Origin of the sequence: Bacteroides finegoldii DSM 17565, assembly GCF_000156195.1 — a bacterium.
GTDB classification, from domain to species: domain Bacteria; phylum Bacteroidota; class Bacteroidia; order Bacteroidales; family Bacteroidaceae; genus Bacteroides; species Bacteroides finegoldii.
This window is the reverse complement of the sequence record NZ_GG688326.1, coordinates 57,672-104,347: the sequence shown is the minus strand read 5'-3', so window position 1 is coordinate 104,347 and position 46,676 is coordinate 57,672. Positions and strand designations below refer to the sequence as shown.

Below are 46,676 nucleotides of genomic sequence, written 5' to 3'. Positions count from 1 at the left end.
GGACTCAACGTCAAGGCGATTCGCTAGTTCCTGACGAATTGCACTGACGATTTTAGGATTGGTTAGTGGATGAAGCGGATCAATCTGGACACCACAAAACAACTGGTAATGAATATTACCGTTTAAATGCTCAATCAGTTGTGCATCGGAAAAGTTGGTATAGGACTTCAAGACCATCAAGGCTATTTTACCTTCGGGAGAAAAATAACTTTTACGACCCAAAGCAGAGGACTTCAAATGCATTTGTCGGGCCAGTTCCGAGAAAGGGAATAGAGAATGGAGTCGACCTAATTCACTCGTTGCAAAACTTTGACGATATTTTTTAAGCATATCGAACTCGGTAAAACCCAAACAAGGTTCGATTTCTGAGATTTTTTGTATCTTTACCATGTGTTTTTATTTTAGATTACCCCCGTTTTGGCCGTCAAACCGTTTTTTGGGGGGAATGCTTAAAGATACAAAAAAGGCAACTAATTCGCAATGAAGTAGTTGCCTTAAATTTTATTATTTTAGGAATATCCCTAAATAAGTAAAGATATGAAGGAATTATCTGCAACTCTTTTTTTCGTACTCTTCCTAGGTGGTGTAATTCGTGTCTTAATTCATCATCAAGCTCATATATGGCTTTAACGGCTGAAGTATTCTATTGGTTAATTCGCTAATATTCATTTGTATATGTGCACCGGGCAGTCGCTCGGTATTATACATACACTTTCCTTTGCACAGGTAATAATAGCCGTTGTTTACAGACAATTGTTTGTCCGATAATTCCAGCTGCATTTCATCTTCAGGAAAAGCCGCGGCATAGATTTGCAGCACTTCTTTGGCATTGATGATACGTGCCATGCCTAGCGGATGTTGAGACTGTTTATCTTCAGGAGGCAGTAGTTGAACCATGCGCTTGCAGCCGGTGTGCTGCCTGATCGCATACAATAAACTATATTCCACATCTTTATCATCAGCGCAAAGCTCATTGATAATGATATGTTTGTCTCCTTTATATATAATGGTTATTCCTTTGATTTCGTTTTCCTGTCTGGCTACAAATAAATAACCTCCACTAATGGCAAGATCGGTCATAATAACCTGAAAGTCTTCCGATGTGTGCTGAATACAGCAAGCCCGTTCGGAAAGTTTCTTATTCAAATAGGAATAGACCTCCTCCTGAAATTCTGAAACAACACTGACCGCTATCTCTTTAGAAGGGATAAACTCGGGCAAAACGATCTCTTTAGTTGAATACTTGAATACCGAGGCATATCCCATGCGGGCATAATAGTCGAACAACCAGGGCTCTGCCGGTATCAATGTACTGAAATGTACTCCATTCCGCAGCATCCGGGCGAAAGACTGTGATAAAAGCTCGCGCATGACCCCTTTGCTTCGGAAATCGGGATGCGTACAGGCTCCTGAAATATAGGAGGTTTGTACAGTCTCTCCACCAAAAGTCATCGGATAAGGAAGCATTTGAAGGGCAGAGATTACCTCATCACCACTTTTGATGGCAACATTCACCTCTGTTTTATAGCGCAGTCTGAAGTACATTTCAACGAATTCTTCACTATCGTCAAAACAGATTTTCCACAATGCTTTTACTTGCTCCTTTATCATCATATTTATAATGGATTTACCATTTTACCATATTCATGGGATGCTCTTTGAGGCAAGCCATATATTTTTCCAGAATCGTTGCCGGCTGGTAAGACAGTTTGGCTTTGCGTAAACCCTCAATACCTAAATCCTCTTCCCGGTTGATATAGGTATATTGTTCGGGAATCCGGTTGGCAAATTCATAATTAATCATGGCATACGCACCTTCAATGCTGGTATCCGCTTTTTCTACATGCACGCCGAACGTTTCATGATTGATAGGCATACCGAATGTAAATGCGACAATTTTACCGTTCACATGTAAGATACCTCCCGTCAGTCCGAGTGCCTCGAAGTTGTGGAGAGCATAAATCAGGGCGCGACGTTCGTTGCCTGTCCCCTCCTGTTGGTCACAATTATTCACTTTACACCACTCTGCTTCCAGATCCAGACATTCCTGAATACGGTCCGGGGTAATCGGTGTGTATTCGTAATCCGGATAAGTGTTGCGGAACCGGTTGATATGATTTCTTTTCGCCTGGAATTTCTTCCCTTTCAGCGTAGAAAGATCACTTCTCAAATAAATATAATCCGCATAGTCGCGGTCTTCTGTGAAAGTGAACTGTTCCGGAAGGATGGCTTCGAGATCAGCGCGCATATTGCTGCACACTCCCAGCATACAGAAATGCTGGTTCTCTTTGCGGGCATCTTCTATCAGTTTCCACAATACTGCTTTCAAATCTCCTGTACCTACGGGCATCATATAAGCAAGTTGTTCTCCCGCCCAGAACTTGAATACCAGAAAGTTGTCGACCACTGCGAATTGAGTGTCGTATAAGAATCTCCAGCTGCAAAGATTGGAGAATGAAAGATCGCAATTGCGGCGATCACTTTTCATCGTGAATGAGGTGATTGTGTCTTTGTCTGCTAATGTGATATCTTTAAATGGAATCATAAAATTGCTTTTTGCGTTTAACTCTTTATATAACGGAAAATCAAGAGATTTTGTTTTTACAAGACACCTAATAATCGAAGGATCGTAGGTGTGAGTAGTGCAGTGAAGATTCCATTCAGAGTCAGGCCCAGGCTGGCGTATGCTCCATATTTGCTGCTGATATCCATTGCAGTGGAGGTTCCGACAGCATGGGCCGCTGTTCCCATGGAGAGACCTTGTGCAATAGGGCTGCCTACGTGCATGATTTTCATGGTCTTAAAGCCACAGATAGCTCCCAATAGACCTACTGCCACTACAACTGCCGCCGTCAGTGACGGAATACCACCGATGGCTTTGGTTACTTCCATCGCAATCGGAGTAGTAACCGATTTCGGAGCCAGTGACAGGATTACCTCTTGTGAGGCTCCCATAAATTTCGCAATCAGTACAACTGAAATAACTCCGACAATGCAGCCTGCCAGTTGAGACAGAAGGATAGGCAATAACTGCTTTTTTATCATCTCCAATTGAAGATATAAAGGTACGCCTAAAGCAACAACAGCCGGGCGGAGCCAGAACTCGATCAGATGTCCTCCTTTATTATAGGTCTCGTATGAGATATTTGTCATTTTAAGGAAGATGATTAATAGGGCGATGGTCAGCAATATAGGATTTAATAATACCAGTCCTGTTTTCTTCTGAAGCAATTTGGCAAAGAAGAAAATCCCGAAGGTGATAGCCAACAGGAAGAAATTATTCTCTAAGAAGCTCATTTGGTCTTATGTGTTAAGTTGATTTTACGGACAATCTGATGTACCCATCCTGTTACGACAAGTACAAGTGCGGTACTGACAATGGTAGCTATCACAATCGGCCAGAATTCAGCCGTGATTACATCGAAGTACAACATGAGCGCCACGCCGGGCGGAACGAAAAAGAATCCTAAGTTAGCAACCAGAAAGTCGGACAATCCCTGTACCCAGTGCAGTTTAATCCAACCTAATTTCAAAAAGAGGGTGAGTAGCAGCATTCCGATAATGCTGGAAGGAAGTTTGATTCCTGTAAAGTAAACGATTAGCTCACCCAAAGCCAAACAGCCAAATAAGATGGCACACTGACGTATCATATACTAATAACCTATTGATTTTGTTTGAAAACGCTGCAAAGGTATGAAAAATAGGAGTACAGTGTTAAATATTATAATATTTTAGATGTGGAGGAGAAAAATGGACTAAATTGTAATGTGGATATTACAAAATTGACTACTTTTGCACCGCAAATAACAAATTGTAAGCAGGTTTTATAATAATATTCAATATATCTATGCTCAATTTAATCAACCAAATCGTTGCGCGTGCAAAAGCAGACCGCCAACGTATTGTTCTTCCTGAAGGAACTGAAGAACGCACATTGAAAGCTGCCAATCAGATTTTGACAGACGAAGTTGCTGACCTTATTTTGCTGGGTAAACCAGCTGAAATCAATGAGCTTGCTGCAAAATGGGGCTTGGGAAATATCAGCAAGGCTACTATCATCGATCCTGAAACTTCTCCGAAACATGAAGAGTATGCACAGTTGCTGTGTGAGTTGCGCAAGAAGAAAGGGATGACTATCGAAGAGGCTCGTAATTTGACAAACGATCCTTTGTTTTATGGTTGTTTAATGATTAAGAGCGGTGATGCTGACGGTCAGCTGGCAGGTGCCCGCAACACTACCGGTAATGTATTGCGTCCAGCTTTGCAGATTATCAAGACTGCTCCGGGAATCACTTGTGTATCAGGTGCAATGTTGTTGCTGACACATGCTCCGGAATGCGGAAAGAACGGTATTTTGGTAATGGGTGACGTAGCGGTAACTCCGGTTCCGGATGCTAACCAATTGGCTCAGATTGCTATTTGCACAGCACAGACTGCTAAGGCTGTTGCTGGTATCGAAACTCCGAAAGTTGCTATGTTGAGCTTCTCTACCAAAGGATCTGCTAAACATGAGGTGGTGGACAAAGTGGTAGAGGCTACAAAGATTGCCAAAGAAATGGCTCCGACTCTTGACTTGGACGGAGAAATGCAAGCTGATGCAGCTCTTGTTCCTGAAGTAGGTGCAAGCAAAGCTCCAGGTTCACAAGTTGCCGGACAAGCAAATGTATTGGTTGTGCCGAGTCTGGAAGTTGGTAATATCTCCTACAAATTAGTTCAACGTCTGGGACACGCTGACGCAATCGGCCCGATCCTTCAAGGTATCGCCCGTCCGGTGAATGACTTGTCTCGCGGTTGTTCTATCGAAGATGTATATCGTATGATTGCTATTACAGCTAATCAGGCTATCGCAGCAAAAGCTAACCATTAATCACTAACCCGTCAAACACTGAATACATGAAGATTCTAGTATTGAACTGCGGAAGTTCATCTATTAAATATAAATTGTTCGATATGACCACTAAAGAGGTGATTGCTCAAGGTGGTATCGAGAAAATCGGTCTGAAAGGATCATTCCTTAAACTGACTCTGCCGAATGGAGAAAAGAAAATCCTGGAAAAGGATATTCCGGAACATACAGTAGGAGTAGAGTTTATTTTGAATACATTGATTAATCCTGAATATGGGGCAATCAAGTCTTTGGAAGAAATCAATGCGGTAGGTCATCGTATGGTGCACGGAGGCGAACGTTTCAGTGAGTCTGTATTGCTGAACAAAGAAGTATTGGAAGCTTTTACCGCTTGCAATGACTTGGCTCCGCTTCACAATCCTGCCAACTTGAAAGGTGTGAATGCCGTTTCCGCTATTCTTCCTGATATTCCTCAGGTAGGTGTATTTGATACAGCGTTCCATCAGACTATGCCTGACTATGCATATATGTATGCTATTCCTTATGAATTGTATGAAAAGTATGCAGTACGCCGTTATGGTTTCCACGGAACTTCCCACCGTTATGTTTCAAAGCGTGTATGCGAGTACTTGGGCATAACTCCGGAAGGAAAGAAGATCATTACTTGTCATATTGGTAATGGTGGTTCTATCGCTGCTATCAAGGATGGCAAGTGTATGGATACTACGATGGGTTTAACCCCGTTGGAAGGCTTGATGATGGGTACTCGTAGCGGTGATATCGATGCCGGTGCAGTAACTTTTATCATGGAAAAAGAAGGCTTGAATACAACCGGTGTTTCCAATTTGCTGAACAAAAAGAGCGGTGTACTGGGAGTTTCAGGTGTGTCAAGCGATATGCGTGAATTGGATGCGGCTTGTAAAGCCGGCAATCCGAAAGCAATTCTTGCTGAAAAAATGTACTACTATCGTATTAAGAAATACATCGGTGCTTACGCTGCTGCATTGGGTGGTGTGGATATCGTATTGTTTACAGGTGGTGTCGGTGAGAACCAGTCACTGTGTCGCGAGGAAGTATGCAAGGGATTGGAATTTATGGGTATCGAGATCGATAAGTCTGTCAATGATAAGATTCATGGTGACGAAGCTGTAATCTCAACTCCTGCTTCTAAAGTGAAAGTTGTAGTAATTCCGACAGATGAAGAGTTATTGATCGCTTCTGATACAATGGATATCCTGAAGAAATAAGTTCATAAAATCCGGATATAGAAAAAGGCGGCTCGGTGACGAAGCTGCCTTTTTTATTAGCTATTTTTCATGGTTCTCGTTTTTTTTACCTTACTTTGTATCTTGAAATAGAGCCATAACCGATTGATATGCGTTACTCCGTTATAATTCCCGTTTATAATCGTCCCGACGAGGTGGACGAACTGTTGAAGAGTCTGACTACCCAGCATTTCACAGATTTTGAAGTGATTGTGGTAGAAGACGGTTCATCTGTTTCCTGTAAAGAAATAGTAGACCGATATACGGATAAGTTGGATATAAAATATTTTTTAAAATCTAACTCCGGACCGGGACAGAGCCGTAATTACGGAGCAGAGCGGAGCGAAGGAGAATACCTTATTATATTGGACTCTGATGTCATCCTTCCCGAAGGCTATTTCGATGCGGTAGAGAAGGAGCTTGCCGCTTCTCCTGCCGATGCTTTTGGCGGCCCCGACCGTGCACACGATTCTTTCACTGATATTCAGAAGGCAATCAACTATTCCATGACCTCTTTCTTCACGACCGGAGGCATTCGTGGCGGAAAAAAGAAGATGGACAAATTCTATCCCCGTAGTTTTAATATGGGAGTTCGCCGGGCAGTGTACGAGGCTTTGGGAGGATTTTCTAAAATGCGTTTCGGTGAGGATATTGATTTCAGTATCCGTATATTCAAAGGTGGTTACATCTGCCGTCTTTTTCCTGATGCCTGGGTGTATCACAAACGCCGCACTGATTTGAAGAAGTTCTTCAAGCAAGTGCATAACTCCGGCATTGCCCGTATTAATCTTTATAAGAAATATCCGGATTCTCTGAAACTGGTACATTTGCTTCCGGCGGCATTCACATTGGGAGTAGCACTTCTATTATTAGGAACCCCCTTCTGCCTCTTCAGTTTCATGCCGGTCATTCTCTATGTATTGCTCGTATGCATTGATTCTACTATTCAGAATAAAAGTCTGTCTATTGGCGTTTATTCCATTGCCGCTGCATTTATACAGCTTATAGGCTATGGTACAGGCTTTGGGCGTGCATGGTGGCAGCGTTGTGTCAGAGGAAAAGATGAGTTTGAGGCTTTCCAAAAGAATTTTTATAAGTAACCTACTTTTAATTTGTTTACTACCATTCCTATTTTTACTTAAAAGGAATGTTGCATGACATCCGGGTCTCAATACGTCTGACACCCGGGTCTCATGCTACTCAACACCCGGGTGTCAGGTATGCTGAGACCCGGGTGTCGTACAACTTGTCTCTGCATAGAAAAAAGAAGAAGCCTGCAACCAATTTTTTTTCCATTGCCTCTATCATTAAATTAAATAAGCCTACCTTTACACTCTCAAAACATAGCAAATGGAAAGTGGACACAAACTATCCATCAACCAATGGGCACTGGAGGACCGCCCAAGGGAGAAAATGATGGAAAAAGGAGCAGCAGCATTGAGTGATGCCGAACTACTCGCTATATTAATCGGCTCCGGAAATACGGAAGAGAGTGCTGTTGAACTGATGCGACGCTTGCTTCTGTCTTGTGATAATAACCTTAATTCCTTGGCAAAATGGGAAGTCTGCGACTATTCCCGTTTTAAAGGTATAGGACCGGCGAAGAGCATTACGGTGATGGCTGCATTGGAACTTGGAAAACGAAGGAAGCTGCAGAGTATAAAAGAAAGGCCTCAAATCACCTGTTCAAAAGATATCTATGATATTTTTCAACCTCTGATGTGCGATTTGGAACAAGAAGAATTTTGGGCTCTTTTGTTGAATCAGGCAACGAAACTGATTGATAAAGTGCGCATCAGTACTGGTGGAATAGATGGAACTTACACTGACGTACGTATGATCTTGCGGGAAGCATTGTTACAAAGGGCCACGCAAATAGCTGTTGTGCATAATCATCCATCAGGAAACATTCATCCGAGTCAACCGGATAAAATTTTGACAGAACATATTCGTAAAGCAGCTGATACAATGAACATTCGTTTGATAGACCACGTTATCGTTTGTGAGAGTCAATTCTATAGTTTTGCAGATGAAGGACTGCTCTAAATGAATTTATTCTTATATTTGCATTATTATTAACGGAAAGAACCTATGGAAAAGATTGAAATAGAAGAAAAGATTGTAGCTATGCTAAAAACGGTGTACGACCCGGAAATCCCGGTAAACGTATACGATCTTGGACTGATTTATAAGATAGATGTCTCCGATAATGGAGAAGTAGTACTTGATATGACACTGACCGCCCCTAATTGTCCGGCTGCTGATTTTATCATGGAAGATATTCGTCAGAAAGTAGAATCGGTGGAGGGAGTGACTTCGGCTATCATTAATCTGGTGTTTGAACCGGAGTGGGATAAAGATATGATGAGTGAGGAAGCGAAACTCGAACTAGGCTTTCTCTAGTGATGAGTGACAAGCTGACTATAAGTAACAACTCAAAGCCTATGAAGAACGTTTATTTCCTTTCCGATGCGCATTTGGGGTCCCGCGCCATTGAACATGGTCGCACACAAGAGAGACGCCTGGTGAACTTTCTCGACAGTATAAAACATAAGGCTTCTGCCGTTTATTTGCTGGGAGATATGTTCGATTTCTGGTATGAATTCCGTTTGGTAGTTCCTAAGGGATATACTCGTTTTCTAGGAAAGATCTCCGAACTTACGGACATGGGTGTGGAAGTTCACTACTTTATTGGCAATCATGACATTTGGTGTGGAGATTATCTCACAAAAGAGTGTGGTGTCATTATGCACCGTGAACCGTTGACTACCGAAATCTATGGGAAAGAATTCTATCTGGCTCATGGTGACGGATTGGGTGATCCGGATAAGAAGTTCAAATTACTTCGCCGAATGTTTCATAGTACGACTTTGCAAAGAATGTTTTCTGCTATTCATCCTCGTTGGAGTGTGGATCTGGGTTTGACATGGGCCAAGCATAGCCGACTGAAACGAATTGACGGAAAGGAACCGGATTATATGGGAGAGAATCAGGAACATCTGGTTTTGTATACCAAAGAATATCTGAAGAGCCACCCGAATATCAACTTCTTTATATATGGGCATCGTCATATTGAACTGGATCTCATGTTGAGTGCAACTTCCCGTGTGCTGATTCTCGGGGATTGGATTAATTTCTTCTCGTATGCGGTATTCGATGGAGAGAATCTCTTTCTGGAGGAATACATCGAAGGAGAGACACAGGTGTAATTGATCTTGTTTTGTTTAGACGCAGATTAACGCAAATTATCGCAGATTATTAAGATTATTCCTTCGGGAAATTATTCTTATTTATCTGCGATAATTTGCGTTAATTCTATGTTTAATCTATTCTACTTAAGCTGTTTATTCAGGTCTGAAACTTGTTCCTAAGAAGAAATTGTGTGGTTCGACAGTTATATTACCTGATACTTCGTCACCGGTCATGTAATTGTACTTGATGTTAGAATCTAGAGAATAGTTGGTGGTATCACCTCCAAAATTTCCTACGACTACGAGTTCCTTATCATTGTATTTCAAACTGATGGTGCGGGGTGTGTTCCCTGTCCAATCAGCAGTTTCTACTTTCCATGAGAATGTTGCATTTTGCCCGAACAAATTCGCGTGCGTTTTGCGTAAATCTAGTAGTTTAGCATATACATCATACAAACTTTTGCGTGCAGGTTCATCATAATATTCCCAATGTAACGGCTTCTTTGCTGTTTTTTCATCTTCTTCACCAAGTGTTTCGTCATAACCTAATTCACCGAATTGCCAAATCATTTTAGGACCCGGAACTGTGAAACAGAAGGCAGCGTTGGCGGCAAGCTGGTTCATGCGGGTAGTAAGATCCGTTTTTATTTTCTCGTTTCCATACACTTGGGCTTTATAGGCTACGCGTTCTTCATCATGACTTTCCATGAAACCTACCCATCCGCCAAAATGGATACTGTTTCCGCCACTTTGTATCAAATTGCTAAAGGAACTGCGCTCTGAATACCCCATCCCTGATTGATAGTAGCCTTCATCATGTGTGTTACTTCCTTTACGCCAACACTGTATGCCTGCCAAAGCTAATACGTTTTCTTCTGCCCAATCAGTCCAGTGCTCGCAAATCATTACTGCTTCTGGAGATACGGATTGGATAGCGTTGTAATAATCCCGTAGAATGCTGATACGTGACTCATCGTAACCTGAAACGTCCGTATCTTTATTTCCGTTTTGTGTAAACCCTTTAGTCAAGTCGAAACGGAAACCATCGATATGATATTCGTTAATCAGATATTTTAGATTACGTTTTACAAAGTCTCGTACCAATGGACTTTCGTGGTTGAAGTCGTGGAATACATTGAAAGCATGACGGGCTTCAACATTGAACCATGGGTTATTCTCAGCAGTTCGGTTATTTTTCGAATCCCAATACAGACGGGCAAAAGTGTTGCTACCTGTAGCATGGTTGTAAACAACATCAAAAAGTACTGCGATACCTCTTTTGTGGCATTCGTCAATAAATCTCTTGTACATCTCAGAAGTACCGTAGGCTTTATCAAGTGCAAAATAGAAGGTTGGATTGTACCCCCAACTGTCATTGCCTTCAAACTCCTGTACGGGCATTAGTTCGATGGCGGTAATACCTAACCTTTCCAAATAATCGAGTTTCTGTATCGCTCCCTGTAGATCTCCGGTTTCGGTGAAGTCACGCAAGAGTAACTCATAAATCATCAGATTGTTCTTATCTGCTATTTTGAAATTGTCGTGTGCCCATGAATAGGAATCTTTCTGTATCTTGAATGTTGAAACAACTCCGGCCCCTTTCGTTGGATAGATACGTTGGGACGATGGATAAGTGGATTCCGGAATATAGGAATCGCTGCTTGCATCGAGAATCTTCTCCGTGTATGGATCGGCTATACGTAGTTCTGTATCTTTTTCTCCTTCTACAGAACTCTTCTTTCCCAGATAATATTGGAATGCGTATTCTTTGGTTGGCTCAAGACCGCTTAAAGTAATCCACCAACATCCCGCTGATTCGTCATAATACATTTGAGAGTTTTCATCATTGCTGCGTTTCCAATTATTGAAGTCTCCCATGACATAAGCATAATCGTAATAACGGTTACCGTCTTTGTCTTTCTCATACAGTACCAAAGCTACTGTATGATTGTCGATAATATTGATACCATGTTGCAGTCCGGAAGGCATTGACTCCAGCTTTATCTCACCCGGAGTAAAGCTGTTGTACTTATCATCCTCAATATCGACAAAGGTATCTTCTTCTATTCCTTTTTTGCCATCAGTAGTACGGATAATCAGTCCTAACTGTTCAATTGGAGTTGAACCGCTTCCGAACCAATCGCGTATAGTAGGTGAGAGGGTGATTTTCCATACATTCTCCTTTACACGAACCATTTTACATTTTTCGGTATCTTCTGTCCAGGCAGCCGGTACATACATCCAAGTACCTTCCGAATATACACCGGCATGGAGATAGCACGCTTCTTGATAACCTAATAACGGGCATTCTTTTTCTCCTTCTGCCAACTCTTTACCTTCTGCATAAAAATAGATATCCAAAGCTTCGTCCGCATTGGGTAACTCGTTTGTTTCGGCTTTGGGATTCAGGTTGAAACCGAATTTCAGCAGGCTTATGTCAATGTCATCCTCTACAATAGGTTCTTCCTCTTCTGCTTTTGTCAGGAGGCTCAGTTTGTCGGAGTCTGTCCACTCGTCACTGCATGAGCTTATATAGGGCGCAGTGAATAGCAGTAATAATATATATATCAAATATTTCTTCATAAAGCTTTTCTTTTTTGATGGATGGGTTATTCTTTAATGACTATTACGTAAGGAGTCGGTTCGTTGAAATACCAACGTATCTCGTAATTGCCGGTTTGGCTTACGGTAAATTGGCTTTCGTCGGTAACATCCGTTTCGAAATGTCCTTCGGCATTTTGTGGAGTCACTTCCATGTTCAATATCTGTGAACGTATTTGCCACGTATTTCCGGCTTGCATTTTTACTCCTTTCTTTTGTAAATACCACTTTTTATTACTTTCATCATAAATGATTTCCATTTTGGATGCATCACTGAAAGAATAATTGTTATGTTCACCTAATAACATCCATGACTTTTCTTCATTGCTCATGGTGAGGCGACCGTTGTTTGGATTAAATTCTACGGTGTAGTTGGTATTGTTGTTACCGCCGTAAGAAGTGATATTTTTGCTGTCGTTACCTAGAGTCAAGATTCCACTATTGATTGGAGCTCCCCAATTTCTACCATTCCAATTGGGTTGGTCTGTGATTTTCCACCCTTCATAAAGATTTTTTGCAATAATGTGTCCTTTGTACGAACCACTTTCTGTTTTATATAGCTTTTGAGTTTGATCGTGTTTCCAAGCACAGTATTCTCCTACTAGATAGAATACTTCCGGTGTATTCTCGCTATTATCATAAGTCACCGTTACAGTTTTTGCTTCTGATAATACTCCCGTCTCAGTATTACCGAAATAAGCTCTTACCCGAAACTCTACCTTCTGTTCTGCACTAAGCGTTACTGCATTATGTGCCATTTTCAGGTATTTGATGGCCTTGCTTAGGACTGCATTGTTTATATCTAGGTTTGTACTGGTCAAACCGCTTTCCAATATTGCTCTTTGTGAGAATTCTGCGTCTTTTATATCCATTTCCACTTGGTATTTAGCTCCTTCTACAGCTTCCCATGCTAGAGAATAAGAAGTGCCGGAAGTTAAATCCATATTTTCCGGAACAGTAGTGAATGTCGGAGTTGCTACATACGGAGTGATGCTGATAGTCAGAGGTTCGGAAGCCAGCGCTTTGATATATCCGCTCTTAGTAGCTGAAACAGAGAGGTTGATTTCAGTTTTTCCTACTTCCTTACTATATTTTGCCAATAGACTGACAAGTGCATCATTCAGATCTTGGTGAGTCAGATTGTATGAGGTTTCTTGAGTAGTCTTGACAGTCACTTTCTTGCTCCAATTATATTCCGTGTTTGTTTTGGGCAGATTTATTTCTATTGCATAGCTGATACTTGCATTATCACCCAAATAAGCCTGTTGCCACGTTAAGGGTAATGCCGTTTCTTCTTTCTTACCGGCCGCTAAAACTAGTTCGCTAATGTCTGTTGATGTGATGACCGCTGCTTTGTAGCCTGTATTTTCATTGTCGTATGGAGTGACAGTGGAAGAAACGATATTTGAAACAAGAGGAGTTTTCGCCTCTGAAATGACAGAGGTTACACGAAATTCCAGATGAACGGTTTCTATGGTGTATATTCCTGCTTCATCAGCATAATTCTTGAACAGAGACAGTACATAGTCATTCAACTCTTTATTCGTAAATGAAACAGTCGAGTTATTCCCTACCAACGAAGATAAGATTACTTTTTTATCTCCGAAGTTGTTTTCGCCTTTTATATCCATCTCCAGATTGTTCGTGATCGATGCATTATATCCCATTTGGGGTGCACTCCACTTGAACGTCAGTGCAACTTCATTTTGTTGCAGCGGGTTGATGGTATACGTTTCCGGTAAAGCCTCCAATACAGCAGGCTGAGCCTGTCCGTCGCTATAATAGGCTTTGTCTAAGTCACTTTCACAGGCTTGTAATAAACAAACTGCGATCAGTATACCTATATATCCGTATATTGTTTTCATGTACATTCTGATTTTTAGATTAATAACCTTCGTTTTGTTGTAAATTACCATTAACGCTGATATCGCTTACAGGTATGGGGAAAAGATTGTAGCGCTTGTCTACACCTACTCCGGTGATGACTCCTCCTTTTTCTGCCCACGTATAAGTATTCGAGGTAAACAGTCCGTAACGGATTAAATCGGTACGGCGGGTGGCTTCCCAATAAAGTTCACGACAACGTTCGTTTAAGATATTTCCAAAGTTTACGTTGGCAGTGCTTCCATTGATGGATGCGGAAGCCTTCAACCAAGCTGCATCCACTTGGCTATAACCGGTTTTGGCACGTTTGCGCAAGTCCTGTATGTATGTCACAGCTTGGGATTCGCTTCCTCCTTCTCCACCACGGGCTACGGATTCCGCATACATCAGATATACATCAGCCAGACGGAATAGTGGAAAGTCTGTGTCAGGGAATACGGAATTCTTTCCCGGAGTACCGTCACTGTTCAGGTTCGTGAATTTAAATACCGACCAACCTTCTGTGGTAAATGTACCGATAGATGAGGTTTTGATATCCAATGAACGTCCTGTGCTATAGAAGATGGCGCGGTTGTCGTGTGAATTTAAATTGTCGGCGGTCCAGGCTGATTCTTCCGCTTCATATTCGAACGCACGTATCAGATTTCCTGTAGAGCGGAAGCCATCCCATCCACCGTTGCATCCGTAGTTGACAACAGTGCCTTCGCTACTTGAACGCGAGCCGACAATGATAGCTCCTATTCCATAGGACTGAGTAGTGTTGCCGTCAGCCAATACCGGGAAAATGATTTCTTTTCTGGCATTGGTATTTTCTCCGTTGTCCGCCATAAAAAGTTCGGCATAATTGTCTGCCAATGAATAGTCATTACTGCCTAGAATATATTTGCAATAAGTGATACAGTCAGTATAACGGGGTGTTCCTGTATAAACTTCGGCATTGAGATACATACGTGCCAATAGGAACTCAACGGTATGTTGATCGGCACGTCCGTATTCGTCTGTCTGTTCGGGAAGGAGACTACGAATAGCAGTAAGTTCCTTTTCTAGCCAGTTGAATAGGTCTTTGCGATTGATTTGCTCCGGTAGCGTCGAGGTTGTTTCTTCTGTGACAAAAGGTGGATTGGCAAAAGCATCCATCAGCACGTAGTAGGCTAAAGCACGGCAGAAACGTGCTTCGGCACGATAACGTTCCCGGTCTACTTCGTCGGGGGCATTGTTCAGTTGTTTCAGAAAATCATTTGCAATACTTACGATGTACATAGAACGGTGGTAAAGCCCTTCCATTGATTCCACCTTAGCTGTATTCCAGGATAATCCGTTAACTTGCGGTACCCAGCTATCCGACCAGGCGCATTTTACTTCGTCTGTAGTACTTTCTTGCAGTGTCCACCAACAACGCAGGAGTACTGTGTTACCGGCATTCAAATCACTCAAATCCGAAGAACCTGCGTCTTTTTGTCCGGAGAGGGCCCATACCGAATAGATCTTTTTCAATCCCTGTGTGTAACTTTCGGGAGTAGAATAGGCGTCTTCGGCCGTCATGACATTCGGATCGAGAGGCATCACGTCTAAATCACCTATACATCCGCCGAATAAAATGAGGGCGGAAACCAATATGATCGATTTTATAGAATAGAATTTCATAATGCTGACAGATTAAAAGTTAAGATTAATTCCGAGAGAGAACGTGCGTGGACGCGGCCATAGACTTTGATCAATGGCGTTGCACTCAGGATCGAGTCCGGAATACTTGGTGATAGTAAACACATTCTGCACCGATGCGCTGATACGGCCGGATAACTTGCTGGTGAACAAATTCTTGAAGGTGTATCCCAAAGTAATGTTATCCATCTTCAGGAAAGAAGCATTTTCCAAAAAGAGATCGCTTGCTTTTTGCTCGGTAGAACTGGTGAGAGTGAATCCGGTGCTTTCTACTGCCGATTTATAATAATTGGTGATAAATCCTTGATTGGAGAAAGCATTCAGTGAACCGTTGTCCGCTGCACTGGCGTTGTAGACATAGTTCCCGATACTGGCACGGAGATTGAAGCCCAGATCCCAATTTTTATATGTAAACTGCGAACTCAGTCCCATGTATACGTCCGCCATCGGACTCTTTTTAGTCATATACCGGTCGTCATTCGTAATCTGCCCGTCGTTATTGCGGTCTACCACTGCGTTTTGTACCGGTTTTCCATTCTCGTCGTATACCTGTTGGAAGAGCCAGTAAGTGGAGGGGGCATAACCTACCTGGTGCTTTTGTAGTACTGTGCCACTACCGTATGAAGCAGAACCGGCATTGATTCCTTCATAATCCGGATTGTAGGTAGCGGTCAATTTAGTAATTTTGCTGGTGTTCCAAGTCACGTTATAGCCTAATTCCCAAGAGAAATCTTTAGTCTGTATAGCTACGGCATTGATATTGAATTCCAAACCTTCGTTTTTCATAGATCCCACGTTGGCTGTTATCATATTGGTAAAGTTGCTTCCTGCCGCTACGCTGACTGTGTTCAATAAATCTTTCGTACGCTTCTGATAATATTCGATACTACCGTTGATACGATTGTTCAGAAATCCGTAGTCGATGCCGACATTGTATGTCGCAGTCTGTTCCCATTTCAAATCGGGGCTGTACCCATCCGGTTTCAGCAGATATGAACCCATATATTGTGAAGTCGTATTGTTACCCAGCGAGTAGTTAGTGATATAGAGATAATCGGTAATCTCCTGCTGACCGGTGACACCATATCCTACACGCAGTTTCAAGTTGGACATAATATCGCGTGCCTTTTCCATAAACGGTTCGTTGATAATGCTCCATGCCAACGCTGCGGAGGGGAAGAGTCCCCAACGGTTGCTCTTGCTGAAACGTGAGGAGCCGTCCTGACGTAACGTTGCAGTGAGCAAATAACGTTCTTTGAAGTTGTAATTCAGTCGTCCGAAGAAAGAAACCAGATAATTTTCCCAAGGTGAGGGAGTGTTATTGTTTTGTATGTAACGTCCTTCATCGTCGTTATAAGTCCATCCTTCTTTAGTTCCCAGGTTTTCGGTAACATTTGATTTGTAAATACTCAGGTCTCTGTAATAGAAATGTTGCCAGGAATATCCGGCCATTACATTGATATTGCTTTGAATGGATTCTATGTTTTTGGCGTAGTTCAAATAAAAGTCCAGCAGATGGTTGCGGCGCAGATTGTTCCAATCATTACCGCGTCCGATATTCTTGAAATCACTGTCTTTGGCTGTTTGGAAAGAACCGGGAACGGTATAGTTTCCACCTGTGCTTTTTGCTACGTCATAACCTACGTTCAAGTTGGCATGCAAATCTTCTAATCCGTGTATTTTATAATCTAACTGGATATTGCCGAGACTTCGTTTAGTAGTTCCCGCATTGTCCACATCGTAGAGTAAAGATAACGGATTGGCGGAAGAAAGCGTGTTGGGAGTATTCTTGCCGGTGCTCCAGTTCCAATAACCGTTATAGTTATATAAATTACTACCGTATGTAGGGTCTTCTGTGTCAATACCATAGATTGGTTTGGTAGGGTCAAAGAAAGCAGCTGCTCCTACTGCTCCCGAATCAGCAAAACGATTTTTGTTAATCGTTCCTTTTACATTGATATCCACCCTCAAATGATCATCAAAGAACTTCGGACTTAGATTGACAGATGCGGTATATCTTTCATACTTGGATGTCTTGATTGTACCTCGTTCATTGTTGTAACCTAAAGACACGCGGAAAGGCATGAACCCTGCTTTTCCTGCTACGGATATATTTTGGTCGGTGCTCAGACCACTTTGATAGATAGCATCCTGCCAATCGGTAGACTGTTGAGGGTAGAGATTAATCAGATTGCGTGCTGCATCGCCTAAAGCGGTGCCTTCGGCATATTGGTTCGTCACTGCCTGACGGAACTCATCTGCATTCATCGTTTCAAAACGCTTATAAGGATCTTTGAAAGTATAACTGCTGTTATAAGTTACCTTGATTTTTCCTTGTGTCCCTTTCTTGGTAGTGATGATGATAACGCCGTTTGATGCACGTGAACCGTAGATGGCCGTTGCTGATGCGTCTTTTAATACGGTAAAAGTTTCTATATCATTCGGATTAATGGTCGATAAAGCATTCGGTGTACCCGGAGCTGAATTGTTGGCTACGGGGATTCCGTCTATGACGATTAGCGGGTCATTGCTGGCATTCAGAGAAGAACCGCTACGGATGCGTAGCGTAGAACCTGAACCCGGACCACCGTCACCTTGAGCGACTGCCAATCCCGGAACTTTTCCCATGATCAGTTCTTCGGGTGAAGTGACTGCACCTTTGTTCATCTCTTCAGCTTTAATGGCAACGACTGATCCGCTCAAGTCTTCTTTCTTAACGGAGCCATATCCGATGACCACTACGTCGTCCAACTGTTTTGAATCATCTTTCAGAACAACTTTCATTTGTGCTGCGGCCGGTAATTCCTGTGTCTTATATCCGATGAAGGAAATGACAATGATGTCTCCTTGCTTGGCCTGTAATTTAAACTTCCCATCCAGATCGGTAATGGTGCCATTGGTAGTACCTTTAACTACTACATTTGCTCCGATAACTCCCTCTCCGGTGGTACCGTCCTGGACGAGTCCACTTACTGACAGGTTTTGTGCAACTGCCTGTACCGTAAACATAATGGCTACTAAAAATAGCAGCATTATTTTACCCGGTTCATTCATTTTTTTTGTTTTCATGTTATTAAATAAGTTTGTCAAAAATAGTACTTCTATATGAATACCTATTGAAAACTATGGAATCTTAATTAAACTTGTTTAAGGTCTTATTTTATCTCTTTGACTGAGATGGCGTATCCCCCGCCTATTGCAGCTTTCAGTGTAAGTTTGCTTTTATTGTTTATTTTCTTTTTTGTGATAACGTATGCTTGCGGATTTTTGTCCCAACTTGCATCTTTGGCGTCAGCATAAATGGTAGCTTCATATTTTTTCCCAGGTTCGAGGAAGTCAAAGCTTAATTTAGACTCATGTCCCTTTTCTCCGGCAGTGCAACCTATATACCAGTCATTCGTTCCTTTGGCACGACGGGCTATCGTGATATATTCTCCTGGCTCCGCTTCCAGATACTTACTTTCATCCCAATCAATAGCTACATCCTTGATAAATTGGAAGGCATCCATGAAACGCTCATAATTTTCAGGAATATCAGCGGCCATCTGCAATGGACTGTACATAGTTACATACAATGCCAGTTGGCGGGCGATAGTAGAGCGAACCTGAGAGTTATTAGCCGGATTCATTTTGTTGCAATGTGTTTCGAAGATCCCCGGAGTATAATCCATCGGTCCTCCAACCAGACGGGTGAATGGAAGAATTGTAGTATGGTATACTTTGTTGCCTCCGAATGATTCATATTCTGTTCCACGAGCGGATTCATTACCTATCAAGTTCGGATAAGTGCGACAGATACCTGTCGGGCGTACTGCTTCGTGAGCATTCACCATAATCTTGTAGTCTGCTGCTTTCTTCACCGCATACAGATAATGATTATTCATCCATTGTCCGTAATGGTGCTCGCCACGGGGAATAATATTGCCGACATAACCGCTCTTTACAGAGTTATAGCCGTTATCCACCATAAATTGATAAGCTTTATCCATATGGCGTTCGTAGTTACGGACTGATGCGGAAGTTTCGTGGTGCATCATCATTTTGACACCTTTGCTTGCGGCATAACGATGAATCTCTTTTACGTCGAAATCGGGATAAGGAGTGACGAAATCGAATACATAATCTTTGCTGTTACCGAACCAGTCTTCCCAACCTTCGTTCCATCCTTCTACCAGTACTGCATCAAAACCGTTGGCGGCAGCGAAATCGATATAACGTTTTACGTTAGCGGTGTTAGCGGAATGTTTGCCGTTAGGTTTGGTTTTTGAATAATCTGTTTCACCCAGTTTTACACTAGTCAGCTCATCGGTGTAGGCCCATGAGCCCTTTCCGGTTATCATATCCCACCACACACCGATATATTTCACAGGTTTTACCCAAGAGGTTGCGTCCGGTAACTTGCATGGTTCGTTCAGGTTGAGAGTAATACGGGATGCAAGGATGTTGCGTGCATCATCACTGACAATGACAGTACGCCATGGCGTATGGCAAGGTGTCTGCATATATCCTTTGTCCCCTTTTGCATCCGGAGTCAGCCAAGATTCGAATATCATGTTTTTATCGTCCAGGTTGAGGTGCATACAAGAATAATCGATGAGGGCTGCCTCGTGAAGGTTGATGTAAAGACCATCATCCGTTTTCATCATAAGAGCAGTCTGCACACCTGTCGGTGAGAAAGGAGTTTGAGACGAATTGGGAGTGATTGCCTGTTTCATCAACCCTCTGATTTCCGATAAGCGGGAGATAGTATAATCATATTCCTGCGTATCATAATCGCCCGGTATCCAAAAAGCGGTATGGTCGCCTGACATGGCAAACTGGGAATGTTCTTCTTTAATAACGAAATAATTCAATGATTTTTGTTGAGGGAACTCGTAACGGAATCCCAGACCGTCATTGAATAAGCGAAAACGGATCAGGACGGAGCGCTCATTCATTGGCTGGTATAGTGTCACTGCCAATTCATTATAATGATTACGGATTTCTTTTTCTTCTCCCCATACCGGTTGCCATGTTTCATCGAATGTATCGGTCTTTGCATCCTTTAATTCAAAACCGTTATAAAGATTTGTTTTTGAGTCAAGTTTGGTGAGATCTCTACGGTCTACCCAGTCGAAGTCTGTCCGGGTATTGTCTTCTTTCTTTAATTCTAAACCTAAAGTACTGGGTTTGATTACCGTTTTGCCTTTATAAATCAAATCATACGTTGGAGCACCTTCCTTGTTTACCTGAAAGGTCATTACCAGATTTCCATCCGGTGAAGTCAGTTTCTGCTGCGCATTCGCTATAAATGAAATACAGAGGAATGCAATGAGTAAAAGATTCTTTTTCATTTTATTTATTGGTATTAAATTGTAAGCTAACTAATGTTTCTACTCCTTTTTATTTCGGATGTTGCAAATGTAGCGACCTATTGAATCAGAAAAGGTGTCTAGAATAAAAATATAACCGCTTTATGATTTTATTTAATTGATTATCAGTTGTATATTATTGTTTGGAATCGGCGAAAATATAAGTGGAAATTAAATAGTTTGGCTTATCTATTTCATTGTGATTACTATATTCATTATATTTGTGACATCTTTAAAAAGTAACCTATGAGAAATATAGCCTATTGTGTATTGTCTTTTCTTTTGGTTGGTTCTGTTTCAATGTTTGCAAAACAGACAGATGATGTGGCAGCTCTTAAAAAGTTGGACGACATCATAAATAAAAAGGAGACTTATCAGATTCAGAAAGAAAAGGAAATTGAAGGCTTGAAATTGCAATTGGCGCATTCAAATGCCCCTGCCGACAAATATCGTCTATACGGTTCCTTATTTGATGCTTATCTTCATTATCAGGCTGATTCTGCCCTTCATTATATAAATAAGAAGCAGGAGTTGCTTCCGCAACTGAATCGCCCTGAATTGGACAATAAGATTATTATTGATCGTGCAACGGTGTTAGGGGTAATGGGAATGTATATTGAAGCTATTGAGGAATTGGAGAGGATGAATCCGACGAAGCTGGACAAAGAAACCTTGCTGGCTTATTATCAGACTTATCGTGCTTGTTATGGTTGGCTGGCTGATTACACTACTAATAAGGAAGCGAAAAAGAAATATCTCGAAAAAACAGATTTATACCGGGATTCTATTATTAGTGTAATGTCACCGGAAATCAACAGAACGATTGTTCTGGCCGAGAAATGTATCGTCAGTGGTAAGGCGGATACAGCTCTGGTGATACTTGATGAGGCTTTGAAAGAGGCGGTTGACGAACGGCAGAAAGTGTATATCTACTATACATTGTCTGAAGCGTACGGTATGAAGAAGGATTTTGAGAAAGAAGTTTATTATCTCATATTGACAGCTATTGCAGATTTGGAATCTTCGGTCAGGGAGTATGCCTCTTTGCAAAAGTTGGCACATCTGATGTATGAACTAGGAGATATTGACCGTGCCTATAAGTACTTGAGTTGTTCGATGGAAGATGCCGTAGCCTGCAATGCCCGTTTGAGGTTTATTGAAGTGACGGAGTTTTTCCCAATTATCGATAAGGCCTATAAGTTGAAAGAAGAGAAAGAACAAGCCGTTTCCAGAGCGATGCTTATTAGTGTCAGTATGTTGTCTTTATTTCTTTTGATAGCTATTTTCTTTTTGTATCGCTGGATGAAGAAACTGTCTGCTATGCGTCGTGATTTGAGTTTGGCTAATCGGCAGATGTTGGCTGTGAACAAAGAACTGGAGCAGACGGGCAAGATAAAAGAAGTATATATTGCCCGTTATTTAGACAGATGTGTGAACTATCTGGATAAGTTGGAGATGTACCGCCGCTCATTGGCTAAATTGGCTATGGCTTCCCGGATTGAGGATTTGTTTAAGGCTATAAAGTCCGAGCAGTTTATTAAAGATGAACGAAACGAGTTTTATAATGAGTTCGATAAGTCTTTCCTGAAACTTTTTCCGAATTTCATTTCCGCTTTCAACGATTTGTTGGTAGAGGAGGGACGGATATATCCGAAATCTGATGAACTGCTGACTACCGAACTTCGTATTTTTGCTCTTATCCGTTTGGGGGTGGTAGACAGTAATAAGATTGCTCATTTCTTGGGTTACTCATTGGCAACGATCTATAATTACCGTAGCCGGATGCGCAATAGGGCCGCTGGAGATAAGGAACGGTTTGAACAGGACGTGATGAATTTATAATATTATTTGTTTTGTAACATCAGAAGTAGCCTTTTTTTATACCTTTGTAGGTGGTACTAACTAATCTAATAATAATTTTGCTAAAGAATGAAAAAGTTAATCTACACATTGTTCTTTGTCCTTATTTCCGTTGTGGCCAACGGTCAGGCAAAGTATGTATTCTATTTCATTGGAGATGGGATGGGAGTCAACCAAGTGAATGGTACGGAGATGTATCAGGCGGAACTTCAGAACGGACGTATCGGTGTTGAGCCTTTGTTGTTTACTCAATTTCCGGTTGCCACGATGGCGACTACTTTCTCTGCAACTAATTCCGTGACCGATTCTGCCGCTGCAGGTACTGCGTTGGCTACAGGAAAGAAAACCTATAATCACGCTATTTCTGTGGGGGAAGATAAGAATGCGATTCAAACTGTAGCTGAAAAGGCGAAGAAAGCCGGTAAGAAAGTCGGTGTCACTACTTCTGTCAGTGTTGATCATGCTACCCCTGCCGCATTTTACGCGCACCAACCGGATCGTAATATGTATTATGAGATTGCTCTTGACTTGCCGAAAGCTGATTTTGACTTTTATGCAGGTGGCGGATTCCTGAAACCGACAACTTCTTTTGACAAGAAAGAGGCTCCAAGCATTTTCCCTATCTTTGAAGAAGCTGGATATACAGTGGCACGTGGTTACAATGACTATAAAGCAAAATCAGCTAAGGCTGAAAAAATGATTCTCATTCAGGAAGAGGGGGCTAATCCGTCATGTCTGCCTTATGCCATTGACCGCAAAGAGAATGATCTGACGTTGGCGCAAATTACGGAAAGCGCTATCGACTTTTTGACTAAAGGCAAGAATAAAGGCTTCTTCCTCATGGTGGAAGGTGGAAAGATTGACTGGGCTTGTCACGCGAATGATGCAGCTACCGTATTTAATGAAGTAAAAGATATGGATAACGCTATCAAAGTGGCTTATGAATTTTATAAGAAGCATCCGAAAGAAACACTGATAGTCGTTACTGCCGACCACGAAACAGGTGGTATCGTATTGGGAACCGGAAAATATGAACTGAACTTGAAAGCATTGCAATCTCAAAAACATTCGGCTGACGGACTTTCTCAACGTATCAGTGAATTGAGAAAAGCCAAAGGTAACAAAGTGACTTGGGAAGATATGAAAGAATTTCTTGGCAATGAAATGGGATTCTGGAAACAATTACCTATTTCTTGGCAACAAGAAAAGAAGTTGCACGACGAATTTGAAAAGTCATTTGTGAAGAATAAAGTGGTGTTTGCCGAGAGTATGTACTCGAAGAGCGAGCCTATGGCTGCTTGTGCCAAACAAGTTATGGATGAGATCGCGATGGTTGGCTGGGTGAGTGGCGGACATTCTGCCGGTTTTGTGCCTGTATTCGCTATTGGAGCCGGTTCACATTTGTTCGGTGAGAAGATAGATAATACTGAAATACCGAAGAGAATAGCCAAAGCGGCGGGATATAAATAAGAATGCCCGTGCAAAACACAATAAAGAAAGCCGGAAGTTCAATTGATCTTCGGCTTTCTTTATTGTGTTCTATGTAACTTATGCTTTTACACGTCCTACGTATGAACCATCGCGAGTATCGATTTCGATCGTTTCACCTTCGTTGATGAATAAAGGAACACGTACTGTTGCTCCTGATTCTACAGTAGCAGGTTTCAATGTATTGGTAGCAGTGTCACCTTTGATGCCCGGCTCTGTATAAGTAACCTTCATCTGCACCTTGATCGGCATATCCGCATACAATACGGTTTCGGTAGAAGCGTCGGAAACAACATCCAATACTGCACCTTCAAGCAGGAAGTCAACACCGTTAATCAAGTCGTGAGCGATAGGATGCTGGTCAAAAGTTTCCTGATTCATGAAGATATAATCTTCTCCTTCTTTATATAAGAACTGATAAGGACGACGTTCTACACGTACGTCTTCCAATTTTTCACCGATGTTGAAACGACGTTCGAGAACGTAGCCGCTAACTACATCTTTCAGTTTAGTACGCATGAAAGTGTTACCTTTACCAGGTTTTACATGCAGGAATTCTATACAGAAATAGAGCTTTCCGTCCATACGGATACAGGTTCCGTTTTTGATGTCTTGAGCATTAATCATACTGCTATTCTTCTTATTATATTATTGTTATTTAATTGTTTTCGTCGGAAATCGAGTGCAAAAGTAATCTAAATCAGTAAAAAACACAAAAACTTTTGAGCAAAAATGAGTTATCTCTTGGTTAATTTAAAAAAAGTGCCTATTTTTGCAGCCCGATTACGTAGAATAATAACATAAAACAAGATACAAAAATGAAAAGAACATTTCAACCCTCTAACAGAAAGAGAAAGAACAAACACGGTTTCCGTGAGAGAATGGCATCTGCTAATGGTCGTAGAGTATTGGCTGCTCGCCGTGCAAAAGGCAGAAAGAAACTGACTGTTTCTGATGAGTACAACGGACAGAAGTGGTAATCACTTTTATCTATCATCAGGGAAACAAAAAAGGCGGGGAATTTAATCTCTGCCTTTTTGTTTATAGCAAACTTTTCATCACCTCTTTTTTATAAATTCAACTATTTTGTCGTATCTTTGGCGCATATAAACAGCAATGCGTATGACTATTAGAGAATTCTTTTCTTTTAAAACAAATAAATTTTTCTGGTTGAATATTGCCGCTATGATTGTGATAGTGGCAGTCATGGTATTCGGCGTGCTGAAATGGATTGATGTCTACACGCATCATGGTGAATCGGTGCTTGTTCCCGATGTGAAGGGGATGAGTGTGGAGGAGGCGACAAAGATGTTCCGGAATCATGGATTGGTATGTTCGGTTTCTGATACGAGATACGTTAAGGATAAGGCTGCCGGTATCGTGCTTGAACTCAAGCCGGGAGCCGGTGAGAAAGTAAAAGAAGGTCGTACGGTCTATCTGACAGTGAACACGCTGGATGTTCCTTTGCGTATGATTCCTGATGTAGCGGACAATAGCTCTCTTCGTCAGGCGCAAGCCAAACTGTTAAGTGCCGGTTTCAAACTGAATCAGGTCCAGTTAGTGAACGGTGAAAAAGACTGGGTGTATGGCGTGAAGTATCAGGGAAGACAACTGACCGCCGGAGAAAAGATTCCTATGGGAGCTTCTTTGACACTGATGGTTGGTGATGGGGCAGGGAGCATGGAGAAAGACTCCACCGATGTTGCTGTGGATACAGAAACTCCTGTGACATCAGAATCATCTTCCACACAAGAAGATAGCTGGTTTTAATGGATAACTAACAGAACAGACTCACATGATAGAGGAAGAACTTCCGGATGAACTGGAGAACGATTTGGATGATATAGAACCGGTCGGTGACGAGTCCCAACTTTACGAACACTTCCGGGTGGTGGTAGATAAGGGGCAGGCGATGGTCAGAGTCGACAAATATCTGTTCGAACGTATTGTCAATGCTTCGCGCAACCGTATTCAGAAGGCTGCCGAAGGAGGATTCGTTATGGCCAACGGCAAGCCGGTGAAAAGTAGCTATAAAGTAAAGCCGCTGGATGTTATCACGGTGATGATGGACCGTCCGCGTTACGAAAATGAAATTATCCCGGAAGATATTCCCCTTACTATCGTTTATGAAGATCCCTATTTGATGGTGGTGAATAAGCCTGCCGGATTGGTAGTACATCCGGGACATGGAAATTATCATGGCACTTTGGTCAATGCGCTTGCCTGGCATATGAAAGATAATCCCGATTATGATGCGAATGATCCGCACGTGGGACTTGTTCATCGGATCGACAAAGATACTTCGGGGTTGTTGGTGATTGCCAAGACACCGGACGCCAAAACAAATCTGGGAAACCAATTCTTTAATAAAACTACCAAACGTAAATATCGCGCCCTGGTATGGGGGATTGTGGAGCAGGATGAGGGAACAATCATCGGGAATATAGCCCGTAACCCGAAAGACCGAATGCAGATGGCTGTGATGTCCGACCCGACAGTTGGCAAACACGCTGTGACTCATTATCGTGTGTTGGAACGCTTGGGATACGTCACGCTTGTGGAATGTATCCTGGAGACGGGACGTACTCATCAGATCCGTGTCCACATGAAACATATCGGACATGTGCTGTTCAATGACGAGCGCTATGGGGGGCACGAGATATTGAAAGGTACTCATTTTAGTAAATACAAACAATTTGTAAATAATTGCTTTGACACTTGTCCCCGACAGGCTTTGCATGCTATGACGTTGGGGTTTGTGCATCCCGTCACTGGTGAAGAGATGCATTTTACTTCCGAACTTCCGGATGACATGACCCGGCTTATCGAGAAGTGGAGAGGCTATATAAGTAATAGAGAATTAGAATGAAACGCAACATTGCTATCGTAGCAGGAGGTGATACCTCTGAAATCGTAGTTTCCCTGCGTAGCGCACAGGGTATTTATTCCTTTATAGATAAGGAGAAGTATAATTTGTACATTGTAGAGATGGAAGGCCGCCGCTGGGAAGTACAATTACCGGACGGCAACAAGGTTCCGGTGGACAGAAATGATTTTAGTTTTACGAACGGAACGGAAAAGGTGGTGTTCGATTTTGCTTATATTACGATTCATGGCACACCGGGTGAGGATGGTCGTCTGCAGGGATATTTTGATATGCTGCGCATTCCGTATTCCTGTTGTGGAGTATTGGCGGCTGCTATTACATACGATAAATTTGCCTGCAATCAGTATTTGAAGGCTTTTGGCGTACGTATTGCCGAATCGTTGCTGCTGCGTCAAGGACAGTCGGTTTCCGACGAAGATGTAATAGAGAAGATCGGTCTGCCTTGTTTTATCAAGCCCAGTCTGGGAGGTTCGAGCTTTGGCGTTACAAAAGTGAAGACAAAAGAACAAATCCAGCCTGCCGTTGTCAAAGCTTTCGGAGAAGCGGAAGAAGTGATCGTTGAGGCATTTATGGAAGGTACGGAGCTGACTTGCGGTTGCTACAAGACGAAGGAAAAATCGGTCGTCTTCCCACCTACGGAAGTAGTTACCCACAATGAATTTTTCGATTACGATGCTAAATATAACGGTCAGGTAGATGAAATCACTCCTGCGCGTATCTCCCCGGAACTGACCGGACGCGTGCAGAAACTGACTTCGGCTATCTATGATATATTGGGCTGTTCCGGTATTATCCGTGTGGATTATATTGTGACTGCCGGTGAGAAACTGAATCTTCTCGAAGTGAATACGACTCCGGGAATGACTGCTACAAGCTTTATTCCCCAGCAGGTGCGTGCAGCCGGACTGGATATAAAGGATGTGATGACTGATATTATCGAAAATAAATTTTAATCACGTTATGGACCTGACAGAGTTTAATGAGATTCGTTCTTACAATGATGAGGAACTTCCTCAGATCTTTGAAGAATTGATTGCTGATCCGGCTTTTCAAAAGGTTGTTGCCGGAGTTATACCTAACGTTCCATTCGAACTGCTGGCACAGAAGATGCGTGCTTGTAAGACAAAACGTGAATTTCAGGAAGCGTTCTGTTATGGCATTTTGTGGAAGATTGCGCAGGAACATACAGATTCTTTGACATTAGACCATTCGCGTATACCGGATCATAATATAGCCTATACTTATATGTCGAACCATAGGGATATTATCCTTGATTCGGGTTTTCTTTCCATCTTGCTGATTGATGAAGGGATGGATACCGTAGAGATTGCCATCGGCGATAATCTGCTGATTTACCCGTGGATTAAGAAATTGGTGCGTGTCAATAAATCATTTATCGTTCAGCGTGCACTGACTATGAGGCAGATGTTGGAATCGTCGGCGCGAATGTCGCGCTATATGCATCATACTATTTCGCAGAAGAAACAATCAATATGGATTGCCCAACGTGAAGGACGTGCAAAAGATTCCAACGACCGCACACAGGACAGCGTCTTGAAAATGCTGGCGATGGGTGGTGAAGGTGATGTGGTAGACCGTCTGCTGGAAATGAATATTGCCCCTCTTGCTATATCCTACGAATATGATCCCTGTGATTTTCTGAAAGCGCAGGAATTCCAATTGAAGAGAGATGTGGAAGGGTATAAAAAAACAACGCAGGACGATTTAATCAATATGAAAACCGGTCTTTTCGGATACAAGGGAAGAGTGCATTTTCAAGTTGCTCCTTGTCTGAACGACGAGTTGTTGCGCATGGACCGTTCTTTGCCGAAACCGGAACTGTTTGCCCGTATTTCCGCTAGTATTGACCGGCGTATTCATAGTAACTATCGGATTTATTCCGGAAATTATGTCGCTTACGACTGGTTGAATGGTTCCACAACGTTTGCTGCTAACTATACGGAAGAGGAGAAGCTGCGGTTCATAAACTATATTGACCAACAATTGGCTAAGATAAACATTCCGAATAAAGATGAAGACTTCTTGCGTGAGAAGTTGTTGTTGATGTATTCCAATCCGTTAGTTAATTATTTAGCTGCCTGCCGATGAAAATAGGAAAGTTATATATGATCTGGTTGTGGGGATTACTCCTCCTGATGGCCGCCTGTGGTGATGATGACTATTATTATCCATCGGTAAAAATGGAATTTGTTACGATAGAAGCGGGTGATGATGGCAGGATACGGACACTTATTCCCGATAAGGGGGACATATTACCTGTTTCGCAAGATCTTACGGGGTCTACGATTTCTCCGAATACCTCCAGACGTGTAATGAGTAACTATGAAACGATGGAGGAAGGGGCTAAAATTTATTCTTTGCAGTCGCTCCTCACACCGACTCCTAAACCGAAGGACGATCCGGCCTTTAAGGATAAGGAAGGCAAAGACCCGGTAGAGGTTGTCAGTATTTGGCTTGGACGGGATTATTTGAATATGATTCTTAACTTGAAAGTCAGTACCGGGAAAGGACATACTTTTGGCATAATTGAGGATAAGTCAGAACTGGAAACAACAAGATCTGTGGATATGTTGTTATATCATGATGCGGATAGTGATGAAGAATACTATAACCGGCGTGCTTATATTTCTGTCCCTTTAAAGCAATATGCGGAATCGGAACATCCTGCCGATGGGATTAAGATTAAATTCAGGTATTATACATACGGCAAGGAAGCCGATGTGATAGAGGATTACGAATTTGAGTATACTCCGGGTAAGACTGAATAATATAGAATGATATGCTTAAAATGAATCAATTGGTCGTGGGAATGCTTTTCTTTCTTTCTTCTCTTTTCTCTTGTCAGCAGAAAGGAGATTTTGAGTCAATGAATGTGGAAGATTTCGATGCGCTCATTCAAGATGAGGGTATGCAACGTCTGGATGTCCGTACATTGGCCGAATACTCGGAAGGACATATCGCAAAAACGATTAATATTAATGTGATGGATGACTCCTTTTCTTCGATGGCTGATTCTTTGTTGCAGAAAGACAGACCGGTGGCTGTATACTGCCGTAGTGGAAAGCGCAGTAAGAAGGCCGCGGCTATTTTGAGTAAGAAAGGATATAAAGTCTTTGAGCTTGATAAAGGATTTAATTCCTGGCAGGAAGCTGGTAAGGAAATAGAAAAGTGATGCAAGAAGAGAGTGCCATAATGAATGATAAAACGCAGATTAACGCAAATTATCGCAGAAATAATTTAATGAGTTGTTGATTAACCTATCAATATAATTGAAATAATCTGCGATAATTTGCGTTTTGATACTATCTTTTCTTGTCGAGGAGTATTCTCTTTAATAGCTGTATTGAAAGATTGCCTTTATGACATTTCTGTTATTTCAATCCTTCCAATAGTCTCTTCAGAACAACGGTTGCCGAGATTTCACGGTTGGCCGCTTCCGGAATGACAATTGATTGCGGACTTTCAATCACGTCGTCTGTCACAATCATATTTCTACGAACCGGCAGGCAATGCATGAAATAAGCATTGTTGGTCACCGCCATTTGACGGTCGCTAACTGTCCAGTCACGATCCTTACTCAATATCTGTCCGTAGTTATCCCCCGCATAGGCTGCCCAGTTCTTTGCATATATGAAATCCGCTCCTTCGAACGCTTTCATCTGGTCGTACTCAACTTTGGCGTTACCCACGAATTGGGGATCCAGCTCGTATCCTTCCGGATGGGTGATGACAAATTCGTAATCTGTGGCGTTCATCCATTCTGCAAAAGAGTTAGGAACGGCTTGCGGCAATGGGCGGGGATGCGGTGCCCAAGTCATGACTACTTTGGGACGTGCTGTTTTCTTGTATTCCTCGATAGTGATTAGGTCAGCGAAACTTTGTAGCGGATGGCGGGTTGCTGCCTCCATCGAGAAAACCGGACGACCGGAATATTGAATAAATTGATTTAAGATTGTCTCTTGATAATCGAAATCACGGTCTTCGAAGCGTGCAAAAGAACGCACTCCGATTACATCGCAATAGCAGCCCATTACAGGGATCGCTTCCAGCAAATGTTCCGGTTTGTCTCCGTCCATAATTACACCACGTTCCGTTTCCAACTTCCAGGCACCTTGATTGATGTCAAGCACCATTACATTCATTCCCAGATTAAGCGCGGCTTTCTGTGTGCTGAGGCGGGTGCGCAGACTGGAGTTGAAGAAGATCATCATCAATGTCTTGTTCTTTCCAAGTTCTACATATTTGAAGCGGTCCTTCTTAATCTCAAATGCTTCTTCAATGGCCGATTTCAAGTTGCCAATGTCCTGTACACAAGTAAATTTCTTCATCTTATCTATTATTTATTCGTTATTATCTTATTGTATTTCTCACCATCTTGTCTGTCCGTCGCCTTCGATAACCCATTTGTAAGAAGTGATTTCTTCCAGTCCCATCGGGCCGCGTGCGTGCAGCTTCTGCGTGCTGATACCTATTTCTGCTCCCAAACCGAATTGTGCGCCGTCAGTGAAGGCGGTAGATACATTGGTGTACACACAGGCTGCATCCACTATCTTGATAAACAAGGCTGCACGCTCCTTGTTCTCCGTAACGATGCATTCACTATGCTTGGAACTGTTTTCCTGGATGTGTCCCAGTGCGTCTTCAAAACTTCTGACCGTTTTGACGGCCATTTTGTAATCAAGGAACTCTGTTCCGAAACTTTCATTTGTTGCAGATTGTAAGAGCTCTGCAGGGTAGTGGCCTTCCAATGCTTGGTAAGCTTGTGGGTCGGCATAGATAATTACGTGGCTGTCTTTCAGCTTCTCGCAGAGTTTGGGAAGGTCGACCAGTCTTTTCTCATGCACAATGACGCAATCCAATGCGTTGCATACGCTGACTCTGCGCGTCTTGGCATTGTGGATAATATCTGCTCCTTTCTTTACCTCTCCGAACTCGTCAAAGTAAGTGTGGCAAATGCCTGCTCCTGTCTCAATGACCGGTATTTTGGCATTATTGCGTACAAAATTGATTAAATTACTGCTACCTCTGGGAATAATCAGATCAACATAACCTACAGCATTTAGCAATGCGGCTGTTGCTTCCCTGTCGGCTGGTAACAGTTCTACGATATGCGGATTTATATTAAAACTTCCCAGTACTTCGTGAATCACGCTGATGATGGCACGATTGGAACAGTCGGCATCGCTTCCTCCTTTTAATATGCAAGCATTTCCACTTTTCAGACAAAGAGAGAATACATCAAAACTGACATTGGGGCGTGCCTCATAGATTATTCCTATGACCCCGAAAGGAACACTGATTTTTGTCAGCTTCATCCCGTTGGGGCGCACAGTCTCTTTCAGTATTTTGCCTAAAGGAGAGGGGAGCGTAGCTACATTGCGTGTATCTGCTGCGATACCTTTCAAACGCTCTTCCGTCAATTTCAACCGGTCGTACTTCGGATCATTTGGGCCCATCCGTGCAAGATCCTTTTCATTCTCTGCAAGAATGAACGGTGCTTTTGCAATTGCCGCATCGGCCACTGCATTTAAAATCTGATTGATGGTATCATCGTTCAGTAAAGCCAATTCTCGGCTTGCTGCCTGTACGGCAGCAAAGGTTCTGTTTAAATTTGTAGTCATTTGCTCCTTTTTTGCATTAAATAGAAAGATAAACAATGCAAATATAGTGAATGATGTGAATAAAACCTGTTGAAAACAGAAATAAATGTTGTGCCTAGGTTATAATTGTAATAACCTTTGGAGTGTATATTTTTATTGTGATGAGAAAATATCTCATCATGTTGAGTATTTAAACGCGATTATTATTCAATATATAAATAATCATAGTGTACAACAGGCTTCTTTCCATGTTTTCCGATAACCTCTTTGGCTTGCTGGGAGTCACAGTTTGCTTTTCCTACACCCACTTGGTTTCCTTGAAAGTCTATGATACGGACAATATCGTCTTTTTCAAATTCTCCTTCGATATGAGTGATACCTATCGGGAGAATACTGACTGCTTTCTCCGAACTGAGTACCTCAGTGGCACATTTGTTGATGTGAATTTCTCCTTTGGCAAAGCCTTCACTATGTGCAATCCACTTCTTGATACTGGATACCGGTTCGCAAGAAGGAATGAAGCGGGTGCAAAGAGTGCTTTCGGGGTGTTCTAACAAGTCTACCAAGATGTTGTTACGTTTACCATTGGCAATGATAACCGTAATTCCTTCATCAGCAACTTTGCGGGCGATATTTGTTTTCGTCAGCATACCTCCTCGCCCGAAGCTGGACTTGCTTGCTTGAATATAGTTGGATAGATCTTTCCCATGACCGATTTCCCGAATAACGGAAGAATCGGGATCGGACGGAGAGCCGTTATAGATTCCGTCGATGTTGCTTAAAATGATAAGTGCCTGCGCATCCATCATAGAAGCTATGAGTCCGGACAATTCGTCGTTGTCCGTGAACATGAGTTCACTTACGGAGATAGTATCATTCTCGTTGACGATAGGAATCACATTGTTTTCAAGCATTACCGTCATACAGTTTTTCTGATTCAGGTAATGGCGGCGCGTACTGAAACTTTCTTTCGTAGTCAGCACTTGTCCGACGGTAATTCCGTGCTCACGGAAAAGTTCGTAATAACGGTTGATCAGTTTGGCTTGCCCTACGGCAGAGAATAATTGTCGCTGGTCTACACTATCGAGTTTCTTCTGCGGATGTACCTCGCTACGTCCGGATGCAACGGCTCCAGAAGAAATAAGGATGATTTCTACACCGGATTTATGTAGTTCTGCTATTTGGTCAACAAGTGCAGACATACGGGTTACGTCCAATGTTCCGTCTCGGCGTGCCAAAACATTACTACCCACTTTTACTGCGATTCGTGTAAATTCCTGTTTCATCTTTGCTAACGATTTGAAAGCACAAATATAGAGCTTTTTGTCGATATGTTACCAAAACAGCCTAAAAAGAATTATCTTTGCAGCCGGATAGAGAAAAGAAAAACAATGAAACATACAAATCCGCAAGTAGAACAGATGACCTCCTTCATCGTAATGGATGTGTTGGAACGGGCAAACGAGTTACAGAAACAAGGCATTGACATTATTCATTTAGAAGTAGGTGAGCCCGATTTTGACGTGCCGTCTTGTGTAGCAGAGGCGGCGAAAGCTGCTTACGATCGGCATTTGACTCATTACACCCATTCTTTGGGAGACCCTGAGTTACGTCGGGAAATTACAGCTTTTTATCAGAGAGAATATGGAGTGGCGGTTGATCCGGACTGTATCATCGTGACTTCCGGCTCTTCCCCCTCTATTCTTCTTGCCTTGATGTTGCTTTGCAATTCGGAGAGTGAAGTGGTTCTTTCCAATCCGGGATATGCCTGCTATCGGAACTTTGTGCTGGCGGCTCAAGCCAAACCTGTTTTGGTGCCGTTGTCCGAAGAGAAAGGATTGCAATATGATATAGAAGCTATCCGCAAATGTGTGAATCAGCATACTGCCGCTATTTTTATCAACTCACCTATGAACCCGACGGGGATGTTATTGGAAGAAAGTTTCTTGAAAGAAGTAGCGGCTTTGGGAGTTCCTGTCATTTCAGACGAAATTTATCATGGCCTGGTGTATGAAGGGCGTGCACATAGTATTCTCGAATACACGGATCAAGCATTTGTGCTGAATGGATTTTCCAAACGGTTTGCCATGACCGGACTGAGGTTGGGGTATCTCATCGCACCGAAATCTTATATGCGTTCATTGCAGAAGTTGCAACAGAATCTGTTTATCTGCGCATCCAGTGTTGCCCAGCAGGCGGGAATTGCAGCTTTACGGCAGGCGGATTCGGATGTGGAACGTATGAGGCAGGTCTATGATGAGCGTCGGAAATATATGATTGCCCGTCTTCGTGAGATCGGATTTGAGATTAAGGTGGAACCTCAAGGGGCATTTTATATTTTCGCTGATGCACGCAAATTTACTGCCGACTCTTATCGCTTTGCATTCGATGTACTCGAGCATGCGCATGTCGGTATTACTCCCGGAGTGGACTTTGGTACAGGAGGGGAAGGATACGTGCGTTTCTCCTATGCCAACTCGTTGGAGAATATCAAGGAAGGACTCGACCGTATCAGTCGCTATCTTTCTCGTCCCGGGCTCTGATAAGCTCTGTGGCGGCCTCATATTCCTCCTCTGTGACAAGGATAGAGACAGCAGGAGCGATATAGGGGGCTAGCGTTCCCATAATACCGTCTTTGACAACGCAACGAATGTCATTGCTTTCCAATAAACCCTTGATGATTTCAGCTTCCCACGGGGAGCCGGAGAACACCTCTATTGACTTGCTATAATCCTTTTCTTTCATGATCTTATATATTAAGGGTTGCTATTTACAAATATAACAAAAAAGAAAGACAAATGGTTATCCTTCAATTAAAATTTATTCAAGCGTGATGTGTTTAACACGGATTTGCTGTTGGAGGAAGGTGGAAGCTGATTCAGTGAACTTCTCTTCCGCCTCTGTCGTGTAAAACGAGCAGTTCCCGTTTTTCGTACATTTCGCGTCCATTTCCGGATGTCTCCTCAAATAGTCTTTCAGGCTTTGGGCTACATATTCGCCTTGCGAAATCACGCTGATATGTTCCGGAATGTATTGCCGGATTTTAGGTAGGAGTATGGGAAAGTGCGTGCATCCGAGAATCACGGTGTCTATTTGCGGGTCTTTTGTCAGTAGTTGGTCTATGTATTTACGGATAAAGTAATCAGTTCCTTCGTTTTGTGATTCATTGTTTTCCACCAACGATACCCACATCGGACACGCTACTCCGCTCACCCGGATATCCGGAAATAATTTATGTATCTCCAACGGATAAGATTCGGACTTTACAGTACCCGCTGTAGCTAATATGCCGATATGCTGGTTTTGGGTGATATTTCCGATACATTCCACTGTAGGACGGATTACTCCGAGTACGCGGCGAGCCGGATCTATATTGGGAAGATCGTTCATTTGAATGCTACGCAAAGCTTTGGCTGACGCAGTGTTACACGCTAATATGACCAGATGACACCCCATGTCGAACAGTTTGCTTACGGCTTGCCGGGTAAACTCGTATACGACCTCAAAAGAACGTGTCCCGTATGGAGCACGGGCATTGTCTCCCAGATAAATGTAATCGTATTCCGGAAGTACCTCTCTTATTTTATCTAAGATGGTCAGTCCGCCATAGCCGGAGTCAAATACTCCGATAGGACCGGGAGCATGGGATAAATGTTGATTCATGACATACAGTATTTATGTACGCAAATGTACGCCAAAAAAAGGGAACGAGAAAGAAGATTAATCTTCTTTCTCGTTCCCTTTTTTATATTTTCGCTTCTTGGAACTCTCTTTTATTTGATTCCAAGATTTGCTTTCACCTTATTAGTCAGGTTGATACTTTGCGCTTCGTTTACGTAAGGTATTGAAGTTCTAGCAAGGTCGAAGATATAGATAACACCTTCAGCAGCACCTACTGCTTTGATGGCATCATCCAGTTTCTTGTAGATAGGAGCCATTGCGTCAGTCTGAGCTTTCTGCATCTGCTGCTGAGCGTCTTGCTGGAATTGTTCCTGTCTCTGCATCATGTCCTGCAACTCTTTTTGTCTTCTTTCAGCGATGTTAGCCGGAAGAGAGTCTTTGGCCATAGCCTGTTGGAATTCCTGATATTTTTTGTTGAATTCTTCCTGAGTTCTTTGAAGTTCGGCAGTCAGTTGTTTTTCTAATGTCTGGATATCATTTTGTGCCTTCGTAAATTCCGGCATTACAGTGATAATCTCCTGCGCATTAATATGACCGAATTTCAGATTCTGTGCAAATACACCCATTGGGAGTGCAAGCAACATTACAAGTGCAATTTTTTTAAGCATAGTTCTATAATTTATTTGAATGATTTTTAGTTATTTCCGGATGCAAATGTATGAAATTAATTTGAATATCCTAGTTTTCTTAGTATTTCATCGCTAATATCGATACGCGGATTGGCAAAAATGATGCCTGTCGCAGAGGCCCTGTCGACCACCAGATCATATCCATATTGTTGTGAAATGGCTTTTACCGCTTCGTAAATATCATCCTGAATTGGAGTGATCAGCTTGTCTCTCATCTTGGCCAATTCACCTTCCGGACCGAAATAGTTGCGCTTCAACTCAGCAGCCGCTTTTTCTTTGGCTACGATTTCATCTTCTTTCTTTGTCTTTTGAGCGGCAGAGAGAGTGGAGGATTTCGCTTGATAATCCTGAAACATCTTCTGAGCTTCTTTTGCCAAAGCTTCTACTTCGCTCTGGTATTTTTTCGTAGCTTGTTGCATTTGCTCGTTGGCGCTTTGAGCGGTCGGAATATTTTTCATGATATATTCCGTATCGATCAGTGCAAATTTTTGTGCGTTGGCTGCCATACTGACGGCAACCAGCATCATGATTAATAGAACAGACTTTCTCATAACGTTTAGTTTTTGGTGATACATTAGAATTCTTGTCCTAAGATAAAGTGGAATTGGCTTCCTCCATATTGTTTAGAACCTAATACTTGGTCGAAACCGTAACCCCAGTCAATACCCATCATACCAATCATCGGCAGGAAGATACGAACACCGACACCGGCGGAACGTTTCAAGTCGAACGGATTGAATTTCTTGATATCATGCCAAGCATTACCGGCTTCCAAGAAACCTAACACATAAATGTTAGTACTTGTTTCCAGCATGAGCGGATATCTTAATTCAATGCCGAGACGTGCATAAGCGTAACCTTCCGAACCGTATGGTGTCAATGAACTGTTTTCGTAACCACGTAAGGCAATACTTTCGGTTGCATAAGTTGAATAACCAGTCATACCGTCACCACCAACGTCAAATGTACCAAACGGTGACTTTTTGAACTCGTTGTAGTGTCCCAACAAGCCGAATTCCGTACGGGTCATCAATACAAGACATTTCGGATGTGCAACCGGGTCCATCAACGGAGTGTATGTTTTGCCTTTGAATTTCCATTTGTGGTATTCTACCCATTTATGAAGCTTGTTCATATTGTCTTGAGTAATGGTTCCGGTTTCAGGATTGCTGTAATATCCTTTATAGTCTTTGCCGTCCATTAATGAGTAAGGCGGTGTGAACTGCACTGACAATGAGAAATCCGAACCCGAACGCGGGAAGATTGGGTTGTCAATAGAGTTACGTGCCAAAGTCAGTGAAAGGCTGAGGTCATTACATTTACCGTTTGTTACCGGGAAGTACTGCCAGTCTTTCAAGTTGTAACGTTGATAAGCCAACTCGGCAGAAAGGGTGAAATAGTCATCCGGCCATTTCAGACGTTTACCCCAACCAACGGAAAGTCCCCACATCTTGATCGATTTATCGGGGTCATAATAGTTCTCGTAGTTATTGTAATTGCCATAGTTGTACATGCCATAACCGCCATAACCGCTATACATACTGTTATAGTAGTTGTTAAAGTAGCTGGAGTTGTAGTAACGGCTACTGATATCTGTCTGTACGGAGAAGAACGCCGAAACAGAGAATGAGTTCGGGCGTTTGCCGCCAAACCAAGGATCGAAGAATGAAATACTGTATGATTGGTAGTATTTGGCATTCGTCTGTCCGCTGATAGTCAGTGTCTGTCCGTCACCTTGCGGCAGGATACCGCGATAATTCTCACCCGGATGCAGTAAGTTGGCAACAGAGAAGTTTGTGAACTTCAGACTCAGTTTACCGATAATACCTGTTTGTCCCCAACCGGCAGAGAATTCCACCTGGTCATTGGCTTTGGAAGTCAACGGCAGGCCTATGTCAACCGTTCCGTTCATCGGGTCCGGTTGAATATCCGGCTGAAGTTTTTCGGGGTCAAAGTGTCCCATCTGCTGGATTTCACGCAAAGAACGCATCAAGTCTTCTTTGCTGAACAACTGTCCCGGACGGATACGAAGTTCACGACGGACTACATTTTCATACAGACGGTCGTTACCGCTGATGTTGATCTTATTGATAGTAGCCTGACGGCCTTCATAGATTCTCATTTCCAGGTCGATAGAGTCGCCTACAATGTTCACTTCTACCGGATCGAGGTTGTAGAACAGATAACCGTTGTTGTAGTATAAGTTACCGATAGCGTCATCATCTGTAGAGATACGTTCGTTCAGCAACTTCTGGTTGTACACATCTCCTTTTTTCATACGCAGAAGGAAGTCCAACTGTTCTGAAGGATACAGCGTGTTACCCACCCAAGTCACGTTACGGAGATAGTATTTCTGACCTTCCTCGATATCGAGATAAACATTAACTGTTTTCTCGTCGTATTGTGAGATACTGTCTTTTCTGATAACTGCATCACGATAACCTAGCTCATTATATTTGTCGATGATGAGTTGCTTATCCGCTTCGTAGTTTTCCGGTACGAATTTCTTCGTACGGAACAAGTTGCGAAGTTTCCCTTTTTCATTGGTTTTCTTCATTACTCGTTTCAGCTTGGAAGCTTTGATTGCCGTATTTCCAACAATTTTGATTTCGTGAACTTTTACTTTCTCTTTCTTGTCAATGTCGATGTCCACAATTACTTGGTTCTCGCTGGAGGGATCATCTTTTTGTGCGATGATAACTTCTGCATTCTTAAAACCTTTATCGTCAAAATAACGCTTAATCAATGTTTTGGCCCGGTCTACGGTATTCGGTGTAATCTGCATACCCTTCACCATTCCCAACTTACCTTCCAAATCGGTACGCTCTGACTTCTTAACGCCATGATAGCGTACCTCAGAGATTCGGGGACGCTGTGTCAGACTGATTTTTAACCAGATTTTGTTGCCTTCTATCTTTTCGGCTGTGATTTGTACGTTTGAGAACAAGCCATGACGCCAATAACGTTTGATTGCTCCGGTGATTTCGTCACCCGGCACAGTAATTGTTTGTCCTACCGACAGTCCGGATAGTCCAATCAATACATAGTCTTCATAATTCTTCACGCCTTCGACCTTGATATCCGCTATCTCATACTTTTTGGGTGTTCCAGAGTATAAGATAACAGGTTTCGAGTCTTCATCAGTGTTGGCATTTTGCGCAATACCTGTTGTTGCAAAACTGAACAGGCAGATAAACGTTATGAATATAAAGGAAATACGATAATGCATTTATGTTATAATTTGATGTTTCGAGTTATATTAGCTGATTTGTTCACTGGTCTTGCCGAATCGTCGTTCCCGCTGTTGATATTCGCAAACGGCTTTATAGAGTTCTTCTTTGTCGAAATCCGGCCAAAAGATGTCACAAAAATAAAGTTCCGAATAAGCACATTGCCATAGCAGGTAATTGCTTAGTCGGATTTCGCCTCCCGTGCGGATTAATAAATCCGGATCGGGCATAAAATTAGTATTCAGATGTGATGCGATGCATTCGTCTGTTATCTGTTCAGGAGATAAATCTCCTTCTTTAATCTTCGTAGCTATTTGTCGGACTGCTTCGGTTATTTCCCAGCGTGAAGAGTAGCTAAGTGCCAACACTAGACACATTCCCGTGTTTTTTGCGGAATGATCTATGCATGATGTTAAACTATCCTGGACTTCAACCGGCAATTTCTTTAAGTCACCGATTACATTGAAGCGGAGATTGTTTTTCATCAATGTCTCTTCCTTAATAGAATCCAGCAATAGATTCATCAGTGCCGTAACTTCCTCTTGCGGACGACTCCAGTTCTCGGTGGAGAAAGTATACAAAGTGAGGTACTTGATTCCCAGACGGGCTGCATCTTCGGTAATTCTCTGTACCGTTTCTGCGCCTGCATGGTGACCGTAAGTACGTTCTTTTCCCCGTTGCTTTGCCCATCTTCCGTTACCATCCATGATGATGGCTACGTGTTGGGGTATCCGAGTTTTGTCTATTTGCTCTATATAGGACATTTTTCTGTTTTAAACGTATGCGTTTATTATTGACCTGCATGCTTGGGACTCTTATCAAACCATAATTGGTTTAAGCGTGCACGCCAGATTTCTGAATCATGACTATAAGGATGTGTATTCTCACCTTCTTCGAGTAAAACATCTCCCTTACTGAATAAGAAGTAAATGTAGTCATTCTTTGTGTCTTGTACTACGGAGTAATTAGTTCTTCCCATGAATTCCGGTTTTTCTATTGTTGGTTTGAACTCGGGGTCACTCCAATCCTGATAAGGGAATGAGAACTTTTTGTCCGCTTTTTGCCAAGCAATTCCTTCATTCTTTGAAACATAGATGGATTCAAACTTGTCACCAAAAGTATAAAGAAGGTTATTGTAATAAATAATAGTCGGATTCTTGAACTCCGGGCAATAAGCAACCGTTGAAGTGGTTCCCAACTCAGCCCATGTTGTTCCATTGTATCCCCATGCTATGCTGACTGGAATTTCTTTATCACCAACCGTTATTTTGATAGATTCATCATGTTCACCTATTATAACATTCTGATATTGTCCTCCTTTTTTGAAAGTTGTGTATGAAATGTTCTTTGTTGGGAAATTCTCACCGGCTGCTTGTATTTTAGTTTCAGCATTTCCTATCCCTAGTTCCGATTCTAAAATGGAATACAAATAACGTACGTTATCTTCTGTCTTGAGATAAGTGGCTTGTTGAATGTACTTCTCTTCTTCGGTTTGGCTATTGTCATTCTCAATGGGTATTGCTGAAATAAATGTATTTACTTCACCTGAAAATTTATTTGATTCTGTCCATGCTATACCGTCGGTAGATTCATATACCTTATTATCTGCGGTAGCCAATATAATCTTCTCTAAGGGTAATATGGAGTTAGGAAGAGTTGCTAATCCCGTTGCATTTTGCAAATTCCAATTAGATAAGTCACTACTACTATGTACTTTTACACTTGACCCATCCATAGAATAGGTGAAATATTCATCTTTAAATTTAATGGTTTTCTGTGCTCCTTTAATCTCATCACCTATTTTCCCGACATATCCCCAGCTTAAAGAATCCGGATCATGTTTGTGTACTCTAACCTCAATAGTATATGGCTTTACTTTGTTAGGGGCTATTCCTGCCAGTGCCTCAGTAGACCATACCTTGATTTCTAATTTTTTACGAAGGTCTAGTGAATCGTTAATATTGATAATAGAGTCTCTTCCTTCTTTGTCTTTCATGGTGATGACGCCTGAAGCTGTTGTCAGCGTCTTAATCAAGATTTTGTCAATAATAGTATCTGCGTGAACAGGGAGTGAATCCTGATTATAGATAAGGCCATTTTGTTGGTCAATAGTGAACTTGTAGGATATCCCATATATTGTATCAAGTTCAAATGCATGTATAGTTGCATCTGGGCTATATTCTATGTCATTATCGTCATCAAGGCATGACGTTATAACGAATGACACCATGAAAAAACTCGCAATGAATGATAAAAACTTTATTCTCATTTGAAAGATTGTGTTTATTTACAAGTTGCAAAAATAGAAACATTTTTCCCGATAATGAACATTACAGGTAAGTTTTATATAAAATTATAGATAATAACACTGTTTTTATCGACGTAAAACTCCCTGAATAGGACTATTTTAGCTAAATCCGATGAACATAATACCAAATTTGTCTTCCAAAGTGTTCTTTGGTCGAGTAACTAAAATTATTGCTTATTTCAGGTGATTTAACACCGGAGTATAACCGCTTGGGGCACTTCTCTATATAGGCTTCATCCCATAATTCATTGTCAATGAATGATTGCAGCAGTTGGCTTCCGCCTTCTACCAACAATGATTGTATATTTCGTTGATATAACTCTTCCATAATCAGCTTCAGAGGGTTATGACCAAAATCAATAGTTATATAGCTGACGCTCTTTTCTTCCGGATGTTCTTTCTCTGTGAAAACTAATGTCGGGACCTCTCCGTTGAATATTTGCAAATCATTCGGAAGAGAAAGGTTGCGGTCTAAAACAATACGTATAGGGTTACGTCCATACCAGTTGCGTACCGTCAGAGAGGGATTATCCAGCAAGGCTGTCCGTCTTCCTACCATAATAGCTGTATTCTCCGCCCTTTTTTTATGTACCAACATTGACGTAAGAGGGGAGGAGAGAAGGACAGGATTCCCATCAATTCGCTCTATGTCAATGAATTGGTCGGCCGATTCAGCCCACTTAAGAGTAATAAAAGGTCGGCGGAGCGTGTTGAAAGTGATAAAACGGCGGATCAGATGCAGGCATTCTTCTTCCAGCACACCGACTATAACTTCCCGTCCGGCATTCTGTAGTTTCTGAATCCCTCGTCCGGCTACTTTGGAAAAGGGATCCCGGCAACCAATGACGATACGCGGAATCTGTTTTTCGATGATCAAGTCTGCACAGGGAGGTGTTTTACCATAGTGGGAACAAGGCTCCAGGCTGACATAGATTGTCGAACGTTTCAATAAAGACTCATCCTTGACGGAGCGGATTGCATTGACTTCGGCATGCGCTTCTCCGCAACGGACATGATAACCTTCACCGATAATGCGCCCGTCGCATACGATAACAGCCCCTACCATCGGATTGGGAGCTACGTTGCATAACCCGTTCTTTGCGAGCTCAATACAACGTCTCATGTATTTTTCTTCTTCCATTTTGGTACTCTTCGCTATATTATTCTTACTTTTGCACTCCGAAACTGTAAATGTATGAATCGTATCTCCACCCGCATTCGCCAATCTCTGCGTGATATCTATCCGCCGGAAGAGCTTAAAGCCCTTACGATGATGATTTGTTGCGATATGCTCGGGTTCGATCCGCTCGATATTTACTTGGGCAAAGATATGATTTTATCCGAATGCAAAGAGCGTGAATTAGAAAACATTATATTCCGTTTACAGAAAAATGAGCCGATACAGTACATTCGCGGCTTTGCGGTATTTGGTGGGAGGAAGTTCAAGGTAGCTCCGGGGGTGCTGATTCCCCGTCCGGAAACTGCGGAGTTGGTAGATTGGGTCGTCAATGAGAATCCGGGAGCACATCACCTATTAGATATAGGTACGGGAAGCGGATGCATTGCAATTTCTCTGGATAAGAGACTTCCGGATGCCGACGTGGAAGCTTGGGATATTTCGGAAGAGGCATTAGCGATAGCTCGGACAAACAACGAAGAACTGGAATCCCGAGTGCTGTTTCGGCAAAGGGATGTTTTATCTGACGATTGGGAAAAGTCACCGTCGTTTGATGTCATTGTAAGCAACCCTCCTTATGTCACTGAGGCGGAGAAAGATGAAATGGAAGCTAATGTGCTCGATTGGGAACCGGCACTGGCTTTGTTTGTTCCCGATGACGACCCGTTGCGGTTTTATCGCAGGATTGCCACTCTGGGGCGTGAGTTGCTTCTGCCGGAAGGAAAACTTTATTTTGAAATCAACCGGGCGTTTGGCCGGGAAATAGCATATATGCTTGAAATGAACCAATATCGTGATATTCGTGTTATAAAAGACATATTTGGAAAAGATAGAATAGTTACAGCTAACCGATGAGTGCACAATTAACAGACGAAGAGGCTTTAAGTCGTGTAGCCTCCTATTGCTCTACTGCCGAGCATTGCCGGGCAGAAATAAATGAGAAGTTACAACGTTGGGGGATAGCCTATGATACCATAGCGCGTATTCTTGACCGGCTGGAATCGGAAAAGTTCATTGATGACGAGCGTTTCTGCAGGGCTTTTGTGAATGATAAATTCCGTTTCGCCAAGTGGGGGAAGATGAAAATAGCGCAAGGACTCTATATGAAGAAGATTCCATCCGACGTAGCATGGCGTTATCTGAATGAGATTGATGAGGAGGAATATCTTGCTGTCCTTCGTGGACTGCTGGCCTCCAAGAAAAAAAAGTAGTCCATGCGCAGGATGAATATGAACTGAATGGAAAGCTGATGCGGTTCGCTATGAGTCGTGGGTTTGAACTGAAAGATATCAGGCGTTGTATCGATGTTCCCGATGAAGAGGAGCAGGTGGAGTAAAAAATAAACGGATTCTTCTTTTTATTCTCGTTCTATTTCTGTACTTTTGCGGCAAATAATTAATAGTTAGTTTAGTTATGAAAAACTTAGAGAGACTATTTGCGGAGAAACTGTTGAAGATTAAAGCTATTAAACTTCAACCTGCTAACCCTTTCACTTGGGCTTCTGGATGGAAATCCCCCTTTTACTGTGACAACCGTAAAACTCTGTCCTATCCTTCTCTTCGTAATTTTGTGAAGATTGAAATTACACGTCTGATATTGGAACGATTCGGACAGGTGGATGCGATTGCAGGTGTGGCGACTGGTGCTATTCCTCAAGGAGCTTTGGTTGCTGATGCATTGAATTTACCGTTCGTATATGTTCGTTCTACCCCGAAAGACCATGGATTGGAGAACCTAATCGAAGGTGAACTTCGTCCGGGTATGAAAGTAGTAGTAATAGAAGATTTGATATCTACCGGTGGCAGTAGTTTGAAGGCTGTAGAGGCGATTCGTCGCGATGGCTGTGAAGTAATTGGTATGGTTGCGGCTTATACGTATGGCTTCCCGGTTGCTGAAGAAGCATTCAAGAACGCTAAAGTGACTTTGGTGACATTGACCAATTATGAGGCCGTGCTTGATGTTGCTCTTCGTACAGGTTACATTGAAAAAGAAGATATCCAGACACTGAACGAATGGCGTAAAGACCCTGCTCATTGGGATGCTGGTAAATAAGACTTTTTTTGATTAAATATATGTCAGTAAAAGAACTCTTCGGACAATATTTGCCCGGATAGTTCTTTTTTTGTTTTTATACAAATAGAATATTATGACTAAATTTGAGAGTAGTGTCAAGGTGATACCTTACAGTCAGGAACGAGTGTATAACAAGCTTTCGGATTTGAGTAATCTGGAAGCCATTAAAGACCGTTTGCCGCAAGATAAGGTACAGGATTTGAGTTTTGATTCGGATACGTTGAGTTTTAGTGTTTCTCCTGTTGGAAAGCTGACACTGCAAATCGTTGAACGTGAACCTTCTAAATGTGTGAAGTTGGAGACAACCAACTCACCGCTTCCTTTTAATATGTGGATTCAATTAGTGGCGACCGGTGAGGAAGAATGCAAAGTAAAGGTTACTATCGGGATGGATATCAATCCGTTTATGAAAGCGATGGTGCAGAAGCCCCTCCAGGAAGGTTTGGAGAAGATGGTTGAAATGCTGTCGATTATAAATTATTAATTCAATTATTAATTGGTATGGCACAGAAACTTTGGGAGAAATCCGTGCAGGTAAATAAGGACATCGAACGCTTTACGGTGGGACGCGATCGTGAAATGGATCTTTATCTGGCCAAGCATGATGTGCTCGGCTCTATGGCGCACATCACAATGCTCGAAAGTATCGGTTTGCTGACGAAAGAAGAACTGGAGCAGTTGCTGGCTGAACTGAAAAATATTTATGCTTCAGTGGAGAAAGGTGAATTCGTGATAGAAGATGGTGTGGAAGACGTACATTCGCAGGTGGAGTTGATGCTGACTCGTCGTTTGGGAGATATAGGAAAGAAAATTCATAGCGGCCGTTCGCGTAACGACCAGGTACTGTTGGATCTTAAACTCTTTACCCGCACGCAAGTCAGAGAAATAGCCGAAGCGGTAGAGCAGCTTTTCCATGTATTGA

At 42.3% G+C, this 46,676-nt stretch carries 42 protein-coding genes and 1 pseudogene (1 of these 43 only partly in view); 21 read left to right on the top strand and 22 right to left on the bottom strand.

Annotated features, from left to right (window positions below; translation table 11 throughout):
* The 5 genes from BACFIN_RS23345 to BACFIN_RS07115 form a co-directional block, all read right to left on the bottom strand.
* Window positions 1-390: transposase (locus BACFIN_RS23345; protein WP_007755043.1), on the bottom strand; the 390-nt coding region annotated here is incomplete at its 3' end.
* 207 nt (window positions 391-597) lie between these two features.
* Window positions 598-1,614, bottom strand: coding sequence for a GNAT family N-acetyltransferase (locus tag BACFIN_RS07100; RefSeq protein ID WP_007755036.1), 1,017 nt, complete (start codon window positions 1,612-1,614; stop codon window positions 598-600).
* Window positions 1,615-1,627: 13 nt separating this feature from the next.
* Window positions 1,628-2,545: a DUF2156 domain-containing protein gene (locus BACFIN_RS07105; RefSeq protein WP_007755032.1), complete on the bottom strand. Its 918-nt coding sequence runs from the start codon at window positions 2,543-2,545 to the stop codon at window positions 1,628-1,630.
* Between the two features lie 56 nt (window positions 2,546-2,601).
* Entirely contained in the window at window positions 2,602-3,297 is a 696-nt protein-coding gene (locus BACFIN_RS07110) for an LrgB family protein (RefSeq protein ID WP_007755031.1), read from the bottom strand.
* Complete coding sequence (locus BACFIN_RS07115; protein ID WP_007755026.1) at window positions 3,294-3,650, bottom strand: CidA/LrgA family protein; 357 nt, start codon at window positions 3,648-3,650, stop codon at window positions 3,294-3,296. The genes BACFIN_RS07110 and BACFIN_RS07115 overlap by 4 nt, the downstream gene beginning before the upstream one ends.
* 197 nt (window positions 3,651-3,847) lie before the next feature.
* Between BACFIN_RS07115 and pta the strand changes: the two genes are divergently transcribed.
* The 6 genes from pta (at window position 3,848) to BACFIN_RS07145 (ending at window position 9,320) form a co-directional block, all read left to right on the top strand.
* Window positions 3,848-4,867: a phosphate acetyltransferase gene (gene pta, locus BACFIN_RS07120; RefSeq protein ID WP_007755023.1), complete on the top strand. Its 1,020-nt coding sequence runs from the start codon at window positions 3,848-3,850 to the stop codon at window positions 4,865-4,867.
* Window positions 4,868-4,893: 26 nt separating this feature from the next.
* Window positions 4,894-6,093 carry an acetate kinase gene (locus tag BACFIN_RS07125; protein WP_007755020.1) on the top strand — a complete coding sequence of 400 codons (1,200 nt, stop codon included), beginning with the start codon at window positions 4,894-4,896 and terminating at the stop codon, window positions 6,091-6,093.
* A 128-nt stretch (window positions 6,094-6,221) separates the two neighbouring features.
* A complete protein-coding gene (locus BACFIN_RS07130) occupies window positions 6,222-7,211 on the top strand; it encodes a glycosyltransferase (RefSeq protein ID WP_007755018.1) in 990 nt (329 codons plus the stop codon).
* Window positions 7,212-7,461: 250 nt separating this feature from the next.
* Window positions 7,462-8,157, top strand: coding sequence for a RadC family protein (gene radC / locus BACFIN_RS07135; protein WP_007755017.1), 696 nt, complete (start codon window positions 7,462-7,464; stop codon window positions 8,155-8,157).
* A 45-nt stretch (window positions 8,158-8,202) separates the two neighbouring features.
* Window positions 8,203-8,514 (top strand): metal-sulfur cluster assembly factor, encoded by a 312-nt coding sequence (locus BACFIN_RS07140; protein ID WP_007755015.1) that lies wholly within the window; start codon window positions 8,203-8,205, stop codon window positions 8,512-8,514.
* Between the two features lie 41 nt (window positions 8,515-8,555).
* The gene (locus BACFIN_RS07145; protein WP_022276521.1) at window positions 8,556-9,320 is read left to right on the top strand and encodes a UDP-2,3-diacylglucosamine diphosphatase; all 765 of its coding nucleotides are present in this window, start codon (window positions 8,556-8,558) and stop codon (window positions 9,318-9,320) included.
* Between the two features lie 135 nt (window positions 9,321-9,455).
* On the opposite strand, the gene BACFIN_RS07150 is transcribed toward BACFIN_RS07145, so the two are convergent.
* From BACFIN_RS07150 to BACFIN_RS07170, 5 genes are all read right to left on the bottom strand, one after another.
* Entirely contained in the window at window positions 9,456-11,885 is a 2,430-nt protein-coding gene (locus BACFIN_RS07150; protein ID WP_007755011.1) for an alpha-amylase family glycosyl hydrolase, read from the bottom strand.
* A gap of 26 nt (window positions 11,886-11,911) precedes the next feature.
* Window positions 11,912-13,768: a SusE domain-containing protein gene (locus tag BACFIN_RS07155; RefSeq protein WP_230325556.1), complete on the bottom strand. Its 1,857-nt coding sequence runs from the start codon at window positions 13,766-13,768 to the stop codon at window positions 11,912-11,914.
* A 19-nt stretch (window positions 13,769-13,787) separates the two neighbouring features.
* Window positions 13,788-15,431, bottom strand: a complete 1,644-nt coding sequence (locus tag BACFIN_RS07160) for a RagB/SusD family nutrient uptake outer membrane protein (protein WP_007755008.1) — start codon at window positions 15,429-15,431, stop codon at window positions 13,788-13,790.
* A gap of 12 nt (window positions 15,432-15,443) precedes the next feature.
* Complete coding sequence (locus BACFIN_RS07165; RefSeq protein ID WP_007755006.1) at window positions 15,444-18,518, bottom strand: SusC/RagA family TonB-linked outer membrane protein; 3,075 nt, start codon at window positions 18,516-18,518, stop codon at window positions 15,444-15,446.
* A gap of 86 nt (window positions 18,519-18,604) precedes the next feature.
* On the bottom strand, window positions 18,605-20,782 hold the full coding sequence (locus tag BACFIN_RS07170; protein WP_007755004.1) for a glycoside hydrolase family 97 protein: 2,178 nt from the start codon (window positions 20,780-20,782) through the stop codon (window positions 18,605-18,607).
* A gap of 264 nt (window positions 20,783-21,046) precedes the next feature.
* On the opposite strand from BACFIN_RS07170, the gene BACFIN_RS07175 reads away from it, so the two are divergent.
* Both BACFIN_RS07175 and BACFIN_RS07180 read left to right on the top strand, forming a co-directional pair.
* Window positions 21,047-22,642: a DUF6377 domain-containing protein gene (locus tag BACFIN_RS07175; RefSeq protein WP_032839731.1), complete on the top strand. Its 1,596-nt coding sequence runs from the start codon at window positions 21,047-21,049 to the stop codon at window positions 22,640-22,642.
* A gap of 87 nt (window positions 22,643-22,729) precedes the next feature.
* A complete protein-coding gene (locus BACFIN_RS07180; RefSeq protein ID WP_007754999.1) occupies window positions 22,730-24,130 on the top strand; it encodes an alkaline phosphatase in 1,401 nt (466 codons plus the stop codon).
* 78 nt (window positions 24,131-24,208) lie between these two features.
* On the opposite strand, the gene efp is transcribed toward BACFIN_RS07180, so the two are convergent.
* Window positions 24,209-24,775: an elongation factor P gene (gene efp / locus BACFIN_RS07185; protein ID WP_007754996.1), complete on the bottom strand. Its 567-nt coding sequence runs from the start codon at window positions 24,773-24,775 to the stop codon at window positions 24,209-24,211.
* Window positions 24,776-24,966: 191 nt separating this feature from the next.
* On the opposite strand from efp, the gene rpmH reads away from it, so the two are divergent.
* From rpmH to BACFIN_RS07220, 7 genes are all read left to right on the top strand, one after another.
* Window positions 24,967-25,128, top strand: coding sequence for a 50S ribosomal protein L34 (gene rpmH, locus BACFIN_RS07190; RefSeq protein ID WP_005678985.1), 162 nt, complete (start codon window positions 24,967-24,969; stop codon window positions 25,126-25,128).
* A gap of 142 nt (window positions 25,129-25,270) precedes the next feature.
* A complete protein-coding gene (locus tag BACFIN_RS07195; protein WP_007763865.1) occupies window positions 25,271-25,918 on the top strand; it encodes a PASTA domain-containing protein in 648 nt (215 codons plus the stop codon).
* A 25-nt stretch (window positions 25,919-25,943) separates the two neighbouring features.
* Window positions 25,944-27,017 carry an RluA family pseudouridine synthase gene (locus BACFIN_RS07200; RefSeq protein ID WP_007754990.1) on the top strand — a complete coding sequence of 358 codons (1,074 nt, stop codon included), beginning with the start codon at window positions 25,944-25,946 and terminating at the stop codon, window positions 27,015-27,017.
* Window positions 27,014-27,988: a D-alanine--D-alanine ligase gene (locus BACFIN_RS07205; RefSeq protein WP_007754988.1), complete on the top strand. Its 975-nt coding sequence runs from the start codon at window positions 27,014-27,016 to the stop codon at window positions 27,986-27,988. The genes BACFIN_RS07200 and BACFIN_RS07205 overlap by 4 nt, the downstream gene beginning before the upstream one ends.
* A gap of 7 nt (window positions 27,989-27,995) precedes the next feature.
* Entirely contained in the window at window positions 27,996-29,144 is a 1,149-nt protein-coding gene (locus BACFIN_RS07210; protein WP_007754985.1) for a hypothetical protein, read from the top strand.
* On the top strand, window positions 29,141-29,824 hold the full coding sequence (locus BACFIN_RS07215; protein ID WP_007754972.1) for a NigD1/NigD2 family lipoprotein: 684 nt from the start codon (window positions 29,141-29,143) through the stop codon (window positions 29,822-29,824). Before BACFIN_RS07210 ends, BACFIN_RS07215 begins: the two co-directional genes overlap by 4 nt.
* An 11-nt stretch (window positions 29,825-29,835) precedes the next feature.
* Entirely contained in the window at window positions 29,836-30,228 is a 393-nt protein-coding gene (locus tag BACFIN_RS07220) for a rhodanese-like domain-containing protein (protein WP_007754968.1), read from the top strand.
* Window positions 30,229-30,427: 199 nt separating this feature from the next.
* Here BACFIN_RS07220 and BACFIN_RS07225 read toward each other — a convergent pair whose 3' ends face one another.
* From BACFIN_RS07225 to proB, 3 genes are all read right to left on the bottom strand, one after another.
* Window positions 30,428-31,384 carry a Rossmann-fold NAD(P)-binding domain-containing protein gene (locus BACFIN_RS07225; protein ID WP_007754967.1) on the bottom strand — a complete coding sequence of 319 codons (957 nt, stop codon included), beginning with the start codon at window positions 31,382-31,384 and terminating at the stop codon, window positions 30,428-30,430.
* Between the two features lie 39 nt (window positions 31,385-31,423).
* Window positions 31,424-32,677, bottom strand: coding sequence for a glutamate-5-semialdehyde dehydrogenase (locus BACFIN_RS07230; protein ID WP_032839730.1), 1,254 nt, complete (start codon window positions 32,675-32,677; stop codon window positions 31,424-31,426).
* A 182-nt stretch (window positions 32,678-32,859) separates the two neighbouring features.
* Window positions 32,860-33,942 (bottom strand): glutamate 5-kinase, encoded by a 1,083-nt coding sequence (gene proB, locus BACFIN_RS07235; RefSeq protein ID WP_007754961.1) that lies wholly within the window; start codon window positions 33,940-33,942, stop codon window positions 32,860-32,862.
* A 105-nt stretch (window positions 33,943-34,047) separates the two neighbouring features.
* Here proB and BACFIN_RS07240 point away from each other — a divergent pair, with 105 nt between their 5' ends.
* Window positions 34,048-35,199, top strand: coding sequence for a pyridoxal phosphate-dependent aminotransferase (locus BACFIN_RS07240; protein ID WP_032839728.1), 1,152 nt, complete (start codon window positions 34,048-34,050; stop codon window positions 35,197-35,199).
* On the opposite strand, the gene BACFIN_RS07245 is transcribed toward BACFIN_RS07240, so the two are convergent.
* The 8 genes from BACFIN_RS07245 to ribD form a co-directional block, all read right to left on the bottom strand.
* Window positions 35,168-35,401 carry a DUF2007-related protein gene (locus BACFIN_RS07245; RefSeq protein ID WP_007754954.1) on the bottom strand — a complete coding sequence of 78 codons (234 nt, stop codon included), beginning with the start codon at window positions 35,399-35,401 and terminating at the stop codon, window positions 35,168-35,170. The two genes, BACFIN_RS07240 and BACFIN_RS07245, sit on opposite strands and share 32 nt — an antisense overlap.
* 75 nt (window positions 35,402-35,476) lie before the next feature.
* Window positions 35,477-36,319, bottom strand: a complete 843-nt coding sequence (gene murI / locus BACFIN_RS07250; protein WP_007754951.1) for a glutamate racemase — start codon at window positions 36,317-36,319, stop codon at window positions 35,477-35,479.
* Between the two features lie 110 nt (window positions 36,320-36,429).
* Window positions 36,430-36,945 (bottom strand): OmpH family outer membrane protein, encoded by a 516-nt coding sequence (locus tag BACFIN_RS07255; protein WP_007754950.1) that lies wholly within the window; start codon window positions 36,943-36,945, stop codon window positions 36,430-36,432.
* Between the two features lie 56 nt (window positions 36,946-37,001).
* Entirely contained in the window at window positions 37,002-37,517 is a 516-nt protein-coding gene (locus BACFIN_RS07260) for an OmpH family outer membrane protein (RefSeq protein ID WP_022276508.1), read from the bottom strand.
* 23 nt (window positions 37,518-37,540) lie between these two features.
* Window positions 37,541-40,195 carry a BamA/OMP85 family outer membrane protein gene (locus BACFIN_RS07265; protein ID WP_007754946.1) on the bottom strand — a complete coding sequence of 885 codons (2,655 nt, stop codon included), beginning with the start codon at window positions 40,193-40,195 and terminating at the stop codon, window positions 37,541-37,543.
* 30 nt (window positions 40,196-40,225) lie between these two features.
* On the bottom strand, window positions 40,226-40,960 hold the full coding sequence (locus BACFIN_RS07270) for an isoprenyl transferase (RefSeq protein ID WP_007754943.1): 735 nt from the start codon (window positions 40,958-40,960) through the stop codon (window positions 40,226-40,228).
* 26 nt (window positions 40,961-40,986) lie between these two features.
* A complete protein-coding gene (locus tag BACFIN_RS07275) occupies window positions 40,987-42,465 on the bottom strand; it encodes a DUF6242 domain-containing protein (RefSeq protein ID WP_007754941.1) in 1,479 nt (492 codons plus the stop codon).
* Window positions 42,466-42,607: 142 nt separating this feature from the next.
* A complete protein-coding gene (gene ribD / locus BACFIN_RS07280; RefSeq protein ID WP_032839727.1) occupies window positions 42,608-43,645 on the bottom strand; it encodes a bifunctional diaminohydroxyphosphoribosylaminopyrimidine deaminase/5-amino-6-(5-phosphoribosylamino)uracil reductase RibD in 1,038 nt (345 codons plus the stop codon).
* A 54-nt stretch (window positions 43,646-43,699) separates the two neighbouring features.
* Between ribD and prmC the strand changes: the two genes are divergently transcribed.
* From prmC to argH, 5 genes and pseudogenes are all read left to right on the top strand, one after another.
* Window positions 43,700-44,536, top strand: coding sequence for a peptide chain release factor N(5)-glutamine methyltransferase (gene prmC / locus BACFIN_RS07285; RefSeq protein WP_032839725.1), 837 nt, complete (start codon window positions 43,700-43,702; stop codon window positions 44,534-44,536).
* A pseudogene (locus BACFIN_RS20855) lies at window positions 44,533-45,017 on the top strand (regulatory protein RecX). The gene prmC and the pseudogene BACFIN_RS20855 overlap by 4 nt, the downstream one beginning before the upstream one ends.
* Before the next feature lie 77 nt (window positions 45,018-45,094).
* Window positions 45,095-45,733, top strand: a complete 639-nt coding sequence (pyrE, locus tag BACFIN_RS07290; protein ID WP_007754934.1) for an orotate phosphoribosyltransferase — start codon at window positions 45,095-45,097, stop codon at window positions 45,731-45,733.
* A 94-nt stretch (window positions 45,734-45,827) separates the two neighbouring features.
* Entirely contained in the window at window positions 45,828-46,238 is a 411-nt protein-coding gene (locus BACFIN_RS07295; protein WP_007754933.1) for an SRPBCC family protein, read from the top strand.
* Between the two features lie 17 nt (window positions 46,239-46,255).
* Window positions 46,256-46,676, top strand: the beginning of a protein-coding gene (gene argH, locus BACFIN_RS07300; protein WP_007754932.1) for an argininosuccinate lyase. It continues 920 nt past the right edge of the window; 421 of the gene's 1,341 nt are visible here — the first part of the coding sequence; the start codon lies at window positions 46,256-46,258; its stop codon lies beyond the right edge, outside the window.

Excerpts from the sequence above, each read along its gene's own strand:
- BACFIN_RS07165 (WP_007755006.1), bottom strand. The coding sequence starts at position 18,518 with ATGAAAACAAAAAAAATGAATGAACCGGGTAAAATAATGCTGCTATTT.
- BACFIN_RS07205 (WP_007754988.1), top strand. The coding sequence starts at position 27,014 with ATGAAACGCAACATTGCTATCGTAGCAGGAGGTGATACCTCTGAAATC.
- BACFIN_RS07200 (WP_007754990.1), top strand. The coding sequence starts at position 25,944 with ATGATAGAGGAAGAACTTCCGGATGAACTGGAGAACGATTTGGATGAT.
- BACFIN_RS07160 (WP_007755008.1), bottom strand. The coding sequence starts at position 15,431 with ATGAAATTCTATTCTATAAAATCGATCATATTGGTTTCCGCCCTCATT.
- pta (WP_007755023.1), top strand. The coding sequence starts at position 3,848 with ATGCTCAATTTAATCAACCAAATCGTTGCGCGTGCAAAAGCAGACCGC.
- BACFIN_RS07100 (WP_007755036.1), bottom strand. The coding sequence starts at position 1,614 with ATGATGATAAAGGAGCAAGTAAAAGCATTGTGGAAAATCTGTTTTGAC.
- BACFIN_RS07170 (WP_007755004.1), bottom strand. The coding sequence starts at position 20,782 with ATGAAAAAGAATCTTTTACTCATTGCATTCCTCTGTATTTCATTTATA.
- BACFIN_RS07215 (WP_007754972.1), top strand. The coding sequence starts at position 29,141 with ATGAAAATAGGAAAGTTATATATGATCTGGTTGTGGGGATTACTCCTC.
- BACFIN_RS07260 (WP_022276508.1), bottom strand. The coding sequence starts at position 37,517 with ATGAGAAAGTCTGTTCTATTAATCATGATGCTGGTTGCCGTCAGTATG.
- murI (WP_007754951.1), bottom strand. The coding sequence starts at position 36,319 with ATGAATCAACATTTATCCCATGCTCCCGGTCCTATCGGAGTATTTGAC.
- BACFIN_RS07125 (WP_007755020.1), top strand. The coding sequence starts at position 4,894 with ATGAAGATTCTAGTATTGAACTGCGGAAGTTCATCTATTAAATATAAA.
- BACFIN_RS07275 (WP_007754941.1), bottom strand. The coding sequence starts at position 42,465 with ATGAGAATAAAGTTTTTATCATTCATTGCGAGTTTTTTCATGGTGTCA.
- BACFIN_RS07105 (WP_007755032.1), bottom strand. The coding sequence starts at position 2,545 with ATGATTCCATTTAAAGATATCACATTAGCAGACAAAGACACAATCACC.
- prmC (WP_032839725.1), top strand. The coding sequence starts at position 43,700 with ATGAATCGTATCTCCACCCGCATTCGCCAATCTCTGCGTGATATCTAT.
- BACFIN_RS07255 (WP_007754950.1), bottom strand. The coding sequence starts at position 36,945 with ATGCTTAAAAAAATTGCACTTGTAATGTTGCTTGCACTCCCAATGGGT.
- BACFIN_RS07210 (WP_007754985.1), top strand. The coding sequence starts at position 27,996 with ATGGACCTGACAGAGTTTAATGAGATTCGTTCTTACAATGATGAGGAA.
- BACFIN_RS07245 (WP_007754954.1), bottom strand. The coding sequence starts at position 35,401 with ATGAAAGAAAAGGATTATAGCAAGTCAATAGAGGTGTTCTCCGGCTCC.
- BACFIN_RS07110 (WP_007755031.1), bottom strand. The coding sequence starts at position 3,297 with ATGAGCTTCTTAGAGAATAATTTCTTCCTGTTGGCTATCACCTTCGGG.
- BACFIN_RS07225 (WP_007754967.1), bottom strand. The coding sequence starts at position 31,384 with ATGAAGAAATTTACTTGTGTACAGGACATTGGCAACTTGAAATCGGCC.
- BACFIN_RS07140 (WP_007755015.1), top strand. The coding sequence starts at position 8,203 with ATGGAAAAGATTGAAATAGAAGAAAAGATTGTAGCTATGCTAAAAACG.
- proB (WP_007754961.1), bottom strand. The coding sequence starts at position 33,942 with ATGAAACAGGAATTTACACGAATCGCAGTAAAAGTGGGTAGTAATGTT.
- BACFIN_RS07265 (WP_007754946.1), bottom strand. The coding sequence starts at position 40,195 with ATGCATTATCGTATTTCCTTTATATTCATAACGTTTATCTGCCTGTTC.
- BACFIN_RS07240 (WP_032839728.1), top strand. The coding sequence starts at position 34,048 with ATGAAACATACAAATCCGCAAGTAGAACAGATGACCTCCTTCATCGTA.
- BACFIN_RS07150 (WP_007755011.1), bottom strand. The coding sequence starts at position 11,885 with ATGAAGAAATATTTGATATATATATTATTACTGCTATTCACTGCGCCC.
- rpmH (WP_005678985.1), top strand. The coding sequence starts at position 24,967 with ATGAAAAGAACATTTCAACCCTCTAACAGAAAGAGAAAGAACAAACAC.
- ribD (WP_032839727.1), bottom strand. The coding sequence starts at position 43,645 with ATGGAAGAAGAAAAATACATGAGACGTTGTATTGAGCTCGCAAAGAAC.
- BACFIN_RS07175 (WP_032839731.1), top strand. The coding sequence starts at position 21,047 with ATGAGAAATATAGCCTATTGTGTATTGTCTTTTCTTTTGGTTGGTTCT.
- pyrE (WP_007754934.1), top strand. The coding sequence starts at position 45,095 with ATGAAAAACTTAGAGAGACTATTTGCGGAGAAACTGTTGAAGATTAAA.
- BACFIN_RS07130 (WP_007755018.1), top strand. The coding sequence starts at position 6,222 with ATGCGTTACTCCGTTATAATTCCCGTTTATAATCGTCCCGACGAGGTG.
- BACFIN_RS07195 (WP_007763865.1), top strand. The coding sequence starts at position 25,271 with ATGACTATTAGAGAATTCTTTTCTTTTAAAACAAATAAATTTTTCTGG.
- efp (WP_007754996.1), bottom strand. The coding sequence starts at position 24,775 with ATGATTAATGCTCAAGACATCAAAAACGGAACCTGTATCCGTATGGAC.
- BACFIN_RS07145 (WP_022276521.1), top strand. The coding sequence starts at position 8,556 with ATGAAGAACGTTTATTTCCTTTCCGATGCGCATTTGGGGTCCCGCGCC.
- radC (WP_007755017.1), top strand. The coding sequence starts at position 7,462 with ATGGAAAGTGGACACAAACTATCCATCAACCAATGGGCACTGGAGGAC.
- BACFIN_RS07230 (WP_032839730.1), bottom strand. The coding sequence starts at position 32,677 with ATGACTACAAATTTAAACAGAACCTTTGCTGCCGTACAGGCAGCAAGC.
- BACFIN_RS07115 (WP_007755026.1), bottom strand. The coding sequence starts at position 3,650 with ATGATACGTCAGTGTGCCATCTTATTTGGCTGTTTGGCTTTGGGTGAG.
- BACFIN_RS07270 (WP_007754943.1), bottom strand. The coding sequence starts at position 40,960 with ATGTCCTATATAGAGCAAATAGACAAAACTCGGATACCCCAACACGTA.
- BACFIN_RS07155 (WP_230325556.1), bottom strand. The coding sequence starts at position 13,768 with ATGAAAACAATATACGGATATATAGGTATACTGATCGCAGTTTGTTTA.
- BACFIN_RS07295 (WP_007754933.1), top strand. The coding sequence starts at position 45,828 with ATGACTAAATTTGAGAGTAGTGTCAAGGTGATACCTTACAGTCAGGAA.
- BACFIN_RS07180 (WP_007754999.1), top strand. The coding sequence starts at position 22,730 with ATGAAAAAGTTAATCTACACATTGTTCTTTGTCCTTATTTCCGTTGTG.
- BACFIN_RS07220 (WP_007754968.1), top strand. The coding sequence starts at position 29,836 with ATGCTTAAAATGAATCAATTGGTCGTGGGAATGCTTTTCTTTCTTTCT.